Annotated in this window: 54 protein-coding genes, 1 tRNA gene and 1 pseudogene (1 of these 56 running past the window's edge); 22 read left to right on the top strand and 34 right to left on the bottom strand. The window is 69.8% G+C overall.

The genetic code is table 11. The features are described 5' to 3' along the window. Positions 1-2 precede the first annotated feature (2 nt). The 3 genes from B0I32_RS32700 to B0I32_RS32690 all read left to right on the top strand — a co-directional run bounded on the left by B0I32_RS32700 (position 3) and on the right by B0I32_RS32690 (position 2,709). Entirely contained in the window at positions 3-200 is a 198-nt protein-coding gene (locus tag B0I32_RS32700) for a helix-turn-helix transcriptional regulator (RefSeq protein ID WP_106246333.1), read from the top strand. Then, on the top strand, positions 200-1,585 hold the full coding sequence (locus B0I32_RS32695) for a tyrosine-type recombinase/integrase (protein WP_106246331.1): 1,386 nt from the start codon (positions 200-202) through the stop codon (positions 1,583-1,585). Before B0I32_RS32700 ends, B0I32_RS32695 begins: the two co-directional genes overlap by 1 nt. 155 nt (positions 1,586-1,740) lie before the next feature. After that, on the top strand, positions 1,741-2,709 hold the full coding sequence (locus B0I32_RS32690) for a toll/interleukin-1 receptor domain-containing protein (RefSeq protein ID WP_181308004.1): 969 nt from the start codon (positions 1,741-1,743) through the stop codon (positions 2,707-2,709). A 107-nt stretch (positions 2,710-2,816) separates the two neighbouring features. On the opposite strand, the gene B0I32_RS32685 is transcribed toward B0I32_RS32690, so the two are convergent. Further along, positions 2,817-3,563 carry a hypothetical protein gene (locus tag B0I32_RS32685; protein ID WP_146178387.1) on the bottom strand — a complete coding sequence of 249 codons (747 nt, stop codon included), beginning with the start codon at positions 3,561-3,563 and terminating at the stop codon, positions 2,817-2,819. A 341-nt stretch (positions 3,564-3,904) separates the two neighbouring features. Further along, positions 3,905-3,986 (bottom strand) — tRNA-Tyr (locus tag B0I32_RS32680). Between the two features lie 572 nt (positions 3,987-4,558). On the opposite strand from B0I32_RS32680, the gene B0I32_RS32675 reads away from it, so the two are divergent. Together B0I32_RS32675 and B0I32_RS32670 are read left to right on the top strand one after the other, a co-directional pair. Next, a complete protein-coding gene (locus tag B0I32_RS32675) occupies positions 4,559-5,050 on the top strand; it encodes a YajQ family cyclic di-GMP-binding protein (RefSeq protein WP_245956169.1) in 492 nt (163 codons plus the stop codon). Positions 5,051-5,303: 253 nt separating this feature from the next. Next, positions 5,304-5,792 (top strand): NUDIX hydrolase, encoded by a 489-nt coding sequence (locus B0I32_RS32670; protein ID WP_181308002.1) that lies wholly within the window; start codon positions 5,304-5,306, stop codon positions 5,790-5,792. Here B0I32_RS32670 and htpX read toward each other — a convergent pair. The 7 genes and pseudogenes from htpX to B0I32_RS60210 form a co-directional block, all read right to left on the bottom strand. Next, the gene (htpX, locus tag B0I32_RS32665; RefSeq protein ID WP_106246322.1) at positions 5,780-6,631 is read right to left on the bottom strand and encodes a zinc metalloprotease HtpX; all 852 of its coding nucleotides are present in this window, start codon (positions 6,629-6,631) and stop codon (positions 5,780-5,782) included. The genes B0I32_RS32670 and htpX overlap by 13 nt on opposite strands. 129 nt (positions 6,632-6,760) lie before the next feature. Further along, positions 6,761-8,302 carry an NADH-quinone oxidoreductase subunit N gene (locus B0I32_RS32660; RefSeq protein WP_106246320.1) on the bottom strand — a complete coding sequence of 514 codons (1,542 nt, stop codon included), beginning with the start codon at positions 8,300-8,302 and terminating at the stop codon, positions 6,761-6,763. After that, positions 8,299-9,996, bottom strand: a complete 1,698-nt coding sequence (locus B0I32_RS32655; protein WP_106246456.1) for a complex I subunit 4 family protein — start codon at positions 9,994-9,996, stop codon at positions 8,299-8,301. The genes B0I32_RS32660 and B0I32_RS32655 overlap by 4 nt, the downstream gene beginning before the upstream one ends. 46 nt (positions 9,997-10,042) lie before the next feature. After that, positions 10,043-12,064, bottom strand: a complete 2,022-nt coding sequence (locus tag B0I32_RS32650) for an NADH-quinone oxidoreductase subunit 5 family protein (protein ID WP_106246318.1) — start codon at positions 12,062-12,064, stop codon at positions 10,043-10,045. A 281-nt stretch (positions 12,065-12,345) separates the two neighbouring features. Beyond that, positions 12,346-12,648: pseudogene (gene nuoK, locus B0I32_RS32645) on the bottom strand (NADH-quinone oxidoreductase subunit NuoK); the annotation flags it as partial. Next, on the bottom strand, positions 12,648-13,313 hold the full coding sequence (locus tag B0I32_RS32640) for an NADH-quinone oxidoreductase subunit J family protein (protein WP_106246316.1): 666 nt from the start codon (positions 13,311-13,313) through the stop codon (positions 12,648-12,650). The gene B0I32_RS32640 and the pseudogene nuoK, both read right to left, overlap by 1 nt. After that, a complete protein-coding gene (locus B0I32_RS60210; RefSeq protein ID WP_245956168.1) occupies positions 13,310-14,563 on the bottom strand; it encodes a NuoI/complex I 23 kDa subunit family protein in 1,254 nt (417 codons plus the stop codon). The genes B0I32_RS32640 and B0I32_RS60210 overlap by 4 nt, the downstream gene beginning before the upstream one ends. Before the next feature lie 209 nt (positions 14,564-14,772). Here B0I32_RS60210 and B0I32_RS32630 point away from each other — a divergent pair, with 209 nt between their 5' ends. Then, positions 14,773-16,038: a serine/threonine-protein kinase gene (locus B0I32_RS32630; RefSeq protein ID WP_106246315.1), complete on the top strand. Its 1,266-nt coding sequence runs from the start codon at positions 14,773-14,775 to the stop codon at positions 16,036-16,038. A gap of 1,650 nt (positions 16,039-17,688) precedes the next feature. Here the strand turns inward: B0I32_RS32630 and B0I32_RS32625 are convergent. The 5 genes from B0I32_RS32625 to B0I32_RS32605 form a co-directional block, all read right to left on the bottom strand. Continuing rightward, positions 17,689-18,543 carry an SDR family oxidoreductase gene (locus B0I32_RS32625; RefSeq protein ID WP_146178386.1) on the bottom strand — a complete coding sequence of 285 codons (855 nt, stop codon included), beginning with the start codon at positions 18,541-18,543 and terminating at the stop codon, positions 17,689-17,691. 635 nt (positions 18,544-19,178) lie between these two features. Continuing rightward, the gene (locus B0I32_RS57990; RefSeq protein ID WP_181308000.1) at positions 19,179-20,144 is read right to left on the bottom strand and encodes a hypothetical protein; all 966 of its coding nucleotides are present in this window, start codon (positions 20,142-20,144) and stop codon (positions 19,179-19,181) included. Between the two features lie 336 nt (positions 20,145-20,480). Then, positions 20,481-21,422: an NADH-quinone oxidoreductase subunit NuoH gene (nuoH, locus tag B0I32_RS32615; protein ID WP_106246310.1), complete on the bottom strand. Its 942-nt coding sequence runs from the start codon at positions 21,420-21,422 to the stop codon at positions 20,481-20,483. Further along, positions 21,415-22,107: an NADH-quinone oxidoreductase subunit C gene (locus B0I32_RS32610; RefSeq protein ID WP_245956167.1), complete on the bottom strand. Its 693-nt coding sequence runs from the start codon at positions 22,105-22,107 to the stop codon at positions 21,415-21,417. Before B0I32_RS32610 ends, nuoH begins: the two co-directional genes overlap by 8 nt. After that, the gene (locus B0I32_RS32605; protein ID WP_106246453.1) at positions 22,104-22,649 is read right to left on the bottom strand and encodes an NADH-quinone oxidoreductase subunit B; all 546 of its coding nucleotides are present in this window, start codon (positions 22,647-22,649) and stop codon (positions 22,104-22,106) included. The genes B0I32_RS32610 and B0I32_RS32605 overlap by 4 nt, the downstream gene beginning before the upstream one ends. A 305-nt stretch (positions 22,650-22,954) precedes the next feature. On the opposite strand from B0I32_RS32605, the gene B0I32_RS32600 reads away from it, so the two are divergent. After that, a complete protein-coding gene (locus B0I32_RS32600; RefSeq protein WP_146178384.1) occupies positions 22,955-23,299 on the top strand; it encodes a hypothetical protein in 345 nt (114 codons plus the stop codon). A 30-nt stretch (positions 23,300-23,329) separates the two neighbouring features. Here the strand turns inward: B0I32_RS32600 and B0I32_RS32595 are convergent, their stop codons facing one another. Next, entirely contained in the window at positions 23,330-23,701 is a 372-nt protein-coding gene (locus tag B0I32_RS32595; protein ID WP_106246306.1) for an NADH-quinone oxidoreductase subunit A, read from the bottom strand. A gap of 127 nt (positions 23,702-23,828) precedes the next feature. On the opposite strand from B0I32_RS32595, the gene B0I32_RS32590 reads away from it, so the two are divergent. The 11 genes from B0I32_RS32590 (at position 23,829) to B0I32_RS32545 (ending at position 35,628) form a co-directional block, all read left to right on the top strand. Next, positions 23,829-25,292 carry a polysaccharide deacetylase family protein gene (locus B0I32_RS32590; RefSeq protein WP_146178383.1) on the top strand — a complete coding sequence of 488 codons (1,464 nt, stop codon included), beginning with the start codon at positions 23,829-23,831 and terminating at the stop codon, positions 25,290-25,292. 33 nt (positions 25,293-25,325) lie between these two features. Further along, positions 25,326-25,415 carry a putative leader peptide gene (locus B0I32_RS61750; protein ID WP_311132193.1) on the top strand — a complete coding sequence of 30 codons (90 nt, stop codon included), beginning with the start codon at positions 25,326-25,328 and terminating at the stop codon, positions 25,413-25,415. Positions 25,416-25,539: 124 nt separating this feature from the next. Further along, positions 25,540-27,384 (top strand): 2-oxoacid:acceptor oxidoreductase subunit alpha, encoded by a 1,845-nt coding sequence (locus B0I32_RS32585; RefSeq protein ID WP_106246303.1) that lies wholly within the window; start codon positions 25,540-25,542, stop codon positions 27,382-27,384. Continuing rightward, positions 27,377-28,423, top strand: coding sequence for a 2-oxoacid:ferredoxin oxidoreductase subunit beta (locus B0I32_RS32580; protein WP_245956166.1), 1,047 nt, complete (start codon positions 27,377-27,379; stop codon positions 28,421-28,423). Before B0I32_RS32585 ends, B0I32_RS32580 begins: the two co-directional genes overlap by 8 nt. 20 nt (positions 28,424-28,443) lie before the next feature. Further along, complete coding sequence (locus tag B0I32_RS32575) at positions 28,444-29,460, top strand: right-handed parallel beta-helix repeat-containing protein (RefSeq protein ID WP_106246301.1); 1,017 nt, start codon at positions 28,444-28,446, stop codon at positions 29,458-29,460. 18 nt (positions 29,461-29,478) lie between these two features. After that, on the top strand, positions 29,479-30,372 hold the full coding sequence (locus B0I32_RS32570; RefSeq protein ID WP_106246299.1) for an NAD-dependent epimerase/dehydratase family protein: 894 nt from the start codon (positions 29,479-29,481) through the stop codon (positions 30,370-30,372). 55 nt (positions 30,373-30,427) lie between these two features. Then, positions 30,428-31,087 (top strand): polysaccharide deacetylase family protein, encoded by a 660-nt coding sequence (locus B0I32_RS32565; RefSeq protein ID WP_106246298.1) that lies wholly within the window; start codon positions 30,428-30,430, stop codon positions 31,085-31,087. Then, a complete protein-coding gene (locus tag B0I32_RS32560; protein ID WP_106246296.1) occupies positions 31,087-31,998 on the top strand; it encodes a glycosyltransferase family 2 protein in 912 nt (303 codons plus the stop codon). Before B0I32_RS32565 ends, B0I32_RS32560 begins: the two co-directional genes overlap by 1 nt. Continuing rightward, positions 31,995-32,999, top strand: coding sequence for a GNAT family N-acetyltransferase (locus B0I32_RS32555; protein ID WP_106246295.1), 1,005 nt, complete (start codon positions 31,995-31,997; stop codon positions 32,997-32,999). Before B0I32_RS32560 ends, B0I32_RS32555 begins: the two co-directional genes overlap by 4 nt. Positions 33,000-33,089: 90 nt before the next feature. Next, positions 33,090-34,397 (top strand): nucleotide sugar dehydrogenase, encoded by a 1,308-nt coding sequence (locus B0I32_RS32550; protein WP_106246293.1) that lies wholly within the window; start codon positions 33,090-33,092, stop codon positions 34,395-34,397. Next, complete coding sequence (locus tag B0I32_RS32545) at positions 34,387-35,628, top strand: glycosyltransferase family 4 protein (RefSeq protein WP_106246292.1); 1,242 nt, start codon at positions 34,387-34,389, stop codon at positions 35,626-35,628. The genes B0I32_RS32550 and B0I32_RS32545 overlap by 11 nt, the downstream gene beginning before the upstream one ends. A 19-nt stretch (positions 35,629-35,647) precedes the next feature. On the opposite strand, the gene B0I32_RS32540 is transcribed toward B0I32_RS32545, so the two are convergent. Beyond that, positions 35,648-36,490 (bottom strand): glycosyltransferase family 2 protein, encoded by an 843-nt coding sequence (locus B0I32_RS32540; protein WP_106246290.1) that lies wholly within the window; start codon positions 36,488-36,490, stop codon positions 35,648-35,650. Between the two features lie 26 nt (positions 36,491-36,516). Here B0I32_RS32540 and B0I32_RS32535 point away from each other — a divergent pair, with 26 nt between their 5' ends. Further along, positions 36,517-37,065 (top strand): dTDP-4-dehydrorhamnose 3,5-epimerase family protein, encoded by a 549-nt coding sequence (locus B0I32_RS32535; RefSeq protein ID WP_106246288.1) that lies wholly within the window; start codon positions 36,517-36,519, stop codon positions 37,063-37,065. Between the two features lie 9 nt (positions 37,066-37,074). Next, positions 37,075-37,968 carry a hypothetical protein gene (locus B0I32_RS32530; protein WP_106246286.1) on the top strand — a complete coding sequence of 298 codons (894 nt, stop codon included), beginning with the start codon at positions 37,075-37,077 and terminating at the stop codon, positions 37,966-37,968. Here the strand turns inward: B0I32_RS32530 and B0I32_RS32525 are convergent. Both B0I32_RS32525 and B0I32_RS32520 read right to left on the bottom strand, forming a co-directional pair. Continuing rightward, on the bottom strand, positions 37,917-39,311 hold the full coding sequence (locus tag B0I32_RS32525) for an O-antigen ligase family protein (protein ID WP_245956165.1): 1,395 nt from the start codon (positions 39,309-39,311) through the stop codon (positions 37,917-37,919). The two genes, B0I32_RS32530 and B0I32_RS32525, sit on opposite strands and share 52 nt — an antisense overlap. Before the next feature lie 3 nt (positions 39,312-39,314). Further along, on the bottom strand, positions 39,315-40,022 hold the full coding sequence (locus tag B0I32_RS32520; protein ID WP_106246284.1) for a GumC domain-containing protein: 708 nt from the start codon (positions 40,020-40,022) through the stop codon (positions 39,315-39,317). A gap of 263 nt (positions 40,023-40,285) precedes the next feature. Here B0I32_RS32520 and B0I32_RS32515 point away from each other — a divergent pair, with 263 nt between their 5' ends. Next, positions 40,286-41,158: a DUF6492 family protein gene (locus tag B0I32_RS32515; protein WP_106246282.1), complete on the top strand. Its 873-nt coding sequence runs from the start codon at positions 40,286-40,288 to the stop codon at positions 41,156-41,158. Here B0I32_RS32515 and B0I32_RS57985 read toward each other — a convergent pair. From B0I32_RS57985 to B0I32_RS32475, 9 genes are all read right to left on the bottom strand, one after another. Further along, positions 41,137-42,075, bottom strand: a complete 939-nt coding sequence (locus B0I32_RS57985) for a hypothetical protein (RefSeq protein ID WP_106246280.1) — start codon at positions 42,073-42,075, stop codon at positions 41,137-41,139. The genes B0I32_RS32515 and B0I32_RS57985 overlap by 22 nt on opposite strands. A 108-nt stretch (positions 42,076-42,183) precedes the next feature. Further along, a complete protein-coding gene (locus B0I32_RS32505) occupies positions 42,184-43,071 on the bottom strand; it encodes a glycosyltransferase family 2 protein (protein WP_106246278.1) in 888 nt (295 codons plus the stop codon). After that, entirely contained in the window at positions 43,058-44,506 is a 1,449-nt protein-coding gene (locus tag B0I32_RS32500; RefSeq protein ID WP_245956164.1) for an oligosaccharide flippase family protein, read from the bottom strand. Before B0I32_RS32500 ends, B0I32_RS32505 begins: the two co-directional genes overlap by 14 nt. Continuing rightward, positions 44,503-45,468, bottom strand: coding sequence for a hypothetical protein (locus tag B0I32_RS32495; protein WP_106246276.1), 966 nt, complete (start codon positions 45,466-45,468; stop codon positions 44,503-44,505). Before B0I32_RS32495 ends, B0I32_RS32500 begins: the two co-directional genes overlap by 4 nt. Beyond that, the gene (locus B0I32_RS32490; RefSeq protein ID WP_219912110.1) at positions 45,465-46,736 is read right to left on the bottom strand and encodes a DUF4910 domain-containing protein; all 1,272 of its coding nucleotides are present in this window, start codon (positions 46,734-46,736) and stop codon (positions 45,465-45,467) included. Before B0I32_RS32490 ends, B0I32_RS32495 begins: the two co-directional genes overlap by 4 nt. Further along, on the bottom strand, positions 46,733-47,752 hold the full coding sequence (locus B0I32_RS32485; RefSeq protein ID WP_106246275.1) for an NAD-dependent epimerase/dehydratase family protein: 1,020 nt from the start codon (positions 47,750-47,752) through the stop codon (positions 46,733-46,735). The genes B0I32_RS32490 and B0I32_RS32485 overlap by 4 nt, the downstream gene beginning before the upstream one ends. 5 nt (positions 47,753-47,757) lie before the next feature. Further along, complete coding sequence (locus B0I32_RS32480) at positions 47,758-48,408, bottom strand: PIG-L deacetylase family protein (RefSeq protein ID WP_219912109.1); 651 nt, start codon at positions 48,406-48,408, stop codon at positions 47,758-47,760. Beyond that, the gene (locus B0I32_RS59050; RefSeq protein ID WP_219912108.1) at positions 48,405-49,181 is read right to left on the bottom strand and encodes a sugar phosphate nucleotidyltransferase; all 777 of its coding nucleotides are present in this window, start codon (positions 49,179-49,181) and stop codon (positions 48,405-48,407) included. The genes B0I32_RS32480 and B0I32_RS59050 overlap by 4 nt, the downstream gene beginning before the upstream one ends. Beyond that, the gene (locus B0I32_RS32475) at positions 49,178-50,377 is read right to left on the bottom strand and encodes a class I SAM-dependent methyltransferase (protein WP_281262633.1); all 1,200 of its coding nucleotides are present in this window, start codon (positions 50,375-50,377) and stop codon (positions 49,178-49,180) included. The genes B0I32_RS59050 and B0I32_RS32475 overlap by 4 nt, the downstream gene beginning before the upstream one ends. 62 nt (positions 50,378-50,439) lie before the next feature. Between B0I32_RS32475 and B0I32_RS32470 the strand changes: the two genes are divergently transcribed. Beyond that, a complete protein-coding gene (locus B0I32_RS32470) occupies positions 50,440-51,027 on the top strand; it encodes a dTDP-4-dehydrorhamnose 3,5-epimerase family protein (protein WP_106246271.1) in 588 nt (195 codons plus the stop codon). Here the strand turns inward: B0I32_RS32470 and rfbD are convergent. The 7 genes from rfbD to B0I32_RS32435 form a co-directional block, all read right to left on the bottom strand. Beyond that, entirely contained in the window at positions 51,009-51,860 is an 852-nt protein-coding gene (rfbD, locus tag B0I32_RS32465) for a dTDP-4-dehydrorhamnose reductase (protein WP_106246269.1), read from the bottom strand. The genes B0I32_RS32470 and rfbD overlap by 19 nt on opposite strands. A 25-nt stretch (positions 51,861-51,885) precedes the next feature. Then, positions 51,886-52,851: a dTDP-glucose 4,6-dehydratase gene (gene rfbB, locus B0I32_RS32460; protein WP_106246267.1), complete on the bottom strand. Its 966-nt coding sequence runs from the start codon at positions 52,849-52,851 to the stop codon at positions 51,886-51,888. Beyond that, the gene (locus B0I32_RS32455; protein ID WP_106246266.1) at positions 52,848-53,915 is read right to left on the bottom strand and encodes a glucose-1-phosphate thymidylyltransferase; all 1,068 of its coding nucleotides are present in this window, start codon (positions 53,913-53,915) and stop codon (positions 52,848-52,850) included. Before B0I32_RS32455 ends, rfbB begins: the two co-directional genes overlap by 4 nt. 2 nt (positions 53,916-53,917) lie before the next feature. Beyond that, positions 53,918-55,372 carry a sugar transferase gene (locus B0I32_RS32450; RefSeq protein ID WP_106246264.1) on the bottom strand — a complete coding sequence of 485 codons (1,455 nt, stop codon included), beginning with the start codon at positions 55,370-55,372 and terminating at the stop codon, positions 53,918-53,920. 333 nt (positions 55,373-55,705) lie between these two features. Next, positions 55,706-56,056: a hypothetical protein gene (locus B0I32_RS32445; RefSeq protein ID WP_106246263.1), complete on the bottom strand. Its 351-nt coding sequence runs from the start codon at positions 56,054-56,056 to the stop codon at positions 55,706-55,708. 57 nt (positions 56,057-56,113) lie between these two features. Continuing rightward, on the bottom strand, positions 56,114-56,758 hold the full coding sequence (locus tag B0I32_RS32440; RefSeq protein WP_106246261.1) for a GntR family transcriptional regulator: 645 nt from the start codon (positions 56,756-56,758) through the stop codon (positions 56,114-56,116). Continuing rightward, positions 56,755-56,772 carry the end of an EamA family transporter gene (locus B0I32_RS32435; protein WP_106246259.1) on the bottom strand. Its footprint extends 927 nt past the window's final position, so only the last 18 of its 945 coding nucleotides appear in the window; its start codon lies off the right edge, out of view — the gene reads right to left on this strand; the stop codon is at positions 56,755-56,757. Before B0I32_RS32435 ends, B0I32_RS32440 begins: the two co-directional genes overlap by 4 nt.

Genomic DNA, 56,772 nt, shown 5'->3' with positions numbered 1-56,772 from the left:
CCTTGAAGACAAACACCCGCACCGACGAAAAGCTCACCGTCGCCGAAGTCTGCGCCGAACTCAAGATCGCCCGCTCCACCTTCTACGACTGGCGCGCCAAGAAGCAGGGACCACGCTGCATCACCCTCGCCAACCGCGAACTCCGCATCCGCCGCTCTGAACTCGACCGCTGGCTCGCCGACCGAGAGGACGCCGCTTGATGCAGGAGATCACCTACGACGTGCGCATCCGCAGCATCGAGAAGCGCAAGAACGCCCAGGGCGCGGTCATCTCCTACCGGCTTTCGTGGAACGTGGACGGCGAAGTCTGGAAGGAGACTTTCAAGACGGCAGCGCAGGCAGACGCCTTTCGCGCCGAACTCATGACGGCAGCCCGTCGCGGCGAACCGTTCTCCGTCTCCACCGGACGGCCGACCTCCTGGCAGCGCGAGGTCGAGCAGCCGGAACCCATGAGGTGGTACGCCTTCACCCTGCGATACGTAGAGGCCAAATGGCCCTACGCGTCCCCGAACCACCGCCGGGGCATCGCCGAAGCTCTGACCGACGCCACCGAAGCCCTGCTCACCGATGCGCACCCGTTCCCGAGAGAAGCCCTACGCGCCGCCCTGCGCTGGTCGTACAGCAACCGCGTCAGGGACACCACCGAACCGCCCCCTGAGTTCGTGAACATAGTGCGCTGGCTGGAGAGCCACACCACTCCACTCGCCGCTCTGACCGAGCACGGGTCAGGAGCCGTACTCACACGCCACGTACTGGCCCGCATCAGCCAGACCAAGCAAGGAAAGCCCGCCGCCGCGAACACCTCCAACCGCAAGCGCATGGTCCTGAACAACGCCATGGAGTACGCCCAGGAGATCGGCGAACTGTCGTCCAACCCGCTCAAGGCCGTCAAGTGGGCCAAGCAGCGCACCCTTACGACGGTGGACCCGCGCGTCGTCATCAACATCAGCCAAGCTCGCCGCTTCCTCAAGGCAGTGGAGAACCACAGCGAGCGAGGCCGACGCATGAAGGCGTTCTTCGGATGCATGTACTTCGCCGCACTCCGGCCCGAAGAGGTCGTAGACCTACGTCAGGAACACCTCGTCAGCCTTCCTGCGGACGGCTGGGGAGAGATGCGGCTCACCAACGCCGAGCCCCGCTCGGGCAGCCGCTGGACCAACAGCGGCAAGGTCAGGGAACGCCGGGAACTCAAGCACCGAGCCGTAGGCGAGATACGGCGAGTGCCCATCCACCCCGAGCTGTCCAACATGCTGATCGAGCACCTCAAGGAGTTCGGCGCCGGCCCCGGCGGACGCATCTTCATCGGCCCCCGCGGCGGCCTTATGACGGACCGCGCCTACCTCAAGGTCTTCCACGCAGCCAGAGCAGCAGCCTTCACACCGTCGGAGGCCGAGTCACCCCTGATGGAGGTCCCCTACGCCCTGCGCCATGCCGCCGTCTCCACATGGCTCAACGCCGGCGTCCCCGCACCCCAGGTAGCCGAATGGGCAGGCCACAGCGTTGACGTCCTGCTACGCGTCTACGCCAAATGCATCTACGGACAGCAGAGCGAGGCCATGCGCCGCATCTTCGATGCCACACACTAGATCCACAGGATCAAGCAGCAAGGATAAGGAGGTGATCAACAACTCACCCATGCGCTATGGATGCGGCCATATTCCGGCGAAGCTAGGAGCCGTCATAGGCAGGCGACAGGGTAGATGCCTTACGCCGACATACGAGGCACGGCATAATCGGGCAGGTGTTGGATCAGAACGATGACGTCGACGTTCCTGTCGCTTTTGTCTCTCATGCCAGCGAGGACAAATCCAGCTTCGCCGAACCGCTCGCCCATAATCTTGCCAGACTAGGTATCCAACCTTGGCTCGATAAGTGGGAGATCCGCCCCGGAGACAGCCTGGTACAGCGGCTCTTCGACGAAGGACTGGCCAGGGTGGATGCGGTTATCCTGATCACTTCCGAGTACTCGGTCACCAAACCATGGGTACGTGAAGAGCTCGACAGTGCGACTGTCCAGCGGATCACGCGTGGAACCCGGCTCATCCCGATTCGACTGGATACCGTGGAGATGCCTGCCCCGCTCCAGCATCTAGCTTGGCTGAACGCCGAACGCTCAGCGGAGGATGTGCGAGCGGCTGCCGAAAAGATCGCCGACACCATTCACGGACGCACGCTTCGCCCGACGGTTGCACCTCGCCCAGCGTACGTAGCGACCTCTCCGGACATTCCAGGCCTGAATTCGGCCGATTCCTTCGTACTGTCGGAGATCATCCGCAAGGCTCTCGACTTGGGACATTTGCCCATCCTCGATTGGGATGCGCTTGCCGGGCGCATCATGCAGGCTGGGCTATCTGAGGGCGCCCTTCTTGAGTCGATGCATGCGCTCGCTGAAGCCGATTACCTTGACGTTGAATTCCGAGGCCCGCAGGTCTTCACGGTGAAGCTCACCCGATTTGGCTTCGGCGCCGGTGTAGAGGCCCTCGTCCCCGACGTGCACGAGGCACACCGCAGGTGCATCGCGGCACTGGTCAACGGATCGAACGCAAGCATCGAGGTGGCCGAACTAGCTCAGCGGATCGACAGCCCTAAGCTGGTCGTACAGCAGCTTGTGCTCGACTTGCAGGACAAGAATCTGCTGAGTGTGACAAGAAGTCTCGTAGGAATGCGTGTCAACCGCATCAGTCCCACTCTTCGCCGCCTGCTGGACTAAACCCCGGTTGATGACGGCGAATAGCGCGCTCATTCCCGCAGGGCTAGCGGGGTGCCCTTCCGGTAGACACCAGCGAGTTTACGGCTACCCAACACCTGGTGACACCACTACATGTTGCCTTGGGCCCAGCGCAATTCGTTCACAACGTCCTGCAGATGGGCGACGGTGTCGGGAAGCCTCTGTAGGAAGGATGCTGCCTTCACCAATGCCGCCACAGTGTCATCGTCGGGTAAGTCGTCCACCACTGCGCACAGCACATCGACGAGATCGGCCGAGCTGTGAAGCTTTGTCGCCGCATCTACGAGACCAGGTAGCACGTCGGGAAGATGCTGAAGAGCGAGACTCGCCTGCGCAAGCATGGGGGCATAGTCCGCCAGGCTCATGAGGCGGGCAGAAGAACTGCTCAGCATGGTGATGAGGTCGGGATCAAGACCCACCGCGTTCAGCCGAGCTGCTGCCAGTTCGTCGATGAGGGTGCGTAGCAGCGCTGCGGCCTCTGCGTCGAATGCGGCGAACTCGTCCATCGCGAGTTTCATTCGCCCAGCGAGCACCTCGTTGGCCTCGATGAAGATGTCGCGAAGCCGCTCCTCAGTGATCCTTCCTAGACCTTCCAGGACCATCAGACCCGAGCCCTCCCGCCGGCGCTTCCACTCATGCAGCACCTGCGGCGGGTAGAGGTCTCGCCTACGCCCGTCGATCCTCCGGTGGTGTGGACGGCAGAGCAGGATGATGTTCGGGAAGTCATCCAGCTCTTCGGAGGTCAGGTTTTCATGCTCCCGAGGCCCGCCGGGATTGGCCGCGTAGATGTGGGCCTTCTCCACGTTGAGTTCCGGGATGCCGTCAATCATCTTCACGATTGGTTGGTCGCATGGAGGGTCGGGCCAATAGCACGTGCCCTGCGCCAACGCGTAGAGGGCGGCGAGAGTGCTGTCGGAGTAACTGCGTTGCCGTCCCAACGTGCTGGAGTCCTTTCGCGAGGGCTCTGTTGACGCTCCTTCTGACGGTAGACACACGCGCTGCGAAGGCCAGTGTCGTCGCAGACACATCCCCCGTGCCGCCGCCGACTCCATGATCGCTAGGGAACGTATAGGGAACGATCAACCGTAGAGCGCCGGTTCCAGCCGTAGACGGCCGGACACAACGTGAGAGGCCCGTCACCGCGTTTCCGCTGGTGACGGGCCTCTTCCCGCTGGTGTGGCAGGTGCAAGGTTCGAACTTGCGTAGGCTGAGCCGACGGTTTTACAGACCGCTCCCTTTGGCCACTCGGGCAACCTGCCGTGCCATCCGCTCTCGCGGCGACAGACAGAAGAATAGCGGACTTCGGGGGTGCACGTGACACCGGTTTGTCCCGCGCCAGATCCTGATCGCTTCGTGTCTTGGGGAGGGAGGGGTTGGAGGGCTCTCGCGCGGCCTTCGTCCCAAGAGGAGATCCGTTGTGGCCAGCGGTTGATCTCCGGGTTCGGGTGGGTCGGGGTGGTCGTGGGGGTCCGTGTGAGGTGGCGGTGCATGAGAGGTCTGGGGGCGATGGATTTGGTGTGAGGGGGTTGGGCGAGTCGGTGGGGGTGGGCGCGCACGGGGGATGGGTGGCCGTGGGCTTGCGGGTTGCCAGCGCGCGCCGCTTCGAGGCTTGGCGTGTCTGGGGAAGGGGGTGGGTGGGGGTGGGGATGTTGTGGTTGTGGGGGGTGTGAATGGGGGTTGGGGGTGGGGCGAATCGTGGTGAAACGGGGAGCCGGAGGGCTTGGGGTGGGTTGGGGTCCTGCACTGGGGGCCGATGCTGGCTAGGCTCGTTCGCTGGGTCCGGGCGTATCGGGGCCGGGCCGAATTCATCGCAGCTGAGAGGATGTGCGCTTTGGCCGATTCATCGTTCGACATCGTCAGCAAGATCGACCGCCAGGAGGTCGACAACGCTCTCAATCAGACGGTCAAGGAGCTCGGACATCGATTCGACTTCAAGGGCACCGGGGCGAGCATCGAGTGGTCCGGGCAGAACAACATCGAGATCAAGGCGAACAGTGAGGAGCGGGCTAACGCCGCGCTCGACGTGTTCAAGGACAAGGTGGTCAAGCGGGGTCTTTCGCTGAAGACGCTCGATGCGGGCGAGCCCAAGCTTTCGGGGAAGGAATACCGCATGGCGGTCGCCCTGAAGGAGGGGATCGATCAGGAGCATGCGAAGAAGATCTCCAAGATGATCCGCGATGAAGGGCCGAAGGGGGTCAAGGCTCAGATTCAGGGCGAGGAGCTTCGGGTGAGCTCCAAGAAGAAGGACGATCTGCAGGACGTCATCTCGCTGTTGAAGGGCAAGGACCTGGACATCGCCCTCCAGTTCGTGAACTACCGCTAGCCAGCCAGGGCATGCTGTACGGCTCCGAACTGGCACGAGCGTCGCGGAGAGCGCATCCGGGGCACGGGGAGTGAAGAGGGCTTCGTCGTTATATGTCGGCATCTATCGGTGTAGATGCGTGGCGGGCTTCTTCTCTCTGCCTCCCCTGTGTCCCGGGGCTGTCGTCCTCTCCCATGCCGCGGGCTTCCGGGTACTGTTCGTGGGGCCGTAATGTGCTGCTTTTGGGTGGGTTTCGATCGTATGCTCGGTAAGCGTGACGAAGATCCCCCTGCGCCGGTTCACGGCTCGTGTGCTGCCCGTTGACGAGAACGACCGCGTACTGCTGCTGCACGGCTTTGATCCGGCTCAGCCTGAACGGCGGTTCTGGTTCACGATCGGAGGCGCCGTGGAAGGCGATGAGACGCCTCAGGAGGCGGCGGCGCGGGAGTTGTACGAGGAGGTCGGGATTCGGGCCTCCGTGGAGGAGTTCAGCGGGCCGTATGCCGAAACGCTGGTCGAGTTCGAGTGGAGTGAGTACGCCTTCACCCAGGATCAGGTCTTCTTCGCTATTCGGGTGAATGGTGGGGCGGGGGCGGTGTCGTTCGAGCACATGGAGCAGATCGAGAAGGATACGACGACCGGGTATCGGTGGTGGAGTGTCGCGGAGCTGGAGGCCACCGAGGAGGTCGTTCATCCGGAGGATCTGCCGGTGATTCTGAAAAGGGTCGCGGCGGCCGGCGGCGGTGGCGATCAGCGGCGGTAGCCGGCCATCCGCTCCAGGCGGGCGACTCGCTCCGAGGTGGGCGGGTGGGTGGAGAAGAGGCGGGCGAGGCCGGAGCCGCTGAACGGGTTGGCGATCATCATGTGGGAGGCCGAGGTCAGGCGGCTGTTCTCCGGGAGCGGGAGGCGGCGGGCGCCCAGCTCGATCTTGCGGAGGGCGGAGGCCAGCGCGAGCGGGTCACCCGTGAGTCTGGCGCCCGATTCGTCGGCCTGGAACTCTCTCGTGCGGGTGATGGCCATCTGCACCATGGTGGCGGCGACGGGGCCGAGGAGCATCATCAGCAGGGCGCCCAGGAAGCCGGGGCCCTCGTCGTCGTCGGAGCCGCCGAAGAAGACGGCCACGTAGCTGAGCCAGGTGATCATCGTGGCCAGCGCGCCGGCGACGGAGGAGATGAGGATGTCGCGGTTGTAGACGTGGGACAGCTCGTGGCCGATCACGCCGCGCAGCTCGGCCTCGTCGAGCAGTTTCGTCAGTCCGTACGTGACGCAGACCGCGGCTCGGCGGGGGCTTCGGCCGGTCGCGAACGCGTTCGGCTGCACCGTCGGCGAGATGTACAGGCGCGGCATCGGCTGGCGGGCCTCCGTGGAGAGCTCGCGGACGATGCGGTAGAGGGTGGGCTGTTCGACCTCGCTGACCGGTCTGGCCCGCATGGCCGACAGGGCGATGCGGTCGGAGAAGAAGTAGGCGACACCGTTGCTCACCAGGGCGAGAACGAACGCGAACTGCGCGCCGGTGCCGCCACCCAACCACGCGCCCACCGCGACAATCAGCGCCGACAGCCCGCCGAGCAGAACGGCGGTGCGCAGACCGTTATGGTGCAAGGTTCCCCCCTTCGTGGTTCGGGTCCATACGTCCAACGACGATGACCCGGTCCTTCGTTCCCCGTTGTGCTCAGCCGAGGGCGGAGCGCGACTTGTCCATAGCCCCGTGCTGGTCGGGGCAGGGATTTTTCACCCGGAGGGGGACAAGGTGGTCAGGTCCAGGACGAGTTGGGGGGCGATCGAGAAGAGGACGGCGGCGGCCACGGCCAGGCCCATGGCCATGGCCAGCCACGGGCCCGTCGCGCGCCGCGGGGCGGGGGTCGTGGCGGGGGCGAAGAGGCGGGCCGTCCAGATGGCGTAGTAGTACAGGCCGATCACCGTGTTGACGGCCATGACCACGGCCAGCCAGCCGTACCCGCCGCCGACGATCTCGCGGAAGACGAAGACCTTGGCGAACAGGCCCGCCAGCCCGGGCGGAAGACCGGCCAGGCAGATCAGGCAGAACGCGAGCGCGATGCCCGCGGCCGGGCGGCGGAACACCAGGCCGCGGTAGTCGTCGAGCTCGTTGCGGGCGGACCACCTGGACACGAGCATGACGACGGTGAACGCGCCGAGGTTCATGGCGGCGTAGATGACCAGGTAGGCGATGGACGCGCTGATCGCTCCCCCGGCCGGGGCGGGATCGGGGCGGGCGGTCGTCGCCGCCAGCGCCAGCGGAGCGAGGATGTAGCCGGACTGCGCCACCGAGGACCAGGCCAGCAGCCGTACGGCCGAGCGCTGGCGCATGGCGAGCAGGTTGCCCGCGGTCATGGTCAGCGCGGCCACGATCGCGACGATGGGGGCCCACGTGGCCGCCTGCCCGGCCAGTCCGGTGACCAGGATGAGGATCAGTCCGGCGAAACCGGCCGCTTTCGAGATGACCGAGAGCAATGCCGCCACCGGTACGGGGGCGCCCTGGTAGACGTCGGCCGCCCAGGAGTGGAACGGTACCGCGGCGATCTTGAAGGCGAAGCCGGCGACGACGAGGACCACGCCGACCGTGACGACGGCGGGCAGTTCCTGGGAGGGGGGCAGCACACCTGGAGCCGGCGCCTGGCCGCTGAAGACCGCCGCCAGGCGCGACAGGAAGACCGTGCCCGAGATGCCGTACAGCAGGGAGACGCCGAACAGCATGACCGCCGTCGAGACGACCGACACGACGAAGAGCTTCACGGCGGCCTCAGACGCGCGGCCGTCGTAGCGCTTCATCGCGGTGAGTGCGAAGACCGGGAGCGAGACCAGTTCGAGCGCCACCACGAGCATGATCAGATCGCGGGAGGCGGGCAGGGTGACCGCGCCCACGAGGGTGCAGAGGAGCAGGAAGTACCACTCGCCGACGGGGATCGCGCCGCCCGCCAGCTCCGTCATCGACAGCAGCACGATCACCACGGCGGCCACGAGCATCAGTCCGGCGAAGGCCAGGGTGAACCCGTCGGTGACGTACGAGCACAGCTGCTCGCCCTCGGCGAGGTTCGGCGGGACGCAGAACGTCGAGCGCGGCGAGCCGCCACTGACCGCCTGGGCGACCACGAAGCCCAGGGAGAGCAGGACGCCTGCGAGCGTGACCAGGCCCAGGCCGGTTCGCGTGCGCGGGCGGGCCGGCAGGAACGCGTCCAGCAGCAGCACCAGGCCGGCCGCCAGGGCGAGCGCCAGCGCGGGCGCGATCACGAAGTAGTCGATCTGCTGGATCATGAGATGGCTCCCAGCAGGGCTTGGACGGGCGGCGTGGTCAGCGACAGCAGCAGGCCGGGCCAGAGGCCGAACAGGAGGGTCAGGGCCACCAGAGGTGTCCAGGCCAGGAGTTCGTGTTGGTTGACGTCCTCGATGGTGCCGTCGGCTGGGGGTGGTTCGAGGGTGGTCGTGGTGGTTCGCGCGGGCGCGCCGAGCGGGACGACGGGCTGCTCGTCGCGGGTTTCCGGGGGCGGGCCCACGACGTTCGTCCCGGACGGGCTCGTACGGGCGGGCGGCTGGGGGCGGCCGTGGGTGAGACGCGAGAGCATGACGAGGAAGTACGCCGCCGTCAGGACCGCGCCCAGCCCGCCGATCACCATGTACGTGAGGAACAGCCCGCGCGGAAGCCCCGCGCCCGGCTGGAACGCCCCGTACAGCGCCAGCATCTCCCCCCAGAACCCGGCCAGGCCCGGCAGCCCGAGCGAGGCGATCGCCGCGAACGTGAGCAGAGCGCCCAGCCGCGGCAGCGTCGCCAGCAGGCCGCCGCCCAGGGTGGGCATGTCGGCGGTGTGGTGGCGTTCTTTGATCGCTCCGGCCAGGAAGAACAGCAGGCCGGTGATCAGGCCGTGGGCGACGTTGGCGAAGAGGGCGCCGTTGACGCCCACGGGGGTGAGCGTGGCGAAGCCGAGCAGGACGAACCCCATGTGCCCGACGGAGGAGTAGGCGATCATGCGTTTCAGGTCGCGCTGGGCGAGGCAGGCCAGGGCGCCGTACACGATGCCGACCACGGCCAGGGCGCCCAGCCACGGCGCCACCGCGACCGCGCCCTCGGGCAGGACGGGGATGGCGATCCTGGCGAAGCCGTACGTGCCCATCTTCAGCAGCACGCCCGCGAGCAGCACCGAGCCGACGGTGGGAGCCTCGGTGTGGGCGTCGGGGAGCCAGGTGTGCAGTGGCCACATGGGGGTTTTCACCGCCAGGCCGATGCCGATCGCCACGAACGCCAGGATCTGGATGGACCCGGACATCCCCGCACCGTGGGACGTGCTCAGCGCCACGATGTCGAGGGTGCCGGTCTGGGCCCAGATCAGGAGCAGGCCGAGCAGCATGACGACCGAGCCGAGCAGCGTGTAGAGGATGAACTTGATCGAGGCCGCCCTGCGTCCTTCGCCGCCCCAGATGCCGATCAGGAAGTACATCGGGATGAGGACGATCTCGAAGAAGACGAAGAAGAGGAGGAGGTCGAGGGCGAGGAAGGTGCCGATCATGCCTACTTCGAGGACGAGCAGGGTGAAGACCAGTGCTCTTGGTCTGGCTCTTGTGATCGGCTCGGCTGCTGTGGCCGCCCCGGCTTCCGCGGGCGGCTTGGTGGTCAGGAGTTGGCCGGACCCCCGTGCGTTGCCCCAGCACAGGTAGACGAAGCACAGGAACGTCAGCAGGGCCGTGAGGGTGATCAGCGGCAGTGAGATGCCGTCGATGCCGAGGTGGAAGCGCAGGCCGAGGCCGGGGATCCAGGGCTGGTCGAGCTCGAACTGCACGTCCGCGGGCCGGCCGTAGTCGAACGTGGCGACCAGCAGCAGGCTCAGCGCCAGCGTGAGGCCGGACAAGATCAGCCCGTACGTACGGAGCCTGGGGCGGAGCAGTTGCGGGGCGAGGAGGAGCAGGAGCGCGCCCAGCAGCGGCACGGCGAGGAGCGCCACGGGGATCCAGGCCATCATGCGGGCACCCCTTCCTCCGTGGTGCCGCGTCGCGTCCCGGTCGTCACGTGAGCACCACCGCCCCCACCGCGATCAACAGGACGCCGGCCAGGACGCCGCTGACGTAGAGCTGGACGTTGCCGTTCTGGGCCAGGCGCAGCACGCCCGAGAGCCCGCGTGCCGACCTGCCGGAGCCGCGCACCGCCCCGTCGACGACCACGTCGTCCGTCCTGACGACGAACCTGGCCAGGGCCAGCACCGGGCGGACGAACAGCGCGGCGTACAGGGCGTCCACGTAGAACGCCCGCTCGCACGGCGCCCGCAGCGGGCCCAGCAGGCGGGCCGGGTCGGCGAGGGGGTCGCTGCGCCAGAACGCGTATGTCGCTCCCGCGCCCAGCGCCGCGAGCACCACGCTGATGGCCGCCACGCCGAGGTCGAGATGCGGTTCGCCGGTGAAGCCCAGCAGCAGGGCGGGGACGGCGAGGACGACGAGCGGCACGAGCATCGTCCGGGGGGCCTCCCTGACGTCCACGACGTGAGCGGTGCCGGGCTCCGGCTCGGGCAGCGCCACGGCCTTCGCCGCGCCGAAGAACGTGCGTAGCCAGGCTCTGGCGGCGTAGGCGCCGGTCACGGCCACGGTGGCGAGCGCGCACCCGTACAGGAGGAGGGCGGCCGCGTCGGTCAGGCCGCCTCCGCTCACCGGACCGCCGGTCAGCGCGTCGTCCATGGCCAGCAGCAAGCCGTCCTTGCTGAAGAAGCCGCTGGCCGGCGGGATGCCCACCAGGGCGGCGAAGCCGATCGTCATCGTCACGAACGTGACCGGCAGCTCGCGGCGCAGGCCGCCCATCTGGCTCATCAGGTTGGAGCCGACGTGGTGGATCACCGCGCCCGCGCACAGGAACAGCAGCGCCTTGAACGCGCCGTGGGTCAGCAGGTGGAAGATCGCCGCGGTGTCGGAGCCGGCGGCCAGGCCGCCCGCCATGTACGCGAGCTGGCTGACGGTGGAGTAGGCGAGAACGCGTTTCAGGTCGTCTTGGGCGAGCGCGGCCAGGGCGGCGCCGAGCATGCCGAGCGCGGCGACGACGGCCAGCACGTCGAGTGTCGGACGGGCGGCGAGGAACGCCGGGTAGAGCCTGGCCACGATGAAGATGCCGGCCGCGACCATGGTGGCGGCGTGGATCAGGGCGCTGATCGGCGTCGGGCCCGCCATCGCGTCGGGGAGCCAGGTGTGCAGCGGCACCTGCGCGCTCTTGCCCGCCACCCCCGCCAGCAGCAGCATCGTGGCCGTCACCAGCGTGGCCGCGGACATCTCCGGCACCTTGGCCAGTACGTCGGCGATGCGGAAGCTGCCCGCGCCGATGCCCAGGACGAAGATGCCGAACAGGAACCCGACGTCGCCCAGGCGGGTCACGAGGAACGCCTTCACCGCGGCGCGCGAATTGCCCCGGTCTTCCCACCAGTGGCCGATGAGGAGGTAGGAGCACAGACCCATGATCTCCCAGCCCACGTAGAGGACCAGGAGGTCGCCCGCGTAGACGACCAGCAGCATGGCGCTGGTGAACAGGCTGATGAACGCGCTGTAGGAGGGGTAGCGGGGGTCGGATTTGAGGTAGCCGACCGAGTAGACCTGTACGGCCAGGGCCACCACGGTCACCAGGACGCCGAGGACTCCGGACAGGGCGTCGGCCTGGAGGGTCAGCGAGATCGGGACGGCTCCGGTGACGATCGTGCCGTACGTTTCGCCGGTGGGTGGGGTGGTGGAGCCGGTGAAGTAGGACAGGCCCGGGGTCCAGGCCAGCCAGGTCGCCAGGATGGTCGCGGCCGCGGTGGGGAGGATCGCGATCCAGGCGGCTCGGGTGTTGGCTCGTTCGCCTGCTGCCCTGTCCTTCTGGCCGAGCCCGGCGGCGGTCGTCGTGGCGATCGTGCCGGCTGTCTTGCCGGTTGTCGTCGTGCCGTCGGCTGACGTGGCGGTGGCTGGTGTGGCGGCGGGCGTTCGGCCGCCGTGGTGGGGCCAGCGGGACAGCAGGAGGCCGGCGAAGGCTGCGACGAAGGGCAGGAGGATGGCCAGCAGCGGGAAGGTCGTCATCGTGAGCCACCGCCTCGCTTGACGGGCGCTTCGGATTCGCCGGTTGCCTCGGGGGTGGTTCGGTGAGAGGAATCCTCAGAGGACGGGGGTCCGCCGGTGGCCGGTGCGTCCTCCGTCTCGGTGGTCAGCTGGGGTTTTGAGGCGGGCTTCACGGCCGGAACCGGGGTTCGTGGCGGCGCCGGCGTTTGAGACGGGGTCGAGGTTGGAGGCGAGGTCGGCGTGTGGCCGTCGGTGGGTGGGAGGGCGGCTGCCTGGGCTGGGGTGAGACGTTCGTCGGTGGGTTCGGCCAGGTCGCGGAGGTGGTCGATGTCGACGGTGCGGCGGTTGCGGTAGAGGGCCAGCACGATCGCCAGGCCCAGGCCCACCTCGGCCGCCGCGATGACGATGACGAAGAGGGTGAGCACCTGGCCGCTGTGGAGGCGGTCGCCCAGCCACACGTCGAACGCGACCAGGTTGAGGTTGACCGCGTTGAGCATCAGCTCCACCGACATCAGCACGAGGATCGTGTTGCGACGGGCGAGCACGCCGTAGACGCCGATGGAGAACAGGAGCGCGGAGACGACCGCCGGGTAGACGATGTGCACTAATGACCCCCGGTCTGATCGGGTGGCGAGCCGTCAACTGTCCGGTCGGGTGATCCGGTGCTCCGGGTTTCGTCTGGTGAGCCGCCGGAGGTATCAGGATTTGCGAGATGGGCGGTGCCCGGGTCGGGTGAGCCTCCCGGGATGTCGGTGCGGGACAGGACGATGGCGCCGATCAGCGCGGCCAGCAACAGCACCGACAGTGCCTCGAACGGCAGCACCCAGGTGGCGAACACGCTGGCGCCCAGTTCCTTCGCGGCGCCGGGGCCCGGGGTGAGCGGGGCGTAGGCCGTACGGAAACCGTCGATCACCACCGTGACGAGGAGCGCAGCCGTCGCGAGCGCCACCACGGCGGAGACCACTCTGTTGTTGCTGTCGAGGTCGGCGGAGCGGCCGATGGGGGCGCGGGTGAGCATGATGCCGAACAGCATGAGCACGACCACCGCGCCCACGTAGATGAGCACCTGCACCCACGCCACGAACTCCGCGGTCAGGACGAGATAGCCGCCCGCCAGCGCGCCGAAGCAGAGCACCAGCCAGAGGGCGGCGTGGACGAGTTGTCTGGTCGTGACGACGAGCAGCGCCGATCCAACCGCTACCGCGCCCAGGAGCAAGAAGACGATCTCTTGCCCGGTGGGTGACAGGTAGGAGGGCACCGCCTCGGTCACGACTCCTCCTCGGACTCCCTTGTCTCGCCAGGACCGAGCCCACCCGGCGGGCGGATGGACCGTGGATCGGCCATCTTGCGCCGGCGAGGGCTCGCGGCAGAAGTCTGCTCCTCGGGATCGGGGCTCGGTTGCGCCTCGCCCGAGGCTGTGGACAACTTTTCTGGAGGCGGCCGGCCTGTGGATGAAGGCTCGGTCTCAGCCTGGCTCTCGGTTGGAGGCTCGGCCTCGCTCGGTCCTTCGGATGGAGGCTCGGGGGTCGCCTGAGTCTGGCTGGATGGCGTGTTCTCGCCGGTCTGGGGCCGGCTCTCGTCTTCGCCGGTCTTGGCTGACGGACGCGTGGCCTCTTCCGCGGGCGTGGTGGGGGCGTCGCCCTTGGGAGGGGTGGGCAGGGCGCCTGGAGGACGGATTCCTCGTACGTTCGCCATCGAGCGGCGGGGACGTCCGCTTGAAGCGGACGGCTCGTCCGAACGTGTCTGTGGGGTGGCCGGTTCGTCTGCGGTACGGGAGCGTCCGGCGGGTGAGACGTCCGTTGCCTCGGTGCCGGGTGCCGGAACGCCTGGTCCTGTGGTGCCGGCTTTCGGGGTGTCGGTCGCCTGGCCTTCTGTCGGCGTACCTGCTGAGTCGTCGCTGGACGAAGGCCTGGTCGGGCGGTCGGCGGGCGCCTGAGCCGGCTGATCCGTGGCCGCGGCGCGGGCGGGGCGTTCGGAAGCCGCGGTGCGGGCCGGCCGGTCGGCGGGAGAGGTGCGCGCGGGGCGGTCGGCGGCCGGGGTGCGGGGTGGGCGGTCTGCTGCCGCGGCGGTGCGGGCCGGGCGGCGGAGGGCGGCCGTCAGCTCCTTGGGAGGTTCGGCGCCGGGGTCATGGGCCGGGGGTGGAGGAACGGTCTGGGTCCAGGCGGCCAGTTTGTCCTTCTCGTGGAGGAGGTTGCGGATGTCGCCTTCCGCGTACTCGAACTCCGGGGACCAGAAGAGCGCGTCGAAGGGGCAGACCTCGATGCAGATGCCGCAGTACATGCACAGCGAGAAGTCGATGGCGAAGCGGTCGAGCACGTTGCGCTGGCGGGCGCGGCCGCCCTCGGGGGCCGGGATCGTCTCCTTGTGGGAATCGATATAGATGCACCAGTCGGGACACTCTCGGGCGCAGAGCATGCAAGAGGTGCAGTTTTCCTCAACCAGGGCGATGACGCCTCGGCTGCGGGGCGGGAGGGCGGGCTTGACCTCGGGATATTGCTGGGTGACGGATTTGCGCAGCATGTGGCGAAGGGTGATGGACAACCCTTTCGCCAGTCCGACTCCCGGAATCCGCGCCATGGTTCAACATCATGACGTACTTGGCCGCGCAGGTGAATGAGTGAGGCCGTTGTCCCCAGTTTTTCCACAGCTGTCCACAGGTTGACGGGTGGTTATCCACAACCTGTGCGCATGCCCGATATGAACCACGGCATGGCGATAGTCTCTCCGCCATGCAACACAGCCATCCGATCCGCCCCAGTGGCATGAGGTGGACGGCCGCCGTTGCTTGGGCCTGCCTGCCCCTGTTCACGTGCGGTCTGGCGACTCCGTTCACCATCGGGATCGCCGCGTTCTGGCTGCGCAACTTCTGGCACGCCGCCGCCGCGTCCGTCTACCTGGTCGGCATCGGCACCTTCGCGATCGCGACCTTGGCGTACAGCAACTATGAGGAATGGCCGCCGGGGGTGTCCGTGCTGGCGACGATGGGGTTGCTGGTCAGCTGGATCGGTGGGCTCATCCACTCGGCGATCCTGGTGCCGTTCATGGCTCGCGCGCGGTTGGAGGGCCCGGCGTACGGGCAGCCGCAAGGGCCCGCGCGCACAGGGTTGGACGGGACGGCGCACGGGCGGCACGGAGGGATGGCGCAGGCCCGGCATGGCGGGACGTCGCGTCCGCCGGTCGACCTGCGGCAACGGACGACCGCGCCCACGCATCACCGTTCGAGCACCGAGCCGCAGTGGGTGGGGCACTATCGCGTGCTGCAACCGCTCGGGCGGGGCGGGCAGGGCGCGGTCTACCTCGCTGTGGCGCCCAACGGGACGCGGGTCGCCGTGAAGGTGCTCCATGATCTGGTGGACGAGACGGCCAGAACGCGCTTCGCGCGGGAGGTGGAGGCGGCGCGGCGGGTCGCGACGTTTTCCACAGCTCGGGTGCTCGACGTGAGCATCACCGGGCAGCAGGCGTACATCGTCAGCGAGTACGTGGAGGGGCCGTCGCTGGAGCAGCTCGTCAAGAAGCGCGGTCCGCGCGACGAGGACAGCCTGACGCGGCTGGCGTTATCCACAGCCGGGGCGTTGGCGGCCATCCACAAGGCTGGAGTGGTTCATCGTGACTTCAAGCCGAGCAACGTGCTGATCGGGAACGACGGGCCGAGGGTGATCGACTTCGGTATCGCTCGTGCGCTTGATCAGGTGACGATGACGTCGGGGAAAATGGTCGGGACGCCGCCGTACATGTCGCCTGAGCAGCTGTCCGGTGAGACCGTGGGGCCGGCTTCCGATGTGTTCAGCTGGGCTGTGACGATCATGTTCGCGGCGACGGGGCGGCCGGCGTTCGGGGAGGACACGGTGCCGGCGGTGTTCAACCGGGTGCTCACCTTTCATCCGGACTTGTCGCCGTTGCCGCCGGGGTTGCGGGGGATTGTGGGGGCTTGCCTCAACAAGCGGCCTGACGAACGTCCGTCGGCTTCGGACGTGATGTTGGCGATCGTGCGCTGAGCTGGGCTTCTGGGCGTTTGAGGGTTTTGGGCGTTTGAGGGTTCGGGCATCTGCGGGTTTGAGGGTGCGGGGTCGGTTGGTGGCCGCTGGGTTCGGTTGTTGGTGGCCGCTGGGTTCAGTGGTCGGTGATTGGTGGTCACTGGGTTCGGTGGTGGTCGGTGGTGGGTGGCTGGTGTTGGCGGCGGGGGCAGCTTCCGCGGCGGTGAGTGAGTGGGGTTCGATCGTGGGCGGAGTGGGTGGGCGTGTGCTGGTCTGACGGGTGGAAGTCGACGTAGATAGGAAGTCGGCTCTCGTTCAGCCGGCGCGGGGGCCCCGGCGTGCAGGAACAGTCACTCTGGTTCGATTAGTGCGGGTCTCCGATGCAGGGAGAACTGCTGCTGGTTGCTTGTCGCGTCGAGGTGTGCAGGAGGGCCGTCCCCGTCTGGCTCACCCTGAGTCGGGGTATGCAGGGTGGACTGTTGCCATCCTGCTCGTTCGGGTTCGGGTATGCAGGGGGGCGCCCTTCCTGTTCGGATCGGTCGATCGGAGTGTGCAGGAGAAGGTTCCCTTCGGCTTTGTCTGGGTCCGGGTGTGTAGGAGGAGCTGTTCCCGTCCGCCCCGTCTGAGGCGAGGTATGCAAGGAGGGCTGGTTCCCCCTGCTCCCCTGGGTTCGCGTGTGCAGAAGGCGCCGTTTCCGTTCCGCTCGGACCGATCGAGGGGTGTAGGAGCTCGGGTCCCCTGCCGCTCGGCACGGTCCGGAATGTGTAGGAGGGACCGCTCCCTACCCGGTTTCCCTGGGTTCAGGTATGCAGAAGGCGCCGTTCCAGCTCGGTCGCTCAATCGGGATATGCATGTAGGCGGTTTCCCTCCGGCCCGTCCGGGTCGAAGTGTGTGTATGAAGAGGCGCTTCCGTCCGGGCCGTCTTGGGCGAGGTATGTACGGAGGGGTACTCCGCTCCCGCCTGCCCTCGGTTGGGATATGCAAGAAGGACCGGTGCGGTCCGGGTGCCCTGGTCGGGTTGTGTAGAAGCTCTTCTCATCCGGCTCGCCTCGGTTCGGCTATGCAGGAAGTACCGCTCCTGTCCGGATCGGCTCGATCGGGGGTGCAGGAAGGTGGTTCTCCTCCCGTTCGGCTTGGTCCGGGGTGTGTAGGAAGAGCTGTTCCCATCTGGCCCAGCGGCGGCGGGGTATGCAGGGAAGGCTCCTCCGGTGGGGCCCGCACGGGTACAGGTGTGCAGGTAGGGCGTCACGTCGCTGGCTGCGACTCGGTCGAGCTTATGTACGGAGGGACGTTCCGGTTGGGCCTGCCTGGGCTGAAGTGCGCAGGGCATGTTGTCGACTCAGGGCTTCACCACAGGTGAGGTGAGGTGAGGTGAGGGAGGCGATAGGTCCGGTGTTGCGGTTGGGGTGTGTGGTCGGAGATGGCTGTTCCGGGGTGGCTTGTCTGGGGGGATGGCCCGGTTGACCTAGCCGTAGCGCTCTGTGGTCTCGGTGGGTGTGCAGGTCGGCGCTGCCTCCAGCGCGGTTGTGTGGCCCGGCTCGCGAGATGCTGCGTGGCCCCGCCACGCTCGTCAGGTCGGCGGCAGGCGAGAGGCCCCGGCCGGATGCCGGTGGCGGCGTGATGGCGTCTGCTCGTAGGCCGTCAACCGCGCGGGAGAAGACCGCTGGGCGCCTATGTCGTCGGCATGGCCTGGTCATCCTGGAACTCGGGCGCGTGGTCCGCTGCCCACTGGTCGAACCCGGTCGCGGGGCGGCGCAGCGCCTCCTCGACGGTGGAGGTGGCGGGCGAGTTTCCGGCGGCGGCGTCGTCGAGGAACCGCAGCACCGCCTCGGCCTCCTCGCCCGGCATGAACCGCGAGAAGTGTTCCAGTGCGGCGTCTCTGGATAGTTCGATCACCGGGATCCTCCTGGCCGCCGCGCGGCCGATCGCCGCGACCTGCTCGCGCTGGGTGAGCCGCGCCGGGCCGGTGAGCATGCCGCTCATCGCCGGCGTGGGCGTACCGGTCAGCGCTGCGCTAACCACGGCGGCGACGTCGCGCTCATGGATCGGCGCGGTGAGGGCGTCCGGCCGGTACAGAGGCAGGCCGCCACCCTCGCGAATCGGATGAGCCCAGCCCAGAGCATTGGTGGCGAGCACCAGCGGCCGGATCGGCACCAGCTCGACCCCGGGCTGCGCGGCGAACGCGGCCTCGGCCTCGCGGTGCCTCTCGGTGATCGGGTTGCCTGCCGACGTCGGGTGGAGCACGCTGCCCGAGGACATCAGCACGACGCGTTCCACCCCGGCGGCACGCACCGCCTCGGCGACAGCGGGGGCGCCCTCGTGGGTGGCGTACAGGAACACCTGCGCCATCCCGTCGAACGCCGGACGCAGGCTGGCCGGATCGGTCAGATCGGCGGCGAACCAGCCGGGTTCCGGCCGTCGCGCGGAGGCGCGAACCGGGACGCCGTCGGCCAGTAGCTGTTCGAGCACGAGCCGGCCGATGTTCCCGCGGGCTCCCATGATCAAGGTCGGTCGGTGATCCACCACGGCTGTCTCCCATCAGCGCCATGGGGACCCGGGCGGCCGGCAGGGCGTTCCGACGCTTCACCCTGCTCCCGCCGATGCTACCGAACCCGTCACCGCGGCCCATCGGGAACCACCCGCGTGCCGAACCGCCGGTCCTGCCCCGGTCGGGCTTCTGGAATCGGCGGTTCGCACGGGATGCTGCGGCCCACGCTGAGATGGTGATGTCGGACGTGGGTAACTGGTCTACCCACTCGTCGCGGGTGTTGGTCCGCTCCCAGTCCTGCCGCCCATACTCGGACGCGCCCCCATACTCGGACGCGCCCCCAAGCTCGGGCGCGCCCCCAAGCTCGGGCGCGCCCCCAAGCTCAGGCGCGCCGCGCGACTGGTGGACGACGTGTTGCGTCGGCTGGAGCCGGCGTCTGGACGTGTACATGGTGCCGGTGTCGAATCAGACGACGCTCAAGCCGGAGGACCGCGCGGTAGCGATCACCATCGGGGTTCAGGACGAGCACCCTCCTGTGGTTCGAGGCGCAGTCGGGCATGGCCGCGCATGACCGACCCATCTCCGTGTGAAGAATCCGAGAGCCCTCGAGTCACTTTCTTCGTTTTCGTCCCGTGGACGGAGTCGGTGCCGACGCCCGTACGCGTGGGTGGGGTCAGGGGGTGGCTTCTCGGGTTCGCTTGGTCAAGGTTGTGTATTCGTCGCGGTCTATCTGGTGGATGGCCAGGGCGAGGTCGTGGCGTCTGGCGAAGTGTTCCACGTGGTGGGGGGACCACGGGCCTGGGAGGTGGTGGAGGGGGCGGTCGTAGCGGTCGCGGATGAGGAGGCCGGTCAGGTTCTCGTGGCGGTAGAGGAGGAGGCTGAACGCTTGGCCGTGGAGCTCTCCGAGGCGGAACTCGGCAATGACGGCGTTGCCGGTGCGGACCTGGAGCTTGTTGGCGGCGCCGAGGATGAGGTGGAGGCCGGTGTACGGGCCCAGGGCGAGGCCGCGCTTGACCTGGTAACGATGGAACTTCGCACGGAGGGGGCGCAGGAGCAGCAGGACGGGGCTGAAGGCCACCAGGAGCCACTTGCCGTCCACGAGGTCCAGGATGATCCGGCCGAAGGTGGACAGACCGCGCCAGGCCAGCCACAGCCCCGACATGGCGAGATAGATCATCAGTGCCGCGCCCGCGATTCCGGCGCAGATGGCCACCGGCTTACGCCAGCGCGGTGTCGGGGCTGGGCTGGGGAGGCCGTGCATACGGCGCCAGCCGGGAGCTCGGGCCGCGAGGGCGATGCGGGTCTCACGGGAGGTGTGGTTGCGGGCGTCTTGGAGGGGGATCTCCGCCCTGCGGGCGAACTCCTTCAACTGCTCGATGTGCCACTCGCCCGGTAGGTCGAGAAGTATCAGGTCATCGGCGTCCAGAGCGGCCAGGCCCGCGAAGGGCGGGGGTTCTTCGTCGGAGGTCGTCTGTCGCGTGTGGCGGTAGAGGTAGAGGCGGGCCGGGGTGAGGGTGGTCGAGTCGCCGGTGGTCGGGTCTGTGGCCGTCAGCGTGTGGGGATGGTTCGACGTGAGGATGGTCTGGGGGCATGGGGCGTCCTCGGTTGCGCCCGCGCTTGGGAGAAGCTTGTCGGTCACGCGTCGTACCTCCAGTGGGCCCCTACTGAGTACGACGGTTGGGGGTGCGGCAAGGTTTCTTCACGGTGGCGCGGCGCGTTGGGTGAGTGGGGGTGAATGGCCCGACGTGGCCGTCCGCCGTACATGTGTGCAGGGGTGGATGGTTGAACGTGGTCGTCGAGGTACAACGGCCGGACATGGTCAGCCTGCATGTACGTAGGTCGACGGCCGGACGTGGCCATCCGCCGTGCATGTGTGTAGAGGTGAGTGGGCGGGAGTGGTCATCCGCCATGCACATGCGTGGGGGTGAACGGTCGGGCGCCATGCATGTACGCAGAGCGGCGTGACCTGGGTGGGTCAGATGAGGACCTTGACGATGCCGGTGAGGGCGAGTTGGACGAGGGCCAGGGGGACGAGGACGGCCCAGGCCAGCTTCTGGAGCTGGTCCTCGCGAAGTCGCGGGTAGGTGACGCGGAGCCAGATCACGACGAAGGCCAGCAGGAAGACCTTCAGCAGCGTCCACAGCCATCCGGGCAGGAACGGGCCCTGCCAACCGCCCAGGAACAGGACGGTGGTCAGGAAGGACAGGACGACGATGCCGGCGTACTCGGAGAGCATGAAGAGCGCGAAGCGCATGCCTGTGTACTCGGTCATCGGGCCCATGATGATCTCGGACTCGGCGATCGGCATGTCGAACGGGGGGCGGCGGAGTTCGGCCAGGCCGGCCAGGAAGAAGACGATGCCGCCGATGGCCTGCCAGGGCAGCCACCACCACTGCCACGCTTCGACGATCGACGGGAGCGACAGGGTGCCGGCCGCCATGGCCACCGATGAGGCCGCGAGGACGAGGGGCAGTTCGTACGACATGAGCTGGGCCGCCGAGCGCATGCCGCCGAGGACGGAGTACTTGTTCGCCGACGCCCAGCCCGCCATGATCGAGCCGAGGACGCCGATGCCCATGACGGCGAGGACGAAGAAGAGGCCGAGGTCGAGGTCGACGGCCACGCGGTCGCGGTCGATGGGGATGACGATCAGGACGACGAGGTACGGGACGAGCGCCACGCCTGGGGCGATCATGAAGATGCGGCGGTCGGCCGCGGCCGGGATGACGTCCTCCTTCTGCGCGAACTTCACCCCGTCGGCGATGAGCTGCGCCCACCCATGGAAGCCGCCCGCGTACATGGGGCCGAGGCGGGACTGCATGTGGGCCATGACCTTGTGCTCCGTCTGCCCGATGATGAGGGGCAGCACCAGGAACACGATCAGGATGACGACGAAGCTCAGCACCACTTCAAGCATCGGGCGGCCCCCAGTCGGCGGGTACTCCTGGCGGAAGCGTCTTGCGGCGGCTCGGGGAGCCGTGTCCTGATTCGCCCGGTTCCTTCGCGCCCGGCCAGGGCTTGGCGACGCGGGCGGCGAGGATGAAATCCTTGCGCAGCGGGTGGCCTTCGAAGCCGTCGGGCAGGAGGAGGGGCACGAGGTTGGGGTGGTCGTCGAAGATCACGCCGAACATCTCGTACGTCTCGCGCTCGTGCCAGTTCGCACCCCGGTAGACGCCCACGGCGGTCGGCAGGTGAGGGTGGTCTTTGGGTACGCGGGTGCGCAGGAGCAGCCGGCCGCCCGTCTCCGGGTTGTAGACGTGGGCCACGACGAGGAAGGCGTCCGGTGGCTCGTCCACGCCGGTCAGCCAGTCGAAGAAGGCGTGGCCGAGGTCGTCGCGGGCGTAGGTGAGCAGGGCGATCCAGTCGGCGGGGGCCACGTCGGCGGTGGTGTCGCCGTACGACTCCGAGATGTCGACGCGGTCGCCGAAGTAGGCCGAGATCCGGGCGGTCACTGCGCCTTGGGCTGTTTCGGCCTCAGCTGTTTCGGTGTCGGTCGGGGCCGGGTCGGAGTTGTCCCGCCCGGTCGGGGTCGTGGTCGAGTCGCCCTGCCCGTGCGGGGTCGCGTCGGGGTCGTTCTGTCCGTTCGGGGGCGTGGCCGTCATGACTGGTCCGCTTCCGGGGAGTCGCCGTGCGGGCGGGACCAGACATAGCGGTCGCTGAGCTTCTCGCCGGCGATCTTCTCCTGGAGCTTCATGATGCCGTACAGGAGCGCTTCGGGCCGGGGTGGGCAGCCGGGGACGTACACGTCGACGGGGATGATCTGGTCCACGCCGTTGGTGACGCAGTAGGAGTCCCAGTACGGGCCGCCGGTGTTGGAGCAGGCGCCGAACGAGATCACGTACTTCGGGTCGGGCATCTGCTCGTAGAGGCGCTTGACGGCCGGGGCCATCTTGTCGGTGACCGTGCCTGAGACGATCATGAGGTCGGCCTGTCTGGGGCCGTTCGCGAACGGGATCACGCCGAAGCGGATGAAGTCGTGGCGGCTGGTGGAGGTCGCGATGAACTCGATGGCGCAGCAGGCCAGCCCGAAGTTGAACACCCAGAGCGAATAACGGCGGCCCCAATTGAGCACGAAACGCATCGGTTTGGGCGCCAACCGGGAGATCGGGCCCACGGTGGGCATCGGGAGATCCGTTGCTGCCATGTCGCCCATTCTTGCGCGGATCACTGGTCAGGCAAAGGAATGGCGCCAAAGGGGGTGTTCCGTAGGGGTTCGTCGGCGGCTCGGCTCGCGCGATTACGTGGTGGGTTGGCTGCTTCCGGAGGTGGGGGGCGCGCGCCGCTCGGGGGCGGGCTGGTCGAGGCGCACCGTCGGGGGTGTGGGTGGAACTTCGTGATCTGCAGGGGCGTTGGACGGGTGTGGGTAACGGTTCCAGTAAGAAGCGTTTACGCAAGGGAGACAGGCCCCGCCGTCAGGGTGAGTTCTCGACGAAGGTCCCGCACCGGCGCATGACGCCCCAGGAGCGTTATCACCGCAACTGGGGACGGAAGGCCGCGGCTCGGGCTCCTAAAGCGTCGGATCTCTGGATCTCCTGGGGTCTGCCGACGGCGGGCTTGGTGATCGTCTGCGAACTGCTCTACTTCTTCCTCGTCGCCGAGCAGTCGGGCGGGACGAGCGTCCTCGGGGTGCTGGGGGCCGGGGCGTGTGCCGCTGCCCTCTCATGCCTTCGCATGCTGCAGGAGACCGTTCGCGGGGCGGAGGACGAGGGCGGCAATCGGTTCGTCGTCATCAGCGTCGTGTCGGCGGGTGTGACGGCGCTCGCCGTGCTCGTCCAGCTTGTCCTCGTGCGCTAGCAACCTCGGCGCGCTGTGGGATGACGGTGCTCAGGTCCAGGTGAGGACGCGTTTGCGCCAGGCGTACACGATGCCGAGCGCGATGAACCCCAGGAACACGAACATCTCCACCAGCGTCGTCAGCCCGTAGCCGGGCGTGTCGAAGACGGTGGCCCAGGGGAACAGGAAGACGGCGTCCACGGCGAAGACGACGTACAGGTACGTGAAGACGTAGTAGCGCACCTGGGACTGCGCCCACCCCTCCCCGACGGGGTCGACCCCGCACTCGTACGTGGTGAGCTTCTCCGGGGTCGGGCGGTTCGGGCGGAGCAGGCGGTTGGCGAACAGGGCGCCGGCCACGATGGCGACGCCGATGGCGAGTAGTGCGGCGACCAGCGCGTACGAGCCGAAGTAGCCGTCCATGAACGCGATGGTAACCCGAGGAGAGGTACCCGCACCGGTCAAAGCCTCTGGACCTATCCCCCAAAATCGGAGTAAAAGGTAAGATCGGCACCATAACCTGACATGCATGCATAAATCGCGGTTCTGTATGGGGATCGCTCTGCTGGCCCTCTCAGCCTCCGGTTGCGGCATGGCCGCCGCCGGCGACGGGAAGGACGTCATGGTCCCGGCAGAGCCGACGATGATCGACTTCGTCGACCCCGCCGGCGTCGTCGGCCTGTCCACCAGGACGCTGACCGAAGGCGACTCCGTGGACAGCAGATATGTGCACATCAACTACCCCGAACTGCCCGGCGCCCCCGCGCTCACCAAAGCCCTGCGCGCCCAGGCCGAACGGCAGATGAAGGACTTCCACGACCGCACCCGAGGCGACGAGCACCTGACGCCCCGCCCCGAGCTGAACGTGGACTGGCAGCTCGCCGCCGCCTCGCCCCAGGCCGTCGCGGTCCGGCTGCGCACCGGCGAATATCTCGGCGCGCGATGGGGCAACTCCACCCGCACCTACTGGTACGACCCGGGCGCCGGCAAGGCGGTCGACTCGACCGGGCTGCTGGCGGGCAAGACGGCGCTCAGGACGCTGGCGGCACTGGTCAAGGAGCAGTTCAAGGAGCGCAAGCCGCGGATCGAGCAGGACGACCTGCGGCCCGGCGGTGACACGTTCGACTCGATGGCCTTCAACCGGAACGGGGACCTCGTCGTCGAGTTCGACGACTGCCAGCTCGGCCCCTGCTCGCTCGGCCGGCTGGCCGTGGCGGTGCCCGCCTGGCAGGCGGAGCCGCTGCTGTCGGATCTGGGCCGGCGGGCTCAGGAGGGCGTGCGCGCCGGCAGCGCGACGCACGGCGGCCCGCCCCGCTTCGCGCCCACAACCAGCCCCGGCACGGTCAGCAGCAGGGCCGGCGGCGTGGACTGCGGGCGGGTCAAGTGCGTGGCGCTGACGTTCGACGACGGGCCGGGACCGTACACGGGGAAGCTGCTCGACGCGCTCAAGGGGGCGCGGGCGCGGGCGACGTTCTTCACGGTCGGGAGCAACGCGATGGCGCAGCCGGCGCTGGTGCGCCGGATGAGCGCGGAGGGTCATCTGGTCGGCAACCACAGCTGGGCGCACAGGGACCTGTCGAAGCAGGCCAGCAGCAAGATCGCCGACTCGCTCGGGAAGACCAACAGCGTGGTGGCGGACGTCATCGGGCAGACGCCCACGCTGGTGCGCCCGCCGTACGGGGCGGTGAGCCCGCGGGTACGTGACGTCGCCCGCGACATGGGGCTGGCTCTGGTCAACTGGGACGTCGACACCAAGGACCAGATCGGGGGACGAGCCGGCGAATCGGGCGACATAGCGGACCTGACCGTGCGTGCGGCGCATCCAGGTGCGATCATTCTTATGCACGACATCCATCGGGAAACCGTCGCGGCGGTTCCGGACATCCTCAAAAGGTTGCGCGGGAAGGGTTACAGGTTCGTCACCGTTCCTGAGTTGTACGGCTCTGCGGGGATGCAGGCCGGACGCCTGTACGGGTCAGGAAACGAGCTGCAGGGTAAGCAGCCCCTGACGTAACGCACGTAGTAGGGGGACGTATAGTTGGCGCTCGTGACCCGAACCGTCCTGTTCGCCCGCCTGCATGTAGACCTCTGCAGGCTCGCGTCCGGGCTGTGTCGTCGCTCTCCCACCTCACCCTGACTGACGTCAACCGCGTTTACCCGCTCAACGCGGCTGGCAAACGCGTGACCTTCCGAGGATCTAGCATGGATACAGAGAACGCGCCCAGGCAACCGCGCATCGGCGCGTCGAGGAGGACTGAGCTGTGACAAAGCAGGTCCAGCAACTCGATCGCGTGATCATCAGGTTCGCTGGAGACTCCGGCGACGGCATGCAGCTCACCGGTGACCGCTTCACCGCGGGGACGGCGGAGTTCGGCAACGACCTGTCGACGCTGCCCAACTTCCCCGCCGAGATCCGCGCGCCCGCAGGCACCCTGCCCGGCGTGTCGAGCTTCCAGCTCCACTTCGCCGACCACGACATCCTCACGCCCGGCGACGCGCCGAACGTGCTCGTGGCGATGAACCCCGCCGCGCTCAAGGCCAACCTGGGCGACCTGCCCAGGGGCGCCGACATCATCGCCAACACCGACGAGTTCACCAAGCGCAACCTGCAGAAGGTCGGCTACGCCGCCAACCCGCTGGAGGACGAGTCGCTGAGCGAGTGGCGGGTGCACGCGGTGCCGCTGACCTCGCTGACCGTCAAGGCGCTCGAGGACTTCGACCTGTCCAAGAAGGACGCCGAGCGGTCGAAGAACATGTTCGCCCTCGGCCTGCTGTCCTGGCTCTACCACCGGCCGACCGAGCAGACCGTCAAGTTCCTCGAGCAGAAGTTCGCCAAGAAGCCCGATCTGGCCAAGGCCAACATCGCGGCCTTCCAGGCCGGCTGGAACTACGGCGAGACGACCGAGTCGTTCTCGGTCTCCTACGAGGTCAAGCCGGCGCGGCTGGCGCCGGGCGTCTATCGCAACATCTCCGGCAACCAGGCGCTGGCGTACGGACTGATCGCCGCGAGTGTGCAGTCGAAGCTGCCGCTGTTCCTGGGGTCCTACCCGATCACCCCGGCCAGCGACATCCTGCACGAGCTGAGCAAGCACAAGCGGTTCGGCATCCGCACCTTCCAGGCGGAGGACGAGATCGCGGGCGTAGGCGCGGCGCTGGGCGCGGCGTTCGGCGGAGCGCTGGGCGTGACCACGACGAGCGGCCCCGGCGTGGCGCTGAAGGCGGAGACCGTCGGCCTGGCGGTCACCACCGAGCTGCCGTTGATCGTCGTGGACGTGCAGCGGGCCGGTCCCAGCACCGGCATGCCGACCAAGACCGAGCAGACCGACCTGCTGATGGCGCTGTTCGGGCGCAACGGCGAGTCGCCGGTGCCGGTCGTGGCGCCGATGTCGCCGAGCGACTGCTTCGACGCGGCCGTCGAGGCGGCCAGGATCGCCGTCAAATATCGCACTCCGGTCATGTTGCTCTCGGACGGCTACCTGGCCAACGGCTCGGAGCCATGGCGCCTGCCGGAGATTTCCGACTTGCCGGACATCTCGCAGGAATTCACCACCGAGCCCAACGGCGCCGACGGCGAGTTCCTGCCGTTCAAGCGCGACACGGAGACCCTCGCCCGCCCGTGGGCCATCCCCGGCACCCCCGGGCTCGAACACCGCATCGGCGGCATCGAGAAGGCCGACGGCACCGGCAACATCTCCTACGACCCGAACAACCACGACCTGATGGTCCGCACCAGGGCCGCCAAGATCGCCGGCATCGACGTGCCCGACCTGGAGGTCGACGACCCCGACGGTGACGCGAAGGTGCTGGTCATCGGCTGGGGTTCGACGTACGGGCCGATCGCCGCGGCCGTGCGGCGCATCAGGAGGAGCGGGGGCAAGGTCGCGCAGACCCACCTGCGTCACCTCAACCCGCTGCCCGCCAACACCGGCGACGTGCTCAAGCGCTATGACAAGGTGCTGCTGCCCGAGATCAACCTCGGTCAGCTGGCGCTGCTGCTGCGGGCGCGCTTCCTCGTCGACGTGATCAGCTACAACCGTGTGCGCGGGCTCCCGTTCAAGGCCGAGGAGCTGGCCGGAGTCATCCAGGACGTGATCGACAGTGACTGAGCTGGTTAATGGGAAGGGCCTGTCGCTCATCCCGAAGACCGACGTGAAGCAGGGCATGAAGGACTTCAAGTCCGACCAGGAGGTGCGCTGGTGCCCGGGCTGCGGTGACTACGCGATCCTGGCCGCGGTGCAGAGCTTCCTGCCCGATCTGGGGCTCAAGCGGGAGAACATCGTGTTCGTCTCGGGCATCGGCTGCTCCTCGCGCTTCCCGTACTACCTCAACACCTACGGTTTCCACTCCATCCACGGCCGGGCGCCGGCCATCGCGACCGGGCTCGCCGCCAGCAGGCCCGACCTGAGCGTGTGGGTGATCACCGGTGACGGCGACGCGCTGTCCATCGGCGGCAACCACCTGATCCACGCGCTGCGGCGCAATGTCAACCTGAACATCCTGCTGTTCAACAACAGGATCTACGGCCTGACGAAGGGCCAGTACTCCCCCACCTCCGAGGTCGGCAAGATCACCAAGTCGACTCCGATGGGCTCGCTGGACAAGCCGTTCAACCCGATCTCGCTGGCCATCGGCGCCGAGGCGTCGTTCGTGGCCAGGACCATCGACTCCGACCGCAAGCACCTGCAGTCGGTGCTGCGCGAGGCGACCGAGCACCGCGGCACGTCGCTGGTCGAGATCTACCAGAACTGCAACATCTTCAACGACAACGCCTTCGAGCAGCTCAAGGACCCCGAGGTCCGCGACGACATCACGCTGCGGCTGGAGCACGGGCAGCCGATCACCAGCGCCTCGAAGGCCGTCGTCCGCGGTGCGAACGGCGGCATCGAGGTCGTGGCCCGCGACGGCGTGAGCGAGGACGAGATCCTCGTGCACGACGCGCACAACCCCGACCCGTCGGTGGCCTTCGCGCTCAGCAGGCTCGACGAGCCGGCCTTCGAGCACGTGCCGATCGGCATCTTCCGTCAGGTGGACCGGCCGGCGTACGACGTGCTCATGGCCGAGCAACTGGAAGAGGCCGTGGCCCAGAAGGGGCCCGGCGACCTGGGAGAGCTGCTGCTGGGTGGCGACACCTGGCGCATCGGCTGATTTTTCGCGACGATGCCGGGGTGGCGAGGACGTGGTCGTACGTTGTAGCCGCGGTCGCCGCCCTGGCACTGGTCGTGGCCGTCGCGGGTGAACTGACCGAGCCGGCCGGGCAGGCCGGGAGCCCAGCCGGACAGACGGCCGAACCAGCCGAGAAGGCCACAGACCAGGCCAAAAAGGCTGCGGACCAAGCAGGACAGGCCGCAGAGCAGCCGGGACAGGCCGCGGACCAGGCGGTCAGCCCCCCGGCGACGGTCCCGGCCGGCTTCCCCGACGCCGCCTCGACCGGCGTCCCCCCGGGCACGACGCTCACCGACGTCGCCGGTGACCAGATCTTCGCCAGGGACGGCGAGGTCGTCGAGGGCCAGGTCTTCTACGGCTTCGTCACCGTGACCGCGCGCGGCGTCACGTTCAGGAAGTGCGTCTTCCGCGGCGGCCCCACCGAGGAGACGCGCCCGCTGGTCGACAGCGAGCACGCCCGCGACACCGTGATCGAGGACTCCGAGTTCTACCCCACGCATCCCTCGCCGTCGATCGACGGCATCTGGGCGGGGCACACCAAGATCTACCGCAGCGAGTTCCACGGTACGGTGGACGGGATCAAGGCTCACACCGGCACCCTGGTCCAGGACTCCTACATCCACGACCTGAGCTGGTTCGCCAGCGATCCCGACCAGGGCGGCGAGTCCACGCACAACGACGGCGTCCAGGCCTTCGCCGAGCAGCGCGGCGTCACGCTGCGGCACAACACGATCGACGTCTCCACCACGGAGGACCCGAACGCGGCCGTCCAGTCATCGGCGGACGACCTGCGGGTGGAGGACAACTACCTCGACGGCGGCGCCTGCGTGGTCAACATCGACCACACGCCGCTGGGCCGGCCGCTGACCGGGCAGCGGGTCACCGGCAACCGGTTCGGCCGCGCCTCCGCGTACGACTGCCCGATCCTGCTGAGCACGCGCGCGGAGCTCCGGGCGGGGTCGGGAAACGTCTGGCACGATTCGGGCGATCCCATACCGTCACCCGAACAACACGACTGAAGGAACCGCGGAGGCCGCATGTCCGTCTGGAACGGGACGCGGGCCCTGATAACGGGCGCGACCGGGTTCATCGGCTCCCACCTCGTCCGGCGGCTGACCGAGCTGGGCGCGGAGACGCACGCGGTGAGCCGCCGCCCACCGGAGCGGGGAAGCCGGGGCTGGCACGCGGTGGACCTCACCGACGCCGCCGCCACCGCGAAGCTGGTCACGCAAGTCGAGCCGGAGGTGGTCTTCCACCTGGCCGGTGAAGTCACCGGCGGACGCGAGCCGGCCACCGTGGGCCCCACGCTGGCGGGCAACCTGGGCGCCACGGTGAACCTGCTGACCGCGCTGACCGGCACTTCGGTGCGCAGCGTGGTGCTGGCCGGGTCCGTGGAGGAGCCGCGTGACGGGCAGGCTCCCGGCTCCCCGTACGCGGCGGCCAAGGCGGCGGCGACCGGGTACGCGCGCCTGTACCACGCGCTGTGGCAGGTGCCGGTGTCGGTGCTGCGGGTGGCCATGGTCTACGGCCCCGGCGAGCCGAACCTGGCCAGGCTGGTGCCGTACGTGACGCTGTCGCTGCTGCGCGGGCAGAAGCCCGAGCTGACGTCCGGGACCAGACTGATCACCTGGGTGTACGTGGACGACGTGGTGGAGGCGTTCGTCCGCGCGGGCGCGAGCGGCGACGCGGCCGGGCACGTGCTCGACATCGGCACGCCGGAGCCGGTCTCCATCCGCGACACCGCGGAGCTGCTGGCGAAGATCGTCGGCGGCCCCGCCAGGCCCGTGTACGGCGCGGTGGCCGCCCGCCCGCTGGACCGCGCGCAGCGCTCCGACATCGAGCCGGCCGCCCGCGTCCTGGGCTGGCGGCCGGTCGTCTCCCTGAAGGAGGGCCTCAGCCGGACGGTCGATTGGCACGCAAGTCGCCTGTAACGGTCCATCCCGGGCGGCGATAACACTCTCGGCGGCACTCTGATCAGGGGGCGGGATGCGTGCGGTGACGAATCTGACCGTGCACGGCATCGGCGGCACCACCCGGGAGCTCGACCGGGGCGAGGACCAGACGTGGGTGTCGGTCGAGCAGTTCGAGCGGGTGGTCGACGCGGTGGCGGGGCGGCCCGACGTACGGCTCACGTTCGACGACGGCAACGCCTCCGACGTGGAGATCGCGCTCCCCCGGCTGCTGGAGCGCGGGCTGGAGGCGGAGTTCTTCGTCCTGGCGGGGCTGCTCGGTGAGCCGGGCCGGCTCGACGCCGGCGGCGTGCGCGAACTGGTCGGCCAGGGGATGCGGGTGGGCTCGCACGGCTGGGCGCACCGCGACTGGCGCACGCTGGACGCGGCCCAAGCGGGCGAGGAGCTGACCCGGGCCCATGAGGTGCTCGGCGAGCTGACCGGCACGCCCGTGTCCAGGGTGGCGATCCCGTTCGGCTCCTACGACAGACGGGTGCTGCGCCGCTTACGCCGCGCGGGGGTGACCCGCGCGTACACCAGCGACGGCGGCCGGGCCAGGGCGGGCTCGTGGCTGCAGCCGCGGACCAGCCTGCGGCGCGACCTGGACGCCGCGTGGATCGACGGAGTGCTCGCCGGGCCCTCGCCGGCCCGCCGGGTGGGCAAGCTCGGCATGCGGCTGTACAAGCGGGTGCGCTGATGCGCAGGGTCGCGGTGGTCATCGTCACCTACAACAGCGCGGACGTGCTCCAGGGCTGCCTCGACTCGCTGCCGGCCGGCGCGGCCGGGGTGGAGCTGGCCGCGGTCGTGGTGGCGGACAACGCCTCGAAGGACGACTCCACGGCGCTGGCGGCCGCGCGGGCGGACCTGCCGGTCACGGTGGTGCAGGTGGGCAGGAACGCCGGATACGCGGCGGCCATCAACGCCGGGATCGCCGCGCTCGACCTCGACCGGCTGGACGGCGTCTACGTGCTCAACCCCGACTGCCGGCTGCGCTCGGGGGCGATCGCGCCCCTGCTGGACTGCCTGGAGCAGCCGGGCCGGGGCATCGTAGTGCCGTACATGGTCAATCCGGACGGCACGCTGCAACCCTCGCTGCGCCGGATGCCCACGGTGGGCCGGGCTGTGGCCGAGGCGGTGGTCGGCGGGGCGCTGGCCGGGCGCATGGGCACGGCGGGCGAGCTGGTGACCGACCCGCGCGACTACGCCAGGCCGGGCGCCTTCGCCTGGGCGACGGGGGCGGCGCTGATGCTCGCGCCGCGGATGATCCGCGAGGTGGGGGCGTGGGACGAGTCGTTCCTGCTCTACAGCGAGGAGACGGACTACTGCCTGCGCGCCGCTGACCTGGGCTGGGCCACCTGGTACGAGCCCGCCTCGGTGGTCGAGCACATCGGCGGCGCGTCGGGGATCGATCCGGTGCTGGCGTCGCTGCTGGTCGTCAACAAGGTCCGGCTGTTCCGGCGGCGGCACGGGCCCGTGCGCGGGACGGCGTACTACGTGGCCGTGCTCGCCGGTGAGGCCGTGCGGGCGCTGGCGGGGCGGCGTACGTCCAGGGCCAGTGTGGTGGCGCTGTTGCGCCCCTCCCGGCGCATGACGGCCCTGCCCCAATGACGGGCCTGCGGGTCAGGACGTTCGGCGAGCTCTCCGCGGCCGAGCTGGACGCCTGGGAGACGGTACGGGCCGCGAACCCGGCGCTGGACAGCCCGTACTTCCATCCCGGCTTCTCCGCGGCCGTGCACGCCTCGGGGCGCACCGTCCACGTGGCCGTCGGGGACGACGTGTTCGTGCCGCACCACCGCGACGGCCGGCTGCTGCGCCCGGCCGGCTGGCCCGGGGCGGACTTCCAGGGGCCGATCCTGGCCGCCGGCGCCGGGTTCCGGCCGCTCGACCTGCTCGGGAACGGCGCGAGCGGCTACGCGTTCGACCATCTGGTGCCGGACGCCCCCGGCTTCGAGCGGTGGGTGCTCTCGCGCAGGCCGTCGCCCTACCTGGACGTCACCGGCGGGCTGACGGGCTATCTGGGCCGGGCCTCCAAGAGCGGCAAGGACAACATGGGGCAGGCGCGGCGCAGGGCCGCCAGGGCCGAGCGGGACCTCGGCGCGGTCAGGTTCGAGGCGGACTCGGTGGACGCCGGGGCGCTGGCACGGGTGATCGAGCTCAAGCGGGCCCAGTACGCCGCCACCGGCGCCCAGGACTACTTCGCCGAGCCCGACCGGATCAAGCTGCTCGAAGGGCTGCTCAGCACCCGCGACCCGGGCTTCGGCGGCGTGCTGTCCACCCTGCGCGCCGGGCCGCACCTGCTCGCGGCCCACTTCGGGCTCAGGTCGGGCGGGGTGCTGCACTGGTGGTTCCCCGTCTACGACCCGGCGTACGCCAAGCTGTCCCCCGGCTGGATCCTGCTGCGCGAGCTGGTCGCGGCGGCCCCTTCGCTCGGGATCGCCAGGATCGACCTCGGGCGGGGCGAGGACGAGTACAAGCGGCGGGCCAGGACCGGCGAGAGCGTGGTCTGCCAGGGCATCGTGACCAGGAATCCGGCCCGCCGGTGGACCGCCGCCGCCGGCACCCGGGCCAGGGCGGCCGTGCGGTCCCTCCGCGCCGGAAGAAATCGGTAACGTTCCAAACGGCATACCCGACATATCCCTTGGAGGCGGGGGATAACGCATTACGCCCTCCACATAGACGGTCCAACACGGAGGGCGGCTATGCGGATCAGTGTCTTCGGGCTCGGCTACGTGGGGTGCGTCTCGGCCGCCTGCCTGGCCTCCATGGGCCATCAGGTCGTGGGCGTGGACGTCAATCCGGCCAAGGTCGACCTCATCAACGGCGGGCACGCGCCCATCGTCGAGGAGCGCATCGGCGAGCTGATCGCCGAGACGACCGCCGGGGGCGCGCTGCGCGCCACCACCGACGCGGCCGAGGCGGTCGCGGCCACCGAGCTGTCGCTGGTCTGCGTGGGCACGCCGTCGGCGCCCAACGGCAGCCTGTCCACGACCTACCTGGAGCGGGTGGCCGAGCAGATCGGCCGGGCGCTGCGGCCCGGTCACGTCGTCGTCTTCCGCTCGACCATGCTGCCGGGCACCTGCGTCGAGCTGCTGGTGCCGATCCTGGAGCTGGCCTCGGGCCTGCGCGCGGGCGCCGGCTTCGGGGTGGCGGTCAACCCCGAGTTCCTGCGTGAGGGCACCAGCGTGCGCGACTTCTTCGCGCCGCCGAAGACGGTGATCGGCGAATCGGACGAGCGGACGGGGAACGTGGTGGCCTCCCTGTACGAGGGCCTGCCCGGCGACGTCTTCCGGGTCCCCATCCCCGTAGCCGAAATGACGAAATATGCGGACAACGCCTTTCACGCGGTCAAGATCGGCTTCGCCAACGAGATGGGCGCCATCTGCCAGGCGCTCGGGCTCGACTCCCACCAGGTCATGGACGTCTTCCTGGCCGACCGCAAGCTCAACATCAGCCCCGCCTACCTGCGCCCCGGCTTCGCCTTCGGCGGCTCCTGCCTGCCCAAGGACCTGCGCGGCCTGGTCTACGCGGCCAGGAAGGCCGACGTGTCGATCCCGCTGCTGTCGCACGTGCTGCCCGCCAACGACGCGCACCTCCAGCGTGCCTTCGAGCTGATCACCGCCTCCGGCCGGCGCCGGATCGGCATGTTCGGCCTGTCGTTCAAGCCGGGCACGGACGACCTGCGCGAGAGCCCGCTCGTGGAGCTGGCCGAGCGGCTCCTCGGCAAGGGTTACGACCTGCGCATCTACGACGCCAACGTGACCCTGTCGCGGCTGGTCGGCGCCAACCGCGCCTACATCGCCGAACGGCTGCCGCACCTGGGCGACCTGCTCGGCGACTCGGCGGAGGAGGTGCTCGACCACGCCGAGGTGTGCGTCGTCGGATGCCTGGACGAGCGGGTGCTCGCCGCCCTCGACCAGGCCGGCGACCGCACGATCGTCGACCTCGTCCGGATCCCGGACGCGGAAACCCAACGGGGCAGAAGGGACTACACAGGCATTGGGTGGTAGAGCGCTCATCCTCGTCGAGAACCTTTCCGTACCACTCGACCGACGTGTCTGGCAGGAGAGCACCGCCCTGCGCCAGGCCGGCTGGGAGGTGCACGTCATCTGCCCCCAGGGGGCCAGACAGGACACCGAGGCGGAGGCCGTCATCGACGGCGTCCACATCCACCGCTATCCGCTGCGCGCCGCCACCGGCGGCCCGGCCGGCTTCCTGCGCGAGTACGGCTCCGCCCTGTGGCACACCTTCCGCCTGGCCCGGCGGCTCGGCAGGTTCGACGTCGTGCACGGGTGCAACCCGCCGGACCTGTTCTTCCTGGTCGCGCTGGCCATGCGGCGCCGGGGCACCCGGTACGTCTTCGACCAGCACGACCTGGTGCCCGAGCTGTACCTGTCGCGCTTCGGCCGGGGCCGGGACCTGCTCTTCCGCGCGGTGTCGTGGATGGAGCGGATGACGTACCGGGCGGCGCACGTGGTGATCGCGACCAACGAGAGCTACCGGCAGGTCGCGCTGTCGCGGGGCGGCAAACGGCCCGAGGAGGTGTTCGTGGTGCGCAGCGCGCCCGTGGTCGAGCGGTTCCACCAGGTGCCGCCGGACGCGTCCGTACGGCGCGGGAAGCCGTACCTGCTGTGCTACCTCGGCGTGATGGGCCCGCAGGACGGCGTCGACTACGCGCTGCGCAGCCTGGCCAGGCTGCGCGACGAGCACGGGCGCGCGGACTGGCACGCGGTGTTCGTCGGCGGCGGCGACACGTTCGACGCGATGGTCGCGCTGGCCCGCGAGCTGGGGCTGGACGACTGCGTGGAGTTCACGGGACGCATCCCCGACGAGGACCTGATGCGCTACCTGTCCACGGCCGACGTGTGCCTGTCGCCCGATCCACGGAACCCGCTCAACGACGTCTCGACGATGAACAAGGTCATGGAGTACATGGCCATGTCCAGGCCCATCGTCTCCTTCGAGTTACGCGAGGCCCGCGTGTCGGCGGGCGAGGCGGCGCTGTACGCGCCCGCCGACGACGAGTCGGAGTTCGCCAAGCTGATCGCCCGGCTGCTCGACGACCCGGAGGAACGGCGGCGGATGGGCGAGATCGGCCGGGAACGGGTGGCCGGGCCGCTGTCCTGGGAGCACTCGAAGATCGCCCTGCTGGCCGCCTACGAGGCCGCCGTGGCGCCGCGCGAGGAGGCACCGCACGAGGGGGCACCGCGCGAGGAGACACCGCGCGAGGGGCCGCGGTGACGCCCGCCCCCAAGACCGCCTACGAACGCGCGGGGTCCTGATGACGGCTGCCCGCGTCGGTGCCCCAGCCCGTGGCGCCGCCGCGCAGTCTGGCCAGCAGCCGGTCCGCGGCCAGGACCGTCAGGTAGCAGGCGGCGTCCAGCGGACTGACCTGGCGACCGGCCAGCAGCGCGCCGAGCGCGGCCGGCCGCAGCGCCCGGCCCGGCCGGCCCAGCGCGGCCAGCTCGCGGTTGCCCCTGCGGACCCTGATCCGCCGGCGCAGGTGGGCGCGGACCGTGCCCGGCGGGCGTACCAGGGACCGGGCCGCATCGACCACGACGCGCTCGGCGCCGGTGAAGCAGCCGTCCACCCAGCCGTCGTCGGAGATCACGTCGGGCAGGGGGAACGCGCGCTCGTGGCCGCGCTCGTCGAGCACGTACACGCCCACGCCGGCCAGCGCCCGCGACGGCGCGACGAGCCGGTCGTGCACCCGGTGCACCCGCCGCACCACGGGGCCGGTGCCGCTCAGGTCCCACTCGGGGACGGGCGCGCAGGCCAGCACGCCCGGCCGGCCCGCCGCCTCGGCCAGGGCCCGTACGGAGGCCGCGTCGAGGCGTACGTCGGCGTCCAGGTAGACCCGGGGGAAGACCCGGCACGCGGCGTCGCCCAGGCGCAGCGCGTTGACCTTGCCGGGCACGGACGTCTCCAGCACCCGCACGCCGGGCCGCGCCGCCACCGCCGCCGTCCGGTCGGAGCAGGCGTTGGCCACCACCACGACGTCGAACTCCCCCGGCGCCGTCCCCGCGAGCAGCGCGTCGAGCCCCGCCGCGACGACCGTCTCCTCGTTGTGCGCCGGAATGACGACGCTCACCGACGCCTTCATCAGACCGCCTCCTGGAAGGACGAGACATGAAAGTGGAGCAGGGCGAGCTCGACGGGGTGCTGCTGTTCCGGCCGTCGCCGCACCGCGACAGCCGCGGCCTGTTCACCAGGACGTTCGACGCCGCCACCGCCGCCGCGGCGGGCCTGGACGCGTGCGCGTTCATCCAGGACAGCCAGTCCAGGTCGCGCCTGGGCACGGTCCGCGGCCTGCACGGGCGCTCCGGCAGGGGCGAGGGCAAGCTGGTGCGCTGCGCGAGAGGCGCGGTGCACGACGTGCTGGTGGACGCCAGGCCGCACTCGCCCACGTTCGGGCGCAGCATGGCGGTGCGCCTGGACGACGAGGACTTCCTGACCCTGTACGTGCCTCCAGGGCTGCTGCACGGCTTCCAGGCGCTGACCGACTTCGCGGACACCTGCTACCGCATCGACAGGGAGCACGATCCGAGCGCGGATCTCGCGGTCCGGTACGACGATCCCGACCTGGCGATCGCCTGGCCCCTGCCCCCGGCGGAGGTCAGCCCGCGCGACCTCGACGCGGGCTCGTGGGCCGAGCTGCTGCCCCGGCTCGGCGCCTGAGAGGCGGCCATGCGCGCCCGTCATCTCCTGCTCCTCGCCGCGGCGCTGGCCCCGGCCGCCTGCGACGCGGCCCCCGCCGCGACACCCACCCCGGCGCCCTCCCCCATGATCGTCCGGACGGACGGCTCGTCCTGCCCCGACCACCCCACGCCCGCCTGCACCGGCGCGCCCCGGGACGTCAAGCTGAAAGAGATCCGGCTGAACACGGAGAACGTCGCCTACCGCGTACGGACCGACGGCACCGTGCTGGACGGCGTGCACATCCCCGGGCACCTGCTGATCCACGCGAACGACGTGACGATCACCAACAGCGTCATCGACGGCGACGTGATCAACGCCGACGGGCCCGAGTCGTTCCGGTTCACGATCACCGACTCCACGGTGGGCACCACGGCCAAGTGCGAGCCGCTGCCCGCGATCGGCTACGACAAGTACCGGGCCACCCGCGTCCTGGTGCAGGGCCACAGCGACGGCTTCCGCGTCTCCGGCGACGATGTGGAGATCCGCGACTCCTTCGTCAAGCTCTGCTCGCGGCCGGGCGACCACTCCGACGGCATCCAGTCCTACAACGGCGGCAAGGGCCTGCTGTTCCACCACAACACCGTCGACCAGCGCGAGGCCAAGGACATCACCGCGCCGATCTTCCTGGTGGACGAGAAGTCGGAGGACGTGGTCGTCACCGACAACCTCATCATGGGCGGCACCTACAGCCTCCAGGTGCGCAACGCCCGCGGCCGGCAGGTGGTGCGCGGCAACAAGGTGGTGGACAAGTCCTGGGCGTACGGGCCCGCCGACTCCGAGTGCGGCCGGACGGAGTGGTCCGGCAACGAGCTGGTCACCATCGACGAGAACTATCGGATCACCTCGATCGTCGGCCCGCTGGCCTGCGCGGGAGAGAGCTGATCCGCCTGCCGACCCGCCCGCTGATCGGACCTGGCCGCCCGTAGCAGCGCTCCGGCCGTGCCGACCAGGACGAACGCCAGGCCCGTCACGGTGGCGAAGGACAGCAGGTCGAACGTGAGCGAGCCCACCAGCGGCACGACCAGGCAGGCGGCGACGGTGAGGCACAGGTCGCGGTCGCCTGGGTCGGTGCTGAGGTGCCTGGCCCGCAGTGCCGCGTAGCAGGCCACCACGAACAGCGCGGCGAAGGTGACGGTGCCGAGCAGGCCCGTCTCGACCATGGACAGGATGTACTGGTTGTCGAAGATCTGGTGCTTGGGGGCGTACCAGGTGCCCAGGCCCCGGCCGAGCCAGAAGTGCTGGCCGATCTGCTGGGCGGCCACGGCGTAGTCGTGCGTCCGGTACTGGATGCTCTCGTCGTTGCCGAGGTCGGTGAACAGCCCCGTGATGGCCCCGAGCAGGCCCGGCACGGTCACCCTGATCACCACCAGGAACCCGGCCGCCACCAGCAGCGTGGCCAACCGCCGCCGCCAGGACCAGCCGGCGAACAGCACCACGCCGACGACGAGCAGGCTCAGCATGGCCGAGCGCGACACCGAGAACATCAGGCCCAGCCCGATCAGCGCCGTGCACACCCACCACCGCAGCGCCGGCTCGGCCCGCAGCCGGGCCCGGGTGGCGTAGTGGGCGGCCAGCGGCAGCAGGATGGCGCAGGTGACGCCGAACTCGATCGGATGGCCGGTCGTCGCGGCCACCCGGCGCAGGTCGGCCCGCTCCAGCACGAACGAGTCGCCCTCACTGGTGTAGCGCAGGATCGGCAGCTCAAGGAACCTGGTCAGGTCGATGGAGAGCAGGAACTGCAGCGCCGCGATCACCGAGATCACCGCCCCGCAGACGACCAGGGTCCTGAGCACGAAATCCAGCCTGCGCCGGTCGCGCACGCCGTCGCAGACCGTCAGCGCCAGCCCCACCGTCGCGATCACGAGCACGAACGAGTGATCGCTCAGGTTGAGCTCGTCGGAGTCCATGTAGCCCCAGGTGGACATCCCGTAGGTGGCCACCATCGAGGTGAAGTAGGCGAACAGTGCCGTGCGCACGGGGTTGCGTCCCTTGGCCGCCCCCAGCGTGAGCGTGAGCTGCGCGCACAGCCAGAGCACCGCCGCGCCGAGGCTCACCACGTTGGCCGGGGTGAGCGACAGGGGCAGACCCTTCAGCACGAGCCGGGCCGGCACGATCAGCAGCACGGCGGCGAACACCGCGGCCACGGTCGCCCCGTCGGCCCGCCCCGGCAGCGGCGGCGCGCCGGGCAGCCGGGCGGTCGCGGGCGCCTGGGCAGGGGCGGCCACCGGTCACGCCCCCGTCTTCCCGGCCAGCCGGCGGACCCGGAGCGGGCGGCGCCGGGCGAGGCGGGCGCCGAGCGGAGCCGCCAGGCTCTCGGCCGCGAACGCGGCGGACAGCGAGGCGATCACCCCCAGGCCGAGCGCCGCCGCCGCCGAGCGCAGCTTCCTGCCCTGCTGGGGTGCCGGACTGGTCGGCGGCACGGCCTCGCTGATCGTGATGTACGTGCCCGCGGGTGCCCGCACCTGCCGCTGGCGGGTGTCGAGTTCCTGCCTGATCCGCGCGACGGCCTTGTGCACGATGGCCGTGGCCTCCTGCGGCGACCGGCTCTCCCCCTCCACGAACACCAGCGGCCCCGTGGCCAGCGACTCCAGGTTGTTGGTGCCGTTGGTCACCGCGTACTTGGTCGGGCCCTCGCTGGTGACCCCCATCTCCGCCACCATGTCCGGCGTGCTCATGACGCTGATCAGGATGGAGGCGGCCACCTCGAGCCCGTGGTCGAAGTTGAGCAGCGGGTTGACCCGGGGCAGGGGCAGGTCGGGGTCGGACGGGAGGGTGCCGCCGCTGTTGGGCGCGGTGAGCAGGAGGACCGCGGTCGTGGTGTAGGTGATCGGGACCGTGGAGTAGGCGTAGAAGGCGGCGCCGACGGCGGCCAGGAAGGCGGGAACGGCGACGTACCACCGACGCGCCAGGACGAGGACAGTCCCCCAGAAATCCACGCGCCCTCCCCTGCGAGTCCCGCCTCATGGATGTCGCCCGAAACAGGGTGGAGCGTTACACAAGCCGTGTAACACCAGCTATCGCCCGCCGATATGGATACAAGAGGCTAACTTTCACCCGGCCACCGCCGCGCGGCCGAGTGGCCCCAGCAGGCGGTGAAGGCGGTGCTCATCGCGCGGCGCGACAGGGGCGGGCCCATGGCGGCCGGGCCGGGGGCGATCGAGCGGTGCTCCCGGATCACCGGACCCGATGGGAGTCATCCGTGAGCAAGCTGGCGGTCATCACCCCGTCCTACGCCCTGGACGCCGAGCTGTTCGCCGAGTTGCACCGTTCCGTCCTGGAGTTCACCTCCGAGGACACCATCCACCACGTCTTCGTCCCGCCGGGCGACCGCGCGGCCTTCGCCCGCTTCGAAGGCCCCCGCTGCCACGTGTGGGTCCGCTCGGAGTTGCTGCCCCGCCGCTACCTGCGGCTGCCCGGCACCGACCTGTACGTCAACTACCGCCGCCCCTGGCCCCCGCTGCGCGGCTGGGTGATGCAGCAGACGGTCAAGATCGCCTCGGCCGGGATGCTCGACGCCGACGCCATGCTCATCATCGACTCCGACACCGTGCTCGTCCGCCCGACCAGCGCCGAGTCCTTCACCGTCGACGGGCGGCTGTGCCTGTACCGGCTGGAGAACGGCGTCACGGCCGAGATGGAGCGGCACGTCATCTGGCACCGGGTCGCCCGCGAGCTGCTCGGCCTGCCGCCCGCCCCGTCCCCGCCGCTGCCCGACTACGTGACAGCGCTGACTTTCTGGGACCCGGAGATCGTCCGGGCCATGCAGCGGCGCATCACCCAGGTGACCGGACGCGACTGGCTCGACGCGTTCAACTCCCAGCTGCACGTCTCCGAGTTCATCCTGTACGGCGTCTTCGTGGACGAGGTGCTGAAGGCGGACCCGCCGATCAACACCACGATCTGCCACCTGAGCTACAACCACGAGCCGTGGGACGTGGCGCAGGCGGTGGCCTTCGCCGACCGGCTGCCGCAGGAGGCGGTGGGGATGATGATCTCGGCCAAGTCGCACACGCCGGCGGAGGCCAGGGCGGCCGCCATCGCGCGGTGCGCTCAGGTCGTCGAGTCGAGCTGACCTTCCTTCGGCCCGTCCTCATCCGGCCCGTCCTCATCCGGCCCGTCGTCCTTCTCGGACTCGTCCTTCTCTTGCTCGGTCTCGATGACCTGGATCGGGCCGGTGGTCTCCTCGGCCAGCTCGTCCACCGTCAGCGGGAAGCCGGACATCATGGGCAGGCGCGACCTGGAGCCGTTGACCGCGGGAACGCCGTCCGCCACCGGCTGCTCGGCCACGACCTCGGCCCAGACCCCCTGCTCCGCCTCCTCCGCCTCCGTCGAGTCCTCCGAGGGCTCGGGTGCGGGCGAGGACGAGGAGTCCGTGCCGGCCCGGCGCGTGGAGCGGATCCGCTGGACCGCGTAGGCCAGGCCCAGCCCGCCGACGACGCCGAGCACGCCGCCGAAGCCCGCGGCGGCCAGCCGGTCGCCGATGGACGCCCTGGGCGTGGTGGGCGGCATCACGTCCATGATCCCGATGTGCGTGCTGATCGGCGCGTCCAGCGCGGTCTGCCGTTTGGCCAGCTCCAGCCGTACCCGCAGCTGGGCCTTGCGCATGACCTCCCGCACGGTGGCGGGAGAGTCGCTCTCGACCTCGACGTAGATGAACGGCCCGTTGGTGCTGATGCCGAGCAGGTCGGGGTTGGTCCGCCCGTCGTTGACGACCACGGCGGTGGGCCCGTTCTCCGGCGCGCCGAGCTCGGCGTACACGTCGCGCGTGTTGGTGGCCAGGATGAGGATGCCCGCGGTCGTGCGCAGGGCGTCGTTGAACTGCAGCAGCGGGTTGGTCAGCCCCGTCCGGCTCTGCGGCTCGGTCTCCAGCGTGCCGCCGGTGGCGGGCACGGTGAGCACCATGGACGCGGTGGAGACGTAGCGGCTCGGCATGAGGAAGTAGGCGGCCAGGGCGAGCCCGATGGCCGCGATGACGACAGGCGGCCCCACGACCTTCTTCCGGGCCAGACCAAGGATGGTCCTCCAGAAGCGCACTTTTCCGCCCCCGTCACATTTTGTCCCGCTGCAAACGGGAAATCGCTCTGTTCATCGGACGTGTTACACGAGACGGGCCAGGGAGAGAAGCTTGCGGCTCCTGTGCGCGATGGTGCGCCGCTGCCGTCGCGCGAACATGCGCAGCACCGCCGTACGGGCCCGGCGGCGCTGCGCCTCGGTGAGCTCGGCCTGGCGCAGCCAGCGCAGCAGTTCCCGGCACTGGAGCGTGTTGGCCAGATGCGACTGCCAGGGCGGCACGTCGAGCCGGCCGGCCAGCCGGGTGATCCGTTCGGCCCGCCAGTTGCGGTGCGAGAGCACCTCGGGAACATGCGCCCACGGCCCGGCCAGTGCCAGCTTGGCCGCGTACACCTCGTCCTCGCGCAGCATGTTGCGCCGCGGGATCTCGGTCGCGGGCCCGCGCCGCAGCAGCCCGTAGAGCGGATCGATGAGGAACGGGCTCTCGTTGAGCAGCCTGAGCATCTCCGTGAACCGCTCGACCGGGTCGTCGGAGCCCAGCCCGGCGCCCTGTGCGGGGCCCGGGTAGGGGATGGTGGTGACCTGGCCGTCGCCGCGGGTGTAGGCCACCTGGTTGGTGACGAGGACGAGCCGCTCGTCGGCGGCGAAGGCGGCCAGGGCGCGGGAGACGCAGGAGGGCTCCAGGCGGTCGTCGTCGCCGATCCAGCGGATGTACGCGCCGCGCGAGATCCTCGCCGCGTGGGTGAAGTTGCCGAGCAGGCCGACGTTGCGCGGGTGCCGGTGGTAGACGATCCGCTCGTCGGCCGCGGCCAGGTCGCGGCAGAGCTCCTCGGTGGCGTCGGTGGAGGCGTTGTCGGAGATGACCAGCTCGATGCTCGGATGGTCCTGGCCCAGCACCGAGCGGATGACGCCTTCGAGGCGTTCCGCCCCGTTGCGTACCGGCAGGGCGATCGAGACGAGCTCAGAGTCGCGCATGGACCCTCCCTTGGCGTACGAGTCGCTTCAGCACGGCGCGCGGCACCACGACGAGCACGAACAGCAGCAGCCCCGCCCCGCCGGCCACGCACAGCTCGAAGAAGGCGCCGTCGATCACCGTGGCCAGCGCCGTCATGACGCCGCCGGCCAGCGCCCCGCCCAGCAGCGGCCGGGCCAGCCCCGCCCCGACCAGCCGCACGGGTACGCCCGAGCGCCGCAGGGCCACGGCGAGCAGCGGCAGCGCGACCAGCACCGCGATGACGGCGTGCGCCATGGCCGCGCCCCTGATGCCGTCGAGCCCGGCGCCGATGAGCAGCGCGGGCAGCAGCGCGGCGGCCCAGCACAGGTTCACCCACATGGTCGCCTTCGTCCGGCCGAGCGCCGCGAGGATGTCGGTGATGAGCAGGCTCAGCATGCGCACGGCCATCACCATGGCCAGGAAGCGCAGCGCCTGGGCGGCGGGCAGCCAGGACGCGCCGTACAGGAACTCCACGACCGCGGGCGCGAGCGTGCTCAGCAGCGCGGCGATCGGCAGCACCAGGCCGGCCAGCAGCGGCACGGCCTGCCGCACGCCCTCTCGCGTCGACTCCTCACCCTCCTCGGCCAGGCGCGCGAAGCTGGGCAGCGCGACGTAACGGATGGCGGTGCCGATGAGGCCGGGCACCCAGCTGGAGATGTTGTACGCGAGCAGGTAGTAGCCCAGCAGCACGGGTCCGAGCACGTCGCCGACGATGACCGCGTCCATGTTGAGCAGCAGCCCTTCCAGGCCCAGGCTGACGCAGAGCGGCAGCCCGAAGCGCAGCAGCCGGGCCGCCAGCACGCGGTCGAAGCCGAGCTCGATCTTGACCCGGGCCAGGACGAGCACGAGCAGGCCGGTGAGCACGCCGCCGCTGAGCTGCCCCCAGGCGAAGCTGTAGGCCCCGGCGCCGTTCGCGGCCAGGGTGATGGAGACGGCGGCGGTGACGACGAAACCGGCCAGGTTCGCCCAGGCCAGCTTGTCCTGCTCGAACCTGCGCATGAGCGTGGCGCTGCGGACCGCGGTGAGCCCGTAGACGACGTTGGTGGCCATGAGGACGCGGATCACCCACGTGGCGTCCTCGCTGCCGGCCAGCCGCGCGTAGAACGGCGCGATCACCCAGAACAGGGCGTAGAGGGTCAGGCTGGAGGCGATGGCGACCACGGTGGCCGTCGGGGCGACCTCCTCCAGCCGGCCGCGCCACTGCACGGTCGCCGCGATCACCCCGGCGTCGTTGATGTAGATGACGAACTGGGTGGCGGCCAGGGCGATGGCGAACACGCCGAAGTCCTCGGGCACCAGCAGCCTGGCCAGCACCAGGCTCATCGTGAACGAGCCCGCCCGCATCACCAGGTTGCCGAGCAGGCTCCAGCGCAGGCCGCGCCCGGCCTTGCGGCCTATGTCGCCGACTTCGCTCACGGGGCTTCCCCGCCGGCCGGCACCCGTTCCAGCCAGATCTCCCGCCAGAACGGGACGAACTCGCGCGGGCAGTTGGCGTTGTAGACGCCCTCGCAGACCAGGTCGTCGAGGATGATGCAGGGGCTCTTCATGTGCAGCATGCGCCCGGTCTTCTCATCCAGGCAGCGCTCGACCCTGGCGCGCACACGCGCGGTCCTGCCGCAGTAGCGGGCCATCTCCTCCTCGAACCCGAGGCCGCGGTTGAGCAGGTCATCGTTGAGCGTGTCCAGGATCTCGTCCTTCGACTTGATCCTGACCAGCTCGCCCGGCCGCAGGTCCAGGCTGCCCGTCGGGGTGACCCGGCCGGCCCGGCCCTGGACGAAGCCCCAGCGCAGCCCGCCCCTGATCCACAGGCGGCGCGGCAGCAGCTTCCTGCTGACGTCCTGGAAGCGGTTGAACAGCCCGACGAGGAACGTGCGCACGGTCGCGAGCACGCCCGCGTTGCCGGTGCGCACGTCCGTGACGTACTGGCCGAGGTCGCGGAAGGGCAGGCAGGTGGGGGCCGCGCGGAGCAGCTCGGTGGCCTGGCAGGCGTAGCCGTCCTCGCCCTTGCGGGTGTTGACCTCCAGCAGCTTCAGCAGCCGCTCCTCGGGCACGGCCGGGGCCTGGGGCGCGTCTGGTTCGACCCGTTTGAGCCAGGCCTCCTTCCAGTAGAGCGAGCAGGCCGTCTGGCAGCCGCCGTGCCCGCCGCCGTCGCAGCGCGCCCCGGTGAGGTGCACGGCACGTTCCATCCGCCGCATGCCGCTGCGGCTGATCGTGTCGCAGAGCTTGTGCGCCACCTTGTGCACGGTCATCCGCCGCCCGCAGAAGGCCAGCATCTCCGGCATGAACGGCAGGCTCTCCAGCTCGCCCCGCTCGTCCAGCGTGGCCAGGATCTCCGCCTCGCTCCGCACCTCGACGAGGTCCCCCACCCGCAGGTTCATCCGCCCTCTCCCACCCGCTTGAGCAGGCCCGCGCCCTCCAGCGCGCCCGCCGCCTCGGCGACCGCCCCGAAGGGCAGGCCCGACCGCTGCGCGATGTCCAGCAGGCCGTGATCGCCGTCGGACAGGTTCAGCACCCATAACATCGCCATCTGCGCCTGTTTCGTGTCACTTCTGCCGCCGAGTGAGCCGTACAGGCCGCGCCGGCCCAGCTGCGGCTCCCCGTACGGGCTCAGGTTCTGGTAGCGGCCGTCACGTTCCAGCACCTGGACCGCCGCCCACAGCGCGTCCAGGGTGTCGGCCATGGCCTCCGGCGAGACGAAGCCCACGTCGTCTCCCGAGGTGTGGTATTCGGGGTAGCCCGCGTACGGCGTCCTGGTCAGGCTGCCGACGGGCAGGTTGAAGCCGGGCGAGCAGAACTGCCGCTCGTCGTACCCGTACGGCGCGAAGTCGACGACCGTGTGCGGCCTGTCGCGCAGCACGGCCGTCATCACCCGGTCGATCGGCGCGTCCCCGCGCCGGCTGCGCTTGTACGTCAGCGCACCCGGGTCCCCCGCGCAGGCCAGCGTGAGCCCGTGCCGCACGCGCCCGGTGCGCTCCCGGTTGCGCGCCAGCCAGGTGATGGCGCCGATCGTGCCGGGGGCGAACAGGAACCGGTAGGTGTGGCGGGGCTCGCGCAGCCGGCCCGCGAGCGCGGTGGCCACGGCGATGCCGGCCAGGTTGTCGTTGGCCAGCGACGGATGGCAGACATGGCAGGAGATGAGCACCTCCTCGTCGGTGCGCCCCCGTACGACGTGCTCGGCGTACGTCAGGTGCCCGTCGGCCAGCGTCGAGTCGATCACCACCTCGTACGGCCCCGGCCCCATCCCGTCGAGCGTGTCCTGGCTCAGGCAGAACCCCCACGTCTCGGCGTAGTACGAGGTCCGGTAGGGCACCAGGCCGGGCTGCTCGGGCAGCGTGTGCAGGTGGGGGCGCAGCTCGTCCAGCGTCATGACGGCCGAGACGGGCACGCTGTAGCCCACGACGTGCAGGTTCGACCGCCGGAAGTCCACCACCCTGGTCCCGGACGGGTCCTTGACGTAGGCGTCGCGGATGTTCCACTCCCTGGGCACGGTCCAGTCGAGCACCTGGGTGCCGGTGGGCACCTCGTGCACCTCCAGCTCCAGGTGCTCGCCGACGATGTCGAGCGTGGCGCGCACACCGTCGCCCGTGATGGAGCGGCACAGCGGGTAGAGCCGCTCCACCAGGGCGTGCATCTCCTCGCCTGTCACGTCCGCAGGTCCTCGGAGACCGTGCCGGCCGCGCGGCGGTCGGCCAGCCAGGCCAGCCTGGTGAAGCGCTGGCGGAAGTCCGTGACCGTCAGCCCGTGGCACCGGTAGGCGTCGGCCAGCTCGACGGCGCCCGCCTTCACCGTCCAGCGGGCGTGCAGCTCGGGCAGCGCCGCGCGGATGCGGGAGAAGTCGACCCGGTACGAGCGCGGGTCGGCTCCCGTCTCACCGGTGACCAGCAGCTCGGAGCCGGGCACCGCCTCCACGACGTGCTCGGCGATCTCGGCGACGGTCAGGTTGTTCTGCTCGCCGCCCACGTTGAACGCCCTGGCGTGCACGGCCGCGCGCGGCGCGGTGAGCGCGGCGGCGAAGGCGTCGGCGATGTCGGCCACGTGCACGAGGGGCCGCCACGGGGTGCCGTCCGACAGCACGCGAACCTGCCCGGTCAGGTGGGCGTGGCCGACGAGGTTGTTCAGCACGATGTCGGCGCGCAGCCTCGGCGAGAAGCCGAACGCGGTCGCGTTGCGCAGGAACACCGGGGTGAAGTCGGCGTCGGCCAGCTCGATCAGCTCGTCCTCGACGCGGACCTTCGACTCCGCGTACGGGGTGACGGGGCGCAGCGGGGCGTCCTCGCCGAGCAGGTCGTCGCCGCCGGAGGCGCCGTACACCGAGCAGGTGGAGGCGTACAGGAAGCGGCGCACGCCCGCGTCGCGGGCCAGCCTGGCCAGCCGGACCGAGGCGTGGTGGTTGATGTCGTAGGTCAGCTCGGGCGCGAGCGCGCCCAGCGGGTCGTTCGAGAGCGCGGCGAGGTGGATCACCGCGTCGAAGCCTTCGAGCAGCCCGGCCGGCACGTCGCGCAGGTCCATCCGGTGACCCGGCGGGTCGTCCGGCGGCGGGCCGAGCACGCACTCGGCGAACAGCCCGGAGTCGAGGCCCACCACCTCGTGGCCGGCCCGGGCGAGCACCGGCGCCATGACGGTGCCGAGATAGCCCTGGTGCCCCGTGAGTAACACACGCATGCCGATCAGCCTCCAGCTAGATCTAGGGCGAGTTTGTGCAGGTAGAACGCCTCCGCATGGCGTGCGTGACACTCGATGCCGCGGATTCTGGCCAGCCCCAGGAATGCCTCCCTGTCGAACCAGGGGCGGTGCCGCTGCGAGGGGTAGTGCTCCCACAGCAGGTTGACCTTGCGCTCGGCCAGGGCCAGGTCGAGCGGCTGGTAGGCGTTGGGCCGGCCGAGGTCGCCGTCCCATTTGACGATCTCGTACCCGAGTGTGAGGTGGTCGCGGAAGGCGGTGGGCACGAGCTGGGCCAGCCCCCGGTGGTCCTGGTGCGCGTCGCCCGCGTGCGGCGCCAGGATCAGGTCCGGCTCGGTACGCAGGCGCAGCCCCTCGACCGCGGCCTTGGCCTCGTCCCAGTGGGCCGGCAGCCGTCCGTCGGGCAGCTTGCCCACCTCGACGCGCAGGTCGGCGCCGGGGCAGAAGGCGGCCAGCGCGGTGCGTTCCTCCTCCTCGCGTACGGTCCCGCCCCCCGACAGGATGAGCGCGTCGACCTTGATGCCCGGGTGGGCGGTGCACATGACCAGGAGCGTGCCGCCCGCGCCGATGGCCAGGTCGTCGCAGTGGGCCGCCAGCAGCGCGATCCGGCGCAGGCCGGCCGGGAAGAGCCGGTTCACACCCGCTCCCACAGGGCCCAGGGCCGTTCGCCGCGGGTGTAGGCCCGGTCCAGCTCCATGCGCTGGTTGACGGTGTCGGTGGGCCGCCAGTAGCCGCGGTAGGGGTAGGCCATCAGACGGCCGCGCTTGGCCAGCTCCTTGCAGCCGTCCACGAGCAGGTCGCCGTTCTCGGGGATGTGGTCGAAGATTTCCTGACGTAAGACGAAATATCCGCCGTTTACCCATAAGGGCATTTCGGTGACCGCGGTGATCTGGCCGACCATCCCGTTCTCCCCCACCTCCACGCAGTGGAAGGTGCCCGGCGGCGGCACCGCCATGAGCGTGCCGCCCGCCCCCGACGCGGCGAACCTGCCGATGATCTCCGGCAGCGGCGCGTCCGTGAGCACGTCCGCGTAGTTGGCCAGGAACATCTCCTCGCCGTCCAGGTGCTCGCGCACCCGGCGCAGCCGCTCCCCGATCGACGACTCGACCCCCGTGTGGATGAAGGAGATCGTCCAGTCGGAGATGTCGTTGCCGAGCAGCTCTACGTCGCCGCCGCGCAGGACGAAGTCGTTGCTGGCGGTCTCCTCGTACCTGAGGAAGAAGTTCTTGATCTGCTCGGCGCCGTAGCCGAGGCAGAGCACGAACTCCTTGTGCCCGAAGTGCGCGTAGTAGCGCATGACGTGCCAGATCAGCGGCCTCGGGCCGACGAGCTGCATCGGCTTCGGCATGTCGCCTGAGCCGCCCGTACGCATGCGCGTGCCGTACCCGCCGCAGAAGAGGACGACCTTCACACGACCTCCAGTGTGGGGATGGGGAAGACCAGCCGGCCGCCCCAGTCACGGATGTAGGACAGCTGCTCGATCAGCTCGTCCCGCAGGTTCCACGGCAGGACGAGGACGTAGTCGGGCCGGTCCGCCGCGATGCGCTCGGGCGGGAAGATCGGGATGCGCGCGCCGGGGGTGAACTTGCCGTGCTTGTACGGGTTGCGATCCACCGTGTACGCCAGCAGGTCGGGCCGAACCCCGCAGTGGTTCAGCAGCGTGTTGCCCTTGCCCGGCGCCCCGTACCCGACCACCGTGCTGCCCTCCTCGGCCGCGTTGACCAGGAAGGTCAGCAGGTCCCGCCGGACCTTGGCCACCCGTTCGGAGAAGTCGATGTAGCCCGAGAGGTCGTGCAGCCCCGCCGCCTTCTCCATCGCCAGCACGTCGGCCACCCGCTGCGAGGGCGTGCCCGAGGGGCGGGCCCACAGCCGGATGGAGCCGCCGTGCGTGGTCAGCAGCTCCACGTCCACCAGCGTCAGCCCGCCGCCGGCCAGGGCGCGCCGGGCGGAGGCGACCGTGTAGTACTGGAAGTGCTCGTGGTAGATCGTGTCGTACTGGTTCAGCCGCATCAGCGTGAGCAGGTGCTGCACCTCGATCGAGACCACGCCGTCGTCGGCGACCAGCGTGCGCAGGCCCTCGGTGAAGCCGATCACGTCGGGGATGTGCGCGTAGACGTTGTTGGCCACCACGTGATCGGCGGTGCCGTGCTCCCGTACGACGGCACGGGCGCTCTCGGGGGTCAGGAACGCCGTCACCGTCGGCACGCCGCGTTCCCTGGCCGCCTCGCCCACGTTCACCGACGGCTCGATGCCCAGGCAGCGCACGCCCCGGTCCACCACGTGCCGCAGCAGGTAGCCGTCGTTGCTGGCCACCTCCACCACGAACGCGTCCGGCCGCGGGTCCAGCTCGGCCACGAAGGCGCGGGCGTGCTCGACCCAGGAGGCGGAGTAGGAGGAGAAGTAGGCGTAGTCGGTGAAGGTGTCCTCGGGGGTGATCAGCGGCGGGATCTGCGCGAGCCAGCACGACGTGCACACGCGCAGGTGCAGCGGATAGGTCGTCTCTGGCTCTTCCAGCTGCTCGGCGGTGAGGATGCGCTCGCAGGGAGGTGTGGCCCCGAGGTCCACCACGCTGGCAAGCTCCGCCGAGCCGCATAACCGGCAAGTCATCATTCGCACGCTCCAAGAGATTGATATTTCGCCGGGGCCGGTGATCTCGTTACTGTCGGACCATGGATCCCCTCGGCATCGATGGCGCCTGGCGTCACACGCCGCGCGTCCACACCGACCCCCGCGGCGCGTTCTTCGAGGCCTTCCGCGCCGCCGACCTGCCCCGGCGGTTCGACCTGGCCCAGGTCAACTGCTCCGTCTCCGCCCACGGCGTGCTGCGCGGCGTGCACTTCGCCGACGTGCCGCCGGGACAGGCGAAATATGTGATGTGCCTGTCCGGCAGCGTCATGGACGTCGTCGTGGACCTGCGCGCGGGCTCGCCCACGTTCGGCCGGTGGGAGGCCGTGACGCTCGACGACGAGTCGCGCACGGCGGTGCTCATCGGCGAGGGGCTGGGGCACGCGTTCATGGTGCTCAGCCCGAGCGCCACGGTCGCGTACCTGTGCTCCGAGCCCTACGCGCCGGCTCGCGAGCACGGGGTGCACCCGCTCGACCCGGACCTGTCGATCGGCTGGCCGGCCGGCGTCGCGCCCGTGCTGTCGGAGAAGGACGCCAAGGCGCCCACCCTCGCGGAGGCGCTGGCCGGCGGGCTGCTGCCGGACCACCGCGCGTGCGAGGAGTTCTACGCTGATCACACCACGCTCCGCTGACGGCTCATCGCCAGCACGGGCCAGGCCGCGTGCAGGGCCTCGCGCCAGGGCCTGATCGGCTGCCATCGGGTGTGGGCCAGCACGCTGTTGGCCGGCCGCACCGCCGCCCGCGGCAGCCGTGCGGACGGCACCGGGCGCACCCGTCCCGGATCCTCGCCGAGCAGCGCGAAGATCTCCTTGGCGAACCCGCACCAGGTCGTCTCCCCCGAGCTCGTGCCGTGGTAAACGCCGGGCGGCAGGTCCGACTGCGCCAGCCGGACGAGATAGTCGGCCAGGTCGGCGCTCCACGTCGGCTGCCCGCGCTGGTCGTCGACCACGTCCACGGTCGGCCGCTCCCCGGCCAGGCGGATCATCGTGCGGACGAAGTTGACGCCGTGCGCGCCGTACAGCCACTCCGTGCGCACCACGTAGTGGCCGTGCTCCAGCGCCGCCGCCTCGCCCGCCAGCTTGCTCCTGCCGTACGCGTTCACCGGCCCGGTCCGCGCGTCCTCCCGGTACGGCAGCGCGGCCGTGCCGTCGAAGACGTAGTCGGTGGACACCTGGACCAGCCTCGCCCCCACGAGGTCGCACGCCTCGGCCAGCCAGCGCACGGCGGTCCCGTTGACCGCCAGCGCGTCGGCCTCGTTCGCCTCGGCGTCGTCCACCGCCGTCCAGCCGGCGCAGTTGAGCACGACCCTGGGCCGGTAGGCGGAGACGAAGTCGCGCACCGCCCGCCGGTCGCGCACGTCCAGCTCGCCACGCCCGAGCGCGAGCACCGGCTCACCGGTCAGCGCGGTCCGGTCGAGGGCGTCGTTCGCGAGCATGCCGCCCGCCCCCGTGATGAGCCACCTCATGCCGCCTCCAGGCATAAAAGAGCGATCATCGCGCCCACCAGTCGCGGTGCTCCGCGTACCAGCGGACGGTGTCCTTCAACCCCTGCTCGAACGGGACCCTCGGCCGGTAGCCGAGGCCGCGCAGCTTGGTGTCGTCCAGGGAGTACCGGCGGTCGTGACCCTTGCGGTCGGCGACGTACTCGACCATGTCCCAGTCCCGGCCGCAGGCTTCGAGCAGGCGGGTGGTGAGCTCCTTGTTGGTCAGCTCCGCCGTGCCGGCGATGTGGTAGACCTCGCCGGGTTCGCCCCGCTCCGCGACCAGGCGGATGCCCGCGCAGTGGTCGCGGACGTGGATCCAGTCCCGGACGTTGCCGCCGTCCCCGTACAGCGGCACCTTCCTGCCGCGCAGCAGGTTCGTGATGAACAGCGGGATGACCTTCTCGGGGTACTGCCTGGGCCCGTAGTTGTTGCCGCAGCGGGTGATCGAGACGTTCATCCCGTACGTGATCGCGTAGGCGCGCGCGATCAGGTCGCCGCCCGCCTTCGAGGCCGCGTACGGCGAGCGCGGCCGCACCGGCGCGGCCTCGTCCCATGAGCCGATGTCGATCGACCCGTACACCTCGTCCGTCGACACCTGAACCACCTTCGGCACCTCCGCCTCCAGGCAGGCCTGGAGCAGGGTCTGGGTGCCGAGGACGTTGCTGTGCATGAACGGCGCGGCGCCCTCGATCGAGCGGTCGACGTGCGACTCCGCGGCGAAGTTGACCACCAGGTCGTGCCCGGGGACGACGCGGGCGAGCAGCTCGGCGTCGCAGACGTCCCCGTGCACGAACGTGTGCGCGACCCCGTCGAGGTTGGCCCGGTCGCCCGCGTACGTCAGCTTGTCCAGAACGGTGACGTCCAGTTCGGCCCCATCCAACGGCGGGGGGTCGGCGGGGGTCGTCTCGCGGAGGCTCCGGACGAAGTGGGAGCCGATGAATCCCGCACCACCCGTCACCAGAATTCTTGTCATGGACTGATCTGTACCTTGCTGTGATCGCCCAGTACGAGACGGTGGGCTTTGGGCGTGTTGGGGGCCGACGTGATCTCGACGTCGTGTCCGATCAGCGACGACTCGATCCGGCCGACCCCGGCGATGGTGGCTCTGGGCAGCACGATCGAGTACTCGATCTCACTGCCGGTGATGGTGCACGAGGCGCCGATCGAGGTGGACGGGCCGATGTAGCTGTCCTGGATCCTGGCGCCGGCGCCGACGATGGCCGGGCCCACGACGCGGGAGCGCTCGACCACCGCCCCCGGCTCGATCGCGACCCGGCCGATGAGCTCGCTGACCGCGTCCACCTGCCCCTGGACCAGGGGTTCGACCGATTCGAGCACCAGCCGGTTGACCTCCAGCATGTCGGTGACATTGCCGGTGTCCTTCCAGTAGCCGGAGATCACCGAGGACTCGACGCGCAGCCCGGCCTCGATCAGCCACTGGATCGCGTCGGTGATCTCCAGCTCGCCCCGCCCCGACGGCTTGAGCTCGGCCACCGCCTCGTGCACGGCCGGACCGAACAGGTAGACGCCGACCAGCGCCAGATCGCTCTTGGGCCGGGACGGCTTCTCCTCCAGGCCGACCACGTGCCCTTCCGTGTCCAGCTCGGCGACCCCGAACTGCCGCGGGTCGGCGACCTTCGTGAGCATGATCTGCGCCGCCGGCCGTTCCCCGGCGAACCGCTCCACCAGGTCGTTGATGCCGCCCACGATGAAGTTGTCGCCCAGGTACATGACGAAGTCCTCGTCGCCCAGGTAGTCGCGGGCGATCAGCACGGCGTGGGCCAGCCCGAGCGGCGCCGGCTGGCGCAGGTAGGTGACCTGCAGCCCGAACGCCGAGCCGTCGCCCACGGCCGCCTCGATCTCGGCGTGGGTGTCGCCCACCACCAGGCCCAGCTCCGTGATCCCGGCCGCGGCGATGGCCTCCAGGCCGTAGAACAGGACCGGTTTGTTGGCGACCGGGACCAGTTGCTTGGCCGAGGTGTGCGTGATGGGTCGTAGCCGTGTGCCCGACCCCCCGGCGAGCACGAGTGCTTTCACCGCTAGTACGCCCCTTCTCCACGGGTGACGACGGACCAGGTCTTCCAGAGGATCTGCAGGTCCAGGATGAGCGACCAGTTCTCCACGTACCGCAGGTCGAGGCGGACGGACTCCTCCCAGGTCAGGTCGGAGCGTCCGCTGACCTGCCACAACCCGGTCATGCCCGGCTTGACGACGAGGCGGCGGCGCACGTCGGCGCCGTACTTGCCCACCTCTTCCGGCAGCGGGGGGCGAGGGCCGACGAGGGACATCTCGCCGCGCAGGACGTTGAGCAGCTGGGGCAGCTCGTCGAGGGAGTATTTCCGCAGGAAAGCGCCCACCCGGGTGATCCTTGGATCGTTCCGAATTTTGAAGAGCACGCCGTCGAACTCGTTCTCTTCGAGGAGTGCGCCCTTGAGCCTCTCCGCATCCACCACCATCGTACGAAATTTCACGACCCGGAACTCTTTGCCGTCTCGGCCGACCCGCACCTGGTGAAACAGGGCGCCCCCGGGGCTGGTCAGGCGGATCACCAGCGCCAGCACCAGCAGCGGCAGCGCCAGGACCAGCAGCGCGATCCCCGCGCCCATCCGGTCGAACACGGCCTTCACGAACTGCCGGCTGCCGTTGAACTCGGGATGCTCCACGTGCAGCAGCGGCATCCCCGCGACCGGCCTGATGCTGATGCGCGGCCCGGCCACGTCGAGCAGGGCCGGAGCCACGAACAGATCCGTGCGCGCCGTCTCCAGGCTCCAGGCCAGCCGGCGCAGCGCGGCCCCGTCGAGTTCGGGGCAGGCCAGCACGGCCACCGCGTCGGCCCGCTCCCGCTCCACCACGCTCGCCACGTCGCCGAACGATCCCAGCACCGGGATCCCGTCCAGGTCCACGTCCATCGCATGGTCAGGAAGGCAGGCTCCCACCACCCGCATTCCGTGATAGGGCTGGCGCCGGAACTGCAGCACCAGGTCGAGGATCGACTCCCGGTGCCCGACCGCGATCACCTGGCGCATGTAGTCGCCCGCCGCTCTCCTTCGGTGGAGCCGCTTGCGCATGCGATAGCGGTAGTAGAGCGTGGCCAGCAGCGCGAGCGGCAGCATGGCCATCACGAAGCTGCGCGCGATCACGGTCTGCGTGGCGTAGGCCATGATGGCGACGGCGGCCATCAGCCCGGCGCCGCCGTTGAACACCGCCTTGAACTCCTCCGTTCCCTCGCCGTTGGCGCGCTGGCGGTACGCGCCGCCCATCATGAGCGCGAGCGGCCAGGCGGCCACGAGGCCGAACCCCAGCACGTACTCGGCCGCGGGGATGTAGGCGCCGGCGATCAGCCGCACACCCAGCACGCATACGCAGGCGAACAACGCGCACATCGTGTCCCCGGATAACAGGAGCCGTAGGTACGCGCGCGTCCAGATGCTCGACGCGCGGCGTGGTACGGCCTCGAGGAGCACGACGGCGGACTCCCCAGTCCCCACCCTCATAACACCATCCTGACAACTCTGTGCACCGCGATAACCGGACGTTCCTTGAGCCTCGTGGGTTGACAGCTCCCACGAACAACAAGGGCGGCGGCCCCCACTAAAGAGTAAAGATCGATTCCGGCCCGGGAAATACCGTCAAATGTCCACAATCGGACGATTGCCGGGCGGGTGAAGGGGTTGACGGAACGATCCATCAGTGGCAGCAGTACGCAGGTGAAATGCGAGTTTTGCCAGGATATTTCGGGAGGTTACCGTTATGCGAAACGGCTAGTCGTACACGAGATCAGAGCTGGTCCTGCGCGGCGTAGAGCCGGCCGAACTCCCGAACCAGAGCTAGTCGTACTCCAGATCGGGAAGCGCCGACGGCGGGTCGGGGCTGCGCCAGACGACCACGACGCCGTCGTGCGCGGAGTCGCTCGCCACCGTCAGCCGATCGAGGTCGAAGTCGGGCAGATAGCGCAGGCGGGCCAGGAACGTGGCGTCCGTGGCCGAGCGCGGCACGACGCAGCCCTCGCCGTCGCGGTCGAGCAGGATGTAGAGGACGTCTTCCCCGGCTTCGGTGACGACACGGACCTCCACCACGTCCTCCCAGGCGAGGGCTTCGACGCTACCGTCCGCGTAGTGACGAGTGACGCCCTCTTCCGTGACATACACGTAGGAGTCCGGCATCGGATTGCCGTGCATGGCCGCGATTCTTGCGAGTTACGGGGCACCACCGCAAGGGTTCGCGCTCATTGGCGCTCAGGCGGGACCCGGGGGACGCTCCTCGCCGCCCCAGGAGTGGCTGAGATGCGCCGCCACCGTCGCCCGCGCGACCTCCTCCGGCCCGTTCGCGATGGCCTCCAGCAACTCGCGGTGCTCGCGGACGAGCACGTCCCTGTCCTTGTAGACGGCGCGCAGCCGGACCAGCCCGAGCCTGGTCTCGACGGCCAGCGCGCCGTAGAGCCGCTCCAGCCGCGGACTGCCGACCGCCTCGATGAGCGCCTGGTGCAGCGCCATGTGCTCGCCCACGATGTCCGACCAGGGCGCGTCGGCGGGCAGCGCGGCCATCCGGTCGAGCGCGGCCTGCGCTCCCGGCACCGTCCGGCCGGTCAGGGCCCGCGCCATCAGGTCCTCCAGGGGGCGGCGGACGTACATGAGATCTTCGAGGTCCGAAAGCGTCACCTCGGGGACATAGGCGCTGCGGTTGCGCTCGCGCCGCAGCACCCCCTCACTGACCAGGACCGCCAGCGCCTCGCGGACGGTCGGCCTGGCCACCCGGTAGGCCGCGGCGATCTCCTGCTCGGGCAGCGCGGTGCCGGGCCGGATCTCGCCAGACAACACCCTGCTGCGCAGGGCGTCGGCGAGCGCTCCGACGGTGGAGACGGGTCTGAGGGGCAAGGTCACGGCTGCGACTCTAG

The sequence above is a fragment of the Nonomuraea fuscirosea genome (genome assembly GCF_003001935.1).
Classification (GTDB): domain Bacteria; phylum Actinomycetota; class Actinomycetes; order Streptosporangiales; family Streptosporangiaceae; genus Nonomuraea; species Nonomuraea fuscirosea.
Note: the sequence above shows the minus strand (reverse complement) of the source record. Positions and strands in the feature narration are given on the sequence as shown.

Excerpts from the sequence above, each read along its gene's own strand:
- B0I32_RS32695 (WP_106246331.1), top strand. The coding sequence starts at position 200 with ATGCAGGAGATCACCTACGACGTGCGCATCCGCAGCATCGAGAAGCGC.
- B0I32_RS32660 (WP_106246320.1), bottom strand. The coding sequence starts at position 8,302 with ATGATCCAGCAGATCGACTACTTCGTGATCGCGCCCGCGCTGGCGCTC.
- B0I32_RS32655 (WP_106246456.1), bottom strand. The coding sequence starts at position 9,996 with ATGGCCTGGATCCCCGTGGCGCTCCTCGCCGTGCCGCTGCTGGGCGCG.
- B0I32_RS32650 (WP_106246318.1), bottom strand. The coding sequence starts at position 12,064 with ATGACGACCTTCCCGCTGCTGGCCATCCTCCTGCCCTTCGTCGCAGCC.
- B0I32_RS60210 (WP_245956168.1), bottom strand. The coding sequence starts at position 14,563 with ATGCTGCGCAAATCCGTCACCCAGCAATATCCCGAGGTCAAGCCCGCC.
- B0I32_RS32630 (WP_106246315.1), top strand. The coding sequence starts at position 14,773 with ATGCAACACAGCCATCCGATCCGCCCCAGTGGCATGAGGTGGACGGCC.
- nuoH (WP_106246310.1), bottom strand. The coding sequence starts at position 21,422 with ATGCTTGAAGTGGTGCTGAGCTTCGTCGTCATCCTGATCGTGTTCCTG.
- B0I32_RS32610 (WP_245956167.1), bottom strand. The coding sequence starts at position 22,107 with ATGACGGCCACGCCCCCGAACGGACAGAACGACCCCGACGCGACCCCG.
- B0I32_RS32605 (WP_106246453.1), bottom strand. The coding sequence starts at position 22,649 with ATGGCAGCAACGGATCTCCCGATGCCCACCGTGGGCCCGATCTCCCGG.
- B0I32_RS32600 (WP_146178384.1), top strand. The coding sequence starts at position 22,955 with ATGACGCCCCAGGAGCGTTATCACCGCAACTGGGGACGGAAGGCCGCG.
- B0I32_RS32595 (WP_106246306.1), bottom strand. The coding sequence starts at position 23,701 with ATGGACGGCTACTTCGGCTCGTACGCGCTGGTCGCCGCACTACTCGCC.
- B0I32_RS32590 (WP_146178383.1), top strand. The coding sequence starts at position 23,829 with ATGGGGATCGCTCTGCTGGCCCTCTCAGCCTCCGGTTGCGGCATGGCC.
- B0I32_RS32570 (WP_106246299.1), top strand. The coding sequence starts at position 29,479 with ATGTCCGTCTGGAACGGGACGCGGGCCCTGATAACGGGCGCGACCGGG.
- B0I32_RS32565 (WP_106246298.1), top strand. The coding sequence starts at position 30,428 with ATGCGTGCGGTGACGAATCTGACCGTGCACGGCATCGGCGGCACCACC.
- B0I32_RS32560 (WP_106246296.1), top strand. The coding sequence starts at position 31,087 with ATGCGCAGGGTCGCGGTGGTCATCGTCACCTACAACAGCGCGGACGTG.
- B0I32_RS32555 (WP_106246295.1), top strand. The coding sequence starts at position 31,995 with ATGACGGGCCTGCGGGTCAGGACGTTCGGCGAGCTCTCCGCGGCCGAG.
- B0I32_RS32550 (WP_106246293.1), top strand. The coding sequence starts at position 33,090 with ATGCGGATCAGTGTCTTCGGGCTCGGCTACGTGGGGTGCGTCTCGGCC.
- B0I32_RS32540 (WP_106246290.1), bottom strand. The coding sequence starts at position 36,490 with ATGAAGGCGTCGGTGAGCGTCGTCATTCCGGCGCACAACGAGGAGACG.
- B0I32_RS32535 (WP_106246288.1), top strand. The coding sequence starts at position 36,517 with ATGAAAGTGGAGCAGGGCGAGCTCGACGGGGTGCTGCTGTTCCGGCCG.
- B0I32_RS32530 (WP_106246286.1), top strand. The coding sequence starts at position 37,075 with ATGCGCGCCCGTCATCTCCTGCTCCTCGCCGCGGCGCTGGCCCCGGCC.
- B0I32_RS32505 (WP_106246278.1), bottom strand. The coding sequence starts at position 43,071 with ATGCGCGACTCTGAGCTCGTCTCGATCGCCCTGCCGGTACGCAACGGG.
- B0I32_RS32495 (WP_106246276.1), bottom strand. The coding sequence starts at position 45,468 with ATGAACCTGCGGGTGGGGGACCTCGTCGAGGTGCGGAGCGAGGCGGAG.
- B0I32_RS32485 (WP_106246275.1), bottom strand. The coding sequence starts at position 47,752 with ATGCGTGTGTTACTCACGGGGCACCAGGGCTATCTCGGCACCGTCATG.
- B0I32_RS32475 (WP_281262633.1), bottom strand. The coding sequence starts at position 50,377 with ATGACTTGCCGGTTATGCGGCTCGGCGGAGCTTGCCAGCGTGGTGGAC.
- B0I32_RS32470 (WP_106246271.1), top strand. The coding sequence starts at position 50,440 with ATGGATCCCCTCGGCATCGATGGCGCCTGGCGTCACACGCCGCGCGTC.
- rfbD (WP_106246269.1), bottom strand. The coding sequence starts at position 51,860 with ATGAGGTGGCTCATCACGGGGGCGGGCGGCATGCTCGCGAACGACGCC.
- rfbB (WP_106246267.1), bottom strand. The coding sequence starts at position 52,851 with ATGACAAGAATTCTGGTGACGGGTGGTGCGGGATTCATCGGCTCCCAC.
- B0I32_RS32450 (WP_106246264.1), bottom strand. The coding sequence starts at position 55,372 with ATGAGGGTGGGGACTGGGGAGTCCGCCGTCGTGCTCCTCGAGGCCGTA.
- B0I32_RS32445 (WP_106246263.1), bottom strand. The coding sequence starts at position 56,056 with ATGCACGGCAATCCGATGCCGGACTCCTACGTGTATGTCACGGAAGAG.